This window comes from Flavobacterium sp. MFBS3-15 (genome assembly GCF_026107645.2).
In the GTDB taxonomy this organism is placed as follows: Bacteria; Bacteroidota; Bacteroidia; order Flavobacteriales; family Flavobacteriaceae; genus Flavobacterium.
Genome location: NZ_JAPCHV010000002.1, coordinates 57,672 through 112,557 on the forward strand (window position 1 = coordinate 57,672; position 54,886 = coordinate 112,557).

General features: G+C 45.0%; 62 protein-coding genes (2 of these 62 only partly in view). 31 read left to right on the forward strand and 31 right to left on the reverse strand.

Annotated features, from left to right (window positions below; translation table 11 throughout):
* The 3 genes from OGH69_RS02165 to OGH69_RS02175 form a co-directional block, all read left to right on the forward strand.
* Positions 1-1,386, forward strand: partial view of a hypothetical protein gene (locus OGH69_RS02165; RefSeq protein ID WP_265172794.1) — the 3' portion only. It extends 642 nt beyond the left edge of the window; 1,386 of the gene's 2,028 nt are visible here — the last part of the coding sequence; its start codon lies off the left edge, out of view; it ends in the stop codon at positions 1,384-1,386.
* A 79-nt stretch (positions 1,387-1,465) separates the two neighbouring features.
* Positions 1,466-1,885 carry an META domain-containing protein gene (locus tag OGH69_RS02170; protein WP_265172795.1) on the forward strand — a complete coding sequence of 140 codons (420 nt, stop codon included), beginning with the start codon at positions 1,466-1,468 and terminating at the stop codon, positions 1,883-1,885.
* A 2-nt stretch (positions 1,886-1,887) separates the two neighbouring features.
* The gene (locus OGH69_RS02175; protein ID WP_265172796.1) at positions 1,888-2,559 is read left to right on the forward strand and encodes a DUF2461 domain-containing protein; all 672 of its coding nucleotides are present in this window, start codon (positions 1,888-1,890) and stop codon (positions 2,557-2,559) included.
* 22 nt (positions 2,560-2,581) lie between these two features.
* On the opposite strand, the gene OGH69_RS02180 is transcribed toward OGH69_RS02175, so the two are convergent.
* Positions 2,582-2,980, reverse strand: a complete 399-nt coding sequence (locus tag OGH69_RS02180; protein WP_265172797.1) for a glyoxalase — start codon at positions 2,978-2,980, stop codon at positions 2,582-2,584.
* A gap of 74 nt (positions 2,981-3,054) precedes the next feature.
* The gene (locus OGH69_RS02185) at positions 3,055-4,347 is read right to left on the reverse strand and encodes an OmpA family protein (RefSeq protein WP_265172798.1); all 1,293 of its coding nucleotides are present in this window, start codon (positions 4,345-4,347) and stop codon (positions 3,055-3,057) included.
* 132 nt (positions 4,348-4,479) lie between these two features.
* Here OGH69_RS02185 and OGH69_RS02190 point away from each other — a divergent pair, with 132 nt between their 5' ends.
* The 3 genes from OGH69_RS02190 (at position 4,480) to OGH69_RS02200 (ending at position 8,073) form a co-directional block, all read left to right on the forward strand.
* Positions 4,480-5,832: an NAD-dependent succinate-semialdehyde dehydrogenase gene (locus tag OGH69_RS02190; protein ID WP_265172799.1), complete on the forward strand. Its 1,353-nt coding sequence runs from the start codon at positions 4,480-4,482 to the stop codon at positions 5,830-5,832.
* Between the two features lie 155 nt (positions 5,833-5,987).
* Positions 5,988-7,433, forward strand: coding sequence for a glycoside hydrolase family 30 protein (locus OGH69_RS02195; RefSeq protein ID WP_265172800.1), 1,446 nt, complete (start codon positions 5,988-5,990; stop codon positions 7,431-7,433).
* Between the two features lie 199 nt (positions 7,434-7,632).
* Positions 7,633-8,073, forward strand: coding sequence for a hypothetical protein (locus OGH69_RS02200; protein ID WP_265172801.1), 441 nt, complete (start codon positions 7,633-7,635; stop codon positions 8,071-8,073).
* 194 nt (positions 8,074-8,267) lie between these two features.
* Here the strand turns inward: OGH69_RS02200 and OGH69_RS02205 are convergent, their stop codons facing one another.
* Positions 8,268-8,546 (reverse strand): hypothetical protein, encoded by a 279-nt coding sequence (locus OGH69_RS02205; RefSeq protein WP_265172802.1) that lies wholly within the window; start codon positions 8,544-8,546, stop codon positions 8,268-8,270.
* A gap of 191 nt (positions 8,547-8,737) precedes the next feature.
* Between OGH69_RS02205 and OGH69_RS02210 the strand changes: the two genes are divergently transcribed.
* The 10 genes from OGH69_RS02210 (at position 8,738) to OGH69_RS02255 (ending at position 17,176) form a co-directional block, all read left to right on the forward strand.
* Positions 8,738-9,979 carry an HD domain-containing protein gene (locus tag OGH69_RS02210; RefSeq protein ID WP_265173099.1) on the forward strand — a complete coding sequence of 414 codons (1,242 nt, stop codon included), beginning with the start codon at positions 8,738-8,740 and terminating at the stop codon, positions 9,977-9,979.
* Positions 9,980-10,178: 199 nt separating this feature from the next.
* Positions 10,179-11,204, forward strand: a complete 1,026-nt coding sequence (lpxD, locus tag OGH69_RS02215) for a UDP-3-O-(3-hydroxymyristoyl)glucosamine N-acyltransferase (protein WP_265172803.1) — start codon at positions 10,179-10,181, stop codon at positions 11,202-11,204.
* 12 nt (positions 11,205-11,216) lie between these two features.
* Entirely contained in the window at positions 11,217-12,605 is a 1,389-nt protein-coding gene (locus OGH69_RS02220) for a bifunctional UDP-3-O-[3-hydroxymyristoyl] N-acetylglucosamine deacetylase/3-hydroxyacyl-ACP dehydratase (protein WP_265172804.1), read from the forward strand.
* An 11-nt stretch (positions 12,606-12,616) separates the two neighbouring features.
* Positions 12,617-13,408, forward strand: coding sequence for an acyl-ACP--UDP-N-acetylglucosamine O-acyltransferase (gene lpxA / locus OGH69_RS02225; protein ID WP_265172805.1), 792 nt, complete (start codon positions 12,617-12,619; stop codon positions 13,406-13,408).
* A gap of 133 nt (positions 13,409-13,541) precedes the next feature.
* A complete protein-coding gene (gene efp, locus OGH69_RS02230; RefSeq protein WP_265172806.1) occupies positions 13,542-14,108 on the forward strand; it encodes an elongation factor P in 567 nt (188 codons plus the stop codon).
* A 127-nt stretch (positions 14,109-14,235) separates the two neighbouring features.
* On the forward strand, positions 14,236-15,165 hold the full coding sequence (locus OGH69_RS02235; RefSeq protein WP_265172807.1) for a UDP-3-O-(3-hydroxymyristoyl)glucosamine N-acyltransferase: 930 nt from the start codon (positions 14,236-14,238) through the stop codon (positions 15,163-15,165).
* Between the two features lie 2 nt (positions 15,166-15,167).
* Positions 15,168-15,530 (forward strand): nuclear transport factor 2 family protein, encoded by a 363-nt coding sequence (locus tag OGH69_RS02240; protein ID WP_265172808.1) that lies wholly within the window; start codon positions 15,168-15,170, stop codon positions 15,528-15,530.
* A gap of 114 nt (positions 15,531-15,644) precedes the next feature.
* Positions 15,645-16,517, forward strand: a complete 873-nt coding sequence (gene sucD, locus OGH69_RS02245) for a succinate--CoA ligase subunit alpha (RefSeq protein ID WP_265172809.1) — start codon at positions 15,645-15,647, stop codon at positions 16,515-16,517.
* Between the two features lie 123 nt (positions 16,518-16,640).
* Positions 16,641-16,883 (forward strand): type II toxin-antitoxin system ParD family antitoxin, encoded by a 243-nt coding sequence (locus OGH69_RS02250; RefSeq protein ID WP_265172810.1) that lies wholly within the window; start codon positions 16,641-16,643, stop codon positions 16,881-16,883.
* On the forward strand, positions 16,883-17,176 hold the full coding sequence (locus tag OGH69_RS02255; protein ID WP_265172811.1) for a type II toxin-antitoxin system RelE/ParE family toxin: 294 nt from the start codon (positions 16,883-16,885) through the stop codon (positions 17,174-17,176). Before OGH69_RS02250 ends, OGH69_RS02255 begins: the two co-directional genes overlap by 1 nt.
* 4 nt (positions 17,177-17,180) lie before the next feature.
* Here the strand turns inward: OGH69_RS02255 and OGH69_RS02260 are convergent, their stop codons facing one another.
* From OGH69_RS02260 to OGH69_RS02270, 3 genes are all read right to left on the reverse strand, one after another.
* A complete protein-coding gene (locus OGH69_RS02260) occupies positions 17,181-18,377 on the reverse strand; it encodes a S41 family peptidase (RefSeq protein ID WP_265172812.1) in 1,197 nt (398 codons plus the stop codon).
* A 124-nt stretch (positions 18,378-18,501) separates the two neighbouring features.
* The gene (gene ligD / locus OGH69_RS02265) at positions 18,502-21,138 is read right to left on the reverse strand and encodes a DNA ligase D (protein ID WP_265172813.1); all 2,637 of its coding nucleotides are present in this window, start codon (positions 21,136-21,138) and stop codon (positions 18,502-18,504) included.
* Positions 21,139-21,289: 151 nt separating this feature from the next.
* Positions 21,290-22,075, reverse strand: coding sequence for a non-homologous end joining protein Ku (locus tag OGH69_RS02270; protein WP_265172814.1), 786 nt, complete (start codon positions 22,073-22,075; stop codon positions 21,290-21,292).
* A 329-nt stretch (positions 22,076-22,404) separates the two neighbouring features.
* Between OGH69_RS02270 and OGH69_RS02275 the strand changes: the two genes are divergently transcribed.
* Positions 22,405-23,268 carry a hypothetical protein gene (locus tag OGH69_RS02275; RefSeq protein WP_265172815.1) on the forward strand — a complete coding sequence of 288 codons (864 nt, stop codon included), beginning with the start codon at positions 22,405-22,407 and terminating at the stop codon, positions 23,266-23,268.
* Between the two features lie 50 nt (positions 23,269-23,318).
* On the opposite strand, the gene OGH69_RS02280 is transcribed toward OGH69_RS02275, so the two are convergent.
* Positions 23,319-23,957 carry a YciE/YciF ferroxidase family protein gene (locus OGH69_RS02280; protein ID WP_265172816.1) on the reverse strand — a complete coding sequence of 213 codons (639 nt, stop codon included), beginning with the start codon at positions 23,955-23,957 and terminating at the stop codon, positions 23,319-23,321.
* A 184-nt stretch (positions 23,958-24,141) separates the two neighbouring features.
* Between OGH69_RS02280 and OGH69_RS02285 the strand changes: the two genes are divergently transcribed.
* Complete coding sequence (locus tag OGH69_RS02285) at positions 24,142-24,627, forward strand: DNA-deoxyinosine glycosylase (RefSeq protein ID WP_265172817.1); 486 nt, start codon at positions 24,142-24,144, stop codon at positions 24,625-24,627.
* Between the two features lie 553 nt (positions 24,628-25,180).
* Positions 25,181-25,651 carry a hypothetical protein gene (locus tag OGH69_RS02290; protein ID WP_265172818.1) on the forward strand — a complete coding sequence of 157 codons (471 nt, stop codon included), beginning with the start codon at positions 25,181-25,183 and terminating at the stop codon, positions 25,649-25,651.
* A 2-nt stretch (positions 25,652-25,653) separates the two neighbouring features.
* Here OGH69_RS02290 and OGH69_RS02295 read toward each other — a convergent pair whose 3' ends face one another.
* From OGH69_RS02295 to OGH69_RS02345, 11 genes are all read right to left on the reverse strand, one after another.
* Positions 25,654-26,124, reverse strand: a complete 471-nt coding sequence (locus OGH69_RS02295) for a hypothetical protein (RefSeq protein ID WP_265172819.1) — start codon at positions 26,122-26,124, stop codon at positions 25,654-25,656.
* Between the two features lie 64 nt (positions 26,125-26,188).
* The gene (locus OGH69_RS02300) at positions 26,189-28,060 is read right to left on the reverse strand and encodes a CocE/NonD family hydrolase (RefSeq protein WP_265172820.1); all 1,872 of its coding nucleotides are present in this window, start codon (positions 28,058-28,060) and stop codon (positions 26,189-26,191) included.
* A 19-nt stretch (positions 28,061-28,079) separates the two neighbouring features.
* On the reverse strand, positions 28,080-28,622 hold the full coding sequence (locus OGH69_RS02305) for a hypothetical protein (protein WP_265172821.1): 543 nt from the start codon (positions 28,620-28,622) through the stop codon (positions 28,080-28,082).
* 35 nt (positions 28,623-28,657) lie between these two features.
* Positions 28,658-29,023, reverse strand: a complete 366-nt coding sequence (locus OGH69_RS02310; protein ID WP_265172822.1) for a VOC family protein — start codon at positions 29,021-29,023, stop codon at positions 28,658-28,660.
* 366 nt (positions 29,024-29,389) lie between these two features.
* Positions 29,390-30,064: a J domain-containing protein gene (locus OGH69_RS02315; protein WP_265172823.1), complete on the reverse strand. Its 675-nt coding sequence runs from the start codon at positions 30,062-30,064 to the stop codon at positions 29,390-29,392.
* An 85-nt stretch (positions 30,065-30,149) separates the two neighbouring features.
* On the reverse strand, positions 30,150-30,545 hold the full coding sequence (locus OGH69_RS02320) for an FKBP-type peptidyl-prolyl cis-trans isomerase (protein ID WP_265172824.1): 396 nt from the start codon (positions 30,543-30,545) through the stop codon (positions 30,150-30,152).
* A 35-nt stretch (positions 30,546-30,580) separates the two neighbouring features.
* The gene (locus tag OGH69_RS02325) at positions 30,581-31,237 is read right to left on the reverse strand and encodes a DnaJ domain-containing protein (protein WP_265172825.1); all 657 of its coding nucleotides are present in this window, start codon (positions 31,235-31,237) and stop codon (positions 30,581-30,583) included.
* Between the two features lie 230 nt (positions 31,238-31,467).
* Positions 31,468-32,208 (reverse strand): patatin-like phospholipase family protein, encoded by a 741-nt coding sequence (locus OGH69_RS02330; protein ID WP_265172826.1) that lies wholly within the window; start codon positions 32,206-32,208, stop codon positions 31,468-31,470.
* Complete coding sequence (locus tag OGH69_RS02335; protein ID WP_265172827.1) at positions 32,141-32,488, reverse strand: patatin-like phospholipase family protein; 348 nt, start codon at positions 32,486-32,488, stop codon at positions 32,141-32,143. Before OGH69_RS02335 ends, OGH69_RS02330 begins: the two co-directional genes overlap by 68 nt.
* Positions 32,489-32,491: 3 nt before the next feature.
* Positions 32,492-34,084 (reverse strand): hypothetical protein, encoded by a 1,593-nt coding sequence (locus OGH69_RS02340; RefSeq protein WP_265172828.1) that lies wholly within the window; start codon positions 34,082-34,084, stop codon positions 32,492-32,494.
* A 53-nt stretch (positions 34,085-34,137) separates the two neighbouring features.
* Positions 34,138-34,797 (reverse strand): hypothetical protein, encoded by a 660-nt coding sequence (locus tag OGH69_RS02345; RefSeq protein ID WP_265172829.1) that lies wholly within the window; start codon positions 34,795-34,797, stop codon positions 34,138-34,140.
* 401 nt (positions 34,798-35,198) lie between these two features.
* Between OGH69_RS02345 and OGH69_RS02350 the strand changes: the two genes are divergently transcribed.
* From OGH69_RS02350 to OGH69_RS02360, 3 genes are all read left to right on the forward strand, one after another.
* Complete coding sequence (locus tag OGH69_RS02350; protein ID WP_265172830.1) at positions 35,199-37,016, forward strand: sensor histidine kinase; 1,818 nt, start codon at positions 35,199-35,201, stop codon at positions 37,014-37,016.
* Complete coding sequence (locus OGH69_RS02355; protein WP_265172831.1) at positions 37,000-37,416, forward strand: response regulator; 417 nt, start codon at positions 37,000-37,002, stop codon at positions 37,414-37,416. The genes OGH69_RS02350 and OGH69_RS02355 overlap by 17 nt, the downstream gene beginning before the upstream one ends.
* Positions 37,417-37,641: 225 nt before the next feature.
* Entirely contained in the window at positions 37,642-38,100 is a 459-nt protein-coding gene (locus OGH69_RS02360; protein ID WP_265172832.1) for a hypothetical protein, read from the forward strand.
* 247 nt (positions 38,101-38,347) lie between these two features.
* Here OGH69_RS02360 and OGH69_RS02365 read toward each other — a convergent pair whose 3' ends face one another.
* Positions 38,348-38,926 (reverse strand): hypothetical protein, encoded by a 579-nt coding sequence (locus tag OGH69_RS02365; RefSeq protein ID WP_265172833.1) that lies wholly within the window; start codon positions 38,924-38,926, stop codon positions 38,348-38,350.
* Between the two features lie 298 nt (positions 38,927-39,224).
* Positions 39,225-42,014, reverse strand: coding sequence for an excinuclease ABC subunit UvrA (uvrA, locus tag OGH69_RS02370; protein WP_265172834.1), 2,790 nt, complete (start codon positions 42,012-42,014; stop codon positions 39,225-39,227).
* Positions 42,015-42,227: 213 nt separating this feature from the next.
* On the opposite strand from uvrA, the gene OGH69_RS02375 reads away from it, so the two are divergent.
* From OGH69_RS02375 to OGH69_RS02390, 4 genes are read left to right on the forward strand one after another with little or no spacing between them, the layout of a single operon-like run.
* Positions 42,228-43,019: a hypothetical protein gene (locus OGH69_RS02375; protein ID WP_265172835.1), complete on the forward strand. Its 792-nt coding sequence runs from the start codon at positions 42,228-42,230 to the stop codon at positions 43,017-43,019.
* Between the two features lie 51 nt (positions 43,020-43,070).
* Entirely contained in the window at positions 43,071-43,619 is a 549-nt protein-coding gene (locus OGH69_RS02380) for a DUF6985 domain-containing protein (protein WP_265172836.1), read from the forward strand.
* A gap of 11 nt (positions 43,620-43,630) precedes the next feature.
* Positions 43,631-44,479: a hypothetical protein gene (locus OGH69_RS02385; RefSeq protein WP_265172837.1), complete on the forward strand. Its 849-nt coding sequence runs from the start codon at positions 43,631-43,633 to the stop codon at positions 44,477-44,479.
* A gap of 7 nt (positions 44,480-44,486) precedes the next feature.
* Complete coding sequence (locus OGH69_RS02390; RefSeq protein ID WP_265172838.1) at positions 44,487-44,939, forward strand: hypothetical protein; 453 nt, start codon at positions 44,487-44,489, stop codon at positions 44,937-44,939.
* A gap of 46 nt (positions 44,940-44,985) precedes the next feature.
* On the opposite strand, the gene OGH69_RS02395 is transcribed toward OGH69_RS02390, so the two are convergent.
* From OGH69_RS02395 to OGH69_RS02420, 6 genes are all read right to left on the reverse strand, one after another.
* Positions 44,986-45,360 carry a DNA topoisomerase IV gene (locus OGH69_RS02395; protein ID WP_265172839.1) on the reverse strand — a complete coding sequence of 125 codons (375 nt, stop codon included), beginning with the start codon at positions 45,358-45,360 and terminating at the stop codon, positions 44,986-44,988.
* Entirely contained in the window at positions 45,360-45,578 is a 219-nt protein-coding gene (locus OGH69_RS02400) for a DUF6095 family protein (protein WP_265172840.1), read from the reverse strand. Before OGH69_RS02400 ends, OGH69_RS02395 begins: the two co-directional genes overlap by 1 nt.
* On the reverse strand, positions 45,565-46,380 hold the full coding sequence (gene murQ / locus OGH69_RS02405) for an N-acetylmuramic acid 6-phosphate etherase (RefSeq protein ID WP_265172841.1): 816 nt from the start codon (positions 46,378-46,380) through the stop codon (positions 45,565-45,567). Before murQ ends, OGH69_RS02400 begins: the two co-directional genes overlap by 14 nt.
* A 17-nt stretch (positions 46,381-46,397) precedes the next feature.
* On the reverse strand, positions 46,398-47,129 hold the full coding sequence (locus OGH69_RS02410; protein ID WP_265172842.1) for a ZIP family metal transporter: 732 nt from the start codon (positions 47,127-47,129) through the stop codon (positions 46,398-46,400).
* A gap of 2 nt (positions 47,130-47,131) precedes the next feature.
* Entirely contained in the window at positions 47,132-47,863 is a 732-nt protein-coding gene (locus tag OGH69_RS02415) for a class I SAM-dependent methyltransferase (RefSeq protein ID WP_265172843.1), read from the reverse strand.
* Positions 47,864-47,979: 116 nt separating this feature from the next.
* Positions 47,980-48,861, reverse strand: a complete 882-nt coding sequence (locus OGH69_RS02420) for an AraC family transcriptional regulator (protein WP_265172844.1) — start codon at positions 48,859-48,861, stop codon at positions 47,980-47,982.
* Positions 48,862-48,966: 105 nt separating this feature from the next.
* On the opposite strand from OGH69_RS02420, the gene OGH69_RS02425 reads away from it, so the two are divergent.
* Entirely contained in the window at positions 48,967-49,326 is a 360-nt protein-coding gene (locus tag OGH69_RS02425; protein WP_265172845.1) for a DUF983 domain-containing protein, read from the forward strand.
* Positions 49,327-49,336: 10 nt separating this feature from the next.
* On the opposite strand, the gene OGH69_RS02430 is transcribed toward OGH69_RS02425, so the two are convergent.
* Positions 49,337-49,960, reverse strand: coding sequence for an NUDIX hydrolase (locus OGH69_RS02430; protein WP_265172846.1), 624 nt, complete (start codon positions 49,958-49,960; stop codon positions 49,337-49,339).
* Positions 49,957-50,664 (reverse strand): hypothetical protein, encoded by a 708-nt coding sequence (locus tag OGH69_RS02435; RefSeq protein ID WP_265172847.1) that lies wholly within the window; start codon positions 50,662-50,664, stop codon positions 49,957-49,959. Before OGH69_RS02435 ends, OGH69_RS02430 begins: the two co-directional genes overlap by 4 nt.
* Before the next feature lie 84 nt (positions 50,665-50,748).
* Here OGH69_RS02435 and OGH69_RS02440 point away from each other — a divergent pair, with 84 nt between their 5' ends.
* Positions 50,749-51,801, forward strand: coding sequence for a WD40/YVTN/BNR-like repeat-containing protein (locus tag OGH69_RS02440; RefSeq protein WP_265172848.1), 1,053 nt, complete (start codon positions 50,749-50,751; stop codon positions 51,799-51,801).
* A 97-nt stretch (positions 51,802-51,898) separates the two neighbouring features.
* Here the strand turns inward: OGH69_RS02440 and OGH69_RS02445 are convergent, their stop codons facing one another.
* From OGH69_RS02445 to OGH69_RS02455, 3 genes are read right to left on the reverse strand one after another with little or no spacing between them, the layout of a single operon-like run.
* Positions 51,899-52,360, reverse strand: coding sequence for a sensor of ECF-type sigma factor (locus OGH69_RS02445; RefSeq protein ID WP_306354341.1), 462 nt, complete (start codon positions 52,358-52,360; stop codon positions 51,899-51,901).
* A gap of 2 nt (positions 52,361-52,362) precedes the next feature.
* Positions 52,363-52,776, reverse strand: coding sequence for a hypothetical protein (locus OGH69_RS02450; protein ID WP_265172849.1), 414 nt, complete (start codon positions 52,774-52,776; stop codon positions 52,363-52,365).
* 30 nt (positions 52,777-52,806) lie between these two features.
* Positions 52,807-53,349 carry an RNA polymerase sigma factor gene (locus OGH69_RS02455; RefSeq protein ID WP_265172850.1) on the reverse strand — a complete coding sequence of 181 codons (543 nt, stop codon included), beginning with the start codon at positions 53,347-53,349 and terminating at the stop codon, positions 52,807-52,809.
* Between the two features lie 151 nt (positions 53,350-53,500).
* Here OGH69_RS02455 and OGH69_RS02460 point away from each other — a divergent pair, with 151 nt between their 5' ends.
* The 3 genes from OGH69_RS02460 to OGH69_RS02470 form a co-directional block, all read left to right on the forward strand.
* Entirely contained in the window at positions 53,501-53,818 is a 318-nt protein-coding gene (locus tag OGH69_RS02460) for a four-helix bundle copper-binding protein (protein ID WP_265172851.1), read from the forward strand.
* A 74-nt stretch (positions 53,819-53,892) separates the two neighbouring features.
* On the forward strand, positions 53,893-54,549 hold the full coding sequence (locus OGH69_RS02465; protein ID WP_265172852.1) for an HAD family hydrolase: 657 nt from the start codon (positions 53,893-53,895) through the stop codon (positions 54,547-54,549).
* A gap of 42 nt (positions 54,550-54,591) precedes the next feature.
* Positions 54,592-54,886, forward strand: partial view of an HAD family hydrolase gene (locus OGH69_RS02470; RefSeq protein WP_265172853.1) — the start only. 359 nt of this gene lie beyond the right edge of the window; the window shows 295 of its 654 coding nt (coding positions 1-295); its start codon is at positions 54,592-54,594; its stop codon lies off the right edge, out of view.

Genomic DNA, 54,886 nt, shown 5'->3' on the forward strand with positions numbered 1-54,886 from the left:
GGCAACAAGAATGTGAATGCTGTTTTTAGCATCATGCAGGGCAATTCTGTACTGAGCAGGCAGAACGTTGCTTTCTCAAAAGATAAGAAAGCACAGTCGCTCTCTGTCCTTTTGGATGCTTCCAAAGCGGGCGTTCAGACTTTTAAAGCCGTTATCTCTTCTGCGGAAGCTGAAAAGAACAAATACAACAACACGAAGAACTTTGCGGTGGAGGTTATCGACCAGCGTTCGGAAGTGGTGTTGGTGGCGTCGGTCAACCACCCCGACCTTGGCGCACTGAAGCGTTCCATAGAGACTAACCAGCAGCGCAAGGTCACGATACTGAAACCTAACGAGTTAAAGTCATTGCAGGATTACAATGTGCTGATACTGTACCAACCGGATGCTTCGTTCCGCCAGCTTTTGGAAATGAATAAGGGCGCGGGGCTAAATACCTTTACCATTACCGGACTTTCGACCGATTTCAATTTACTGAACCAAACACAGAACCAGCTCAGCTTCAGGATGAGTTCGCAGCGGGAGGATTACCTTGCCGATTTTGAGGGCCAGTTCAACCTGTTTGCGGCTACGGACATAGGCTTTGGGCAGTTCCCTCCATTGCAGCACCCGTTCGGGACCATCACACCAAAGGAGAATACGAACGTGCTGTTGCAGGCTCGCATACGCAATGTGCGTACCGAGAACCCGCTAATGGTCTTTTCGGAGAACGGTGGACAGCGCAGTGCCTTCCTTTTAGGGGAGAACATCTGGAAATGGAGGATGGAAAGCCACCAAACTTCTAAGTCGTTTGAGCAGTTCGATATTTTCATGGATAAGACGATACAGTTTTTGGCATCGAACTCTAAGAGAAAATCATTGGTCGTAAACCATGAAAGCTTCTACAATTCGGGAGAGGTAATACAAATTACGGCACAGTACTTCAACAAGAACTATGAGTTTGAGGAGAATGCCCGCCTGTCAATACAGTTAAAGAACAAACAGACCGGTGCCTCCAAAAGCTACGACTTCCTGAAAGGCAGCAATGAGTATAAGGTAAATCTTGACGGGCTTGCCGCGGGGCAGTATAGCTTTACGGTAAAAGAGGCTTCATCTAATACCTCGTATAACGACTCGTTTGAAGTGCTGGACTTTGAGATTGAAAAGCAGTTTGTGAACCCTGACCTTGCGCGGTTGAAGCAAACGGCGGCCAATACCGGGGGGGCGGTGTATTATCCTTCACAGGCGGATGAGCTGGCGAATTTCCTTTTGAAGAATGAGGACTACAAAGCCATACAGAAGGAAATCATCAAAAAATCGCCGCTCATTGACTGGGTGTGGCTATTGGTTATCCTGGCAGTATCGCTTGCGGCGGAATGGTTTGTGCGCAAATACAACGGACTGCTGTAAGCAGTACTAAAGTTATTATAAATCCTATTTTTCTTACTGTAATTGTTTTTAAATTTGGTAAAACACTAAATTTGAAAACATGAAAAAGATTATCGCAATTTTCAGCATAGCGGTTTTAGGCCTTACAGGATGTGGCGGAGCCAAATCTGTACACGCAACGGATATGCTTACCGCTACCGTATGGGAACTATCCTCCATTAACGGTAAAAAGGTAGATGCAGCAAGCCTCCCTAACGGCGTTCCGACTGCAACATTTGACAAGGAGCACAAGATTTCGGGCAACAGCAGCTGCAATGGCTACGGAGGCTCGTACAACCTTAATGACGAAGGAGGCATGAACATAAGCGAGATCATGTCAACAAAGATGTACTGTGAGGGCAGCATAGAGAACGAATATTTTAAAGCACTTGAAAAAATAAACGCGGCCAAAGTAGACAAGGACAAACTTACCCTGATGGAAGGTGTGGATGAGCGCCTTGTTTTTGTGCCTAAAAAATAATTATGATTACAAAACCTGTCCTCGACTTTTTAAAGGACTTAACTGAGAACAACAACCGCGAGTGGTTTGCAGATAACAAAAAGGCTTTCCAGGCGAATGACGCACTGGCAAAGTCTTTTTTTAATGAAGTGTATGAAGAGCTGCGCAAGCTGGACTCGATTGATAAGATGCAGATTTTCCGCATATACCGCGACATCCGTTTTTCAAAGGATAAGACTCCCTATAAGAACCATTTTAGTGTTTGGTTTTCCCGTACTAAACCGGCACTACGCGGCAGCTATTACCTGCATATCCAGCCGGGAGGCAACAGCTTTATGGAAGGAGGTTTTTGGGAACCAGATGCACCCGATTTGCTTCGCATACGCAAAGAATTTGAGATGGATGACAGTGAAATCAAAAGTATTACATCTCACCCAAAATTCATTGAATACTTTGGAGCGCTCAGAGGGGAAGGGGTGAAAACTTCACCCAAAGGCTTTGATAAGGACCACCCCGCCATTGAGCTGATCAAAAAGAAGCAGTTTTTATTAGTGCGGAACTTTACCGATAAGGAAGTACTGTCCAAAAACTTTAAGGAAGAAGTGATTGCAACGTTTGAGGCGATGCGCCCTTTCTTCGACTACATGAGCGATGTGCTTACTACCAATCTTAACGGGGAAAGCATAATAGAGTAAAGAGGGCATGAGCCCTCTTTTTTCATTCGGGTTGCGCAAGCAGTTGCACCTGGTCTTTCAGCCTTTCAATAAGCAGGTTCATCATGCGCTTGTTCAGGTTGGACGAGTTGAGTATGTATTCCCTGAACTCCTCTATGGTAAACATTGCCATTACCATTCCCTTTAACGCATTACGGAATTTGATGTCCTTATGTACGGCATTGTCGATAAACTGCATTTTCTTTTCGATAGAAAATGAGTAGAAATCGCTTTTGGATTTATTTACATAATTGAGGAAAGATTCTATAAAAATATCATTTTGGAGCTTCAGGATAGGTCTTATGGTTTGGTTTTGAAATATTTCTTCTTTACCTGACTGGGGGAGTATCTCGCCTATGGCTTCCCCCCGCAGGGCCAGCAGCCCATTATCGCGATCGTTCATCTTGTTTTCTTTTAAAGATAAAAAAAAACCTCTGCATTAAGCAGAGGTTTTATATATAGTTATTAACTATTCTGTTATTTCAGTACGAAAGTTACCCTTCTAACTGTTTGGCGTACCGCTTTGGTATCGTTGCCAAGGCTTTGTGAGCCGTTGCCTACGATATTAAGCCTGCCTTCTTCAATGCCTGCGTCAACAAGTATTTGCTTAACGTTTTTAGCCCTTCTTTCAGACAGATCCTTGTTGTAATCAGAGTTACCAACTTCGTCAGCATATCCAATTACGTCAGCCGATTTGTTCGGGTTCTCTTTCAGGTATTTGATAAGGAAATTAATACCGTTTACAGACTGTGCGTTTGGTGTATCTTTATTAAAGTCGAAGTATACATTCACGTAACCATCGTTGATAAGCTGCTCAACACCGGCCCCAACCTGCTGGATTTTTTGCTCCATCTGCTTGTTGTTATTTTCAATGTACGACTCCAGCTCATCCGGCACACCATTTTGGTTCCTGTCGATAGTCCTTCCTTTGCTGTCTACTGCTACACCTGTAATAGTGTTAGGCTCACTGTCAAGGTAATCCGGCACGCCGTCCTTGTCAGTATCGTTCATCATGGTCTCAAGCTCAGCAAGACGGTCTTCCATCTCTATCAGCTCGTTTGATTTCTCTTCAACATACCAGTCAGCATGCTTTTCGTGCTTACCCAGGTAAATGGATAGGCCTAACGTAGCGGTATATAGTGTACTGTCAAAACCCTGAAAGGTCTTTTGGCTTCCGTCTTCATTATTGTATGGCCCGCCATCCCAGGTCCTGTGCTGGGAAAAGTTATTGTACATGGTAAAATCGGCATTGAAGGCTACCCTGTCAGTTATCCTGAACTGGCCGGTCATACCTATAATAAAGCTACCGATCCTGTCTTTTGCATCAGGATTTAAAATCCCGCCTTCACGTGTGTCAGTCTTGATCTGGCCTACGCCTATACCCATGTGCCCTAAAAGGTTTAGCCTTTTAGTCCATGTTTGAAAATCCATGATGCGGCCAAGGTTTGCATATCCCTGAAGGTTAATGCTCATTACTTTGGTTTCAAATTCAAGGCTTCCGCTACCATCGTCATTAAGAACGTCGTATCCACCTTGTAATTTAAGACCAAATTTGTTGTTGAACATGTACCTGAAACCAAGGTCAGCATGGAACAAATTGGTTACCTGCATGTGGTAGCCCGGAGTCATCGGATTGGCAGCCTTATTGGTACCAAAAGCAGCGTCAATGGACCACTTATTGTATTCATTGACCGCTGAGCCTTCTTCCTGGGCTCTTAAGGCAGCAGGAGCGAGACATAGCATTAATAATGGGAGTACAACTTTCTTCATAATAATTGTTTATTGTTTATCAGTATTATTGGCTATTATCTGGTATAGATAATATGAACGGGGCAAAAGTAAAGATTTTTATTTTAAGAAATAGTATTACTTTTATGACGAAAATTTTAACAAAAGTAAAAAATGTTTTCTATAACTAATCCTTTTAACAAAACTTTTTTGTCAAATCACGAATATTTTTCTGAATATCAGGTGAGTACAAAACTGGGGTTGGCCGGTAAAGCTTATGCCGGATGGAGTGAACTATCAGTTAATCAACGGATTAATTTTATAAAAACTTTAGTATTTACCTTAACAAAACAACAACATTTACTGGCCGAGAAATGCACTTTGGAGATGGGGAAGCCTATTGCCCAATCTGTCGCAGAAGTAAGTAAATGCAGGATGCTTTGCGAATTTTATATTGAGAATGCAGAAGGTTTTCTCATCGGAAAGGAAATCAATACAGATGCCTCAAGCAGTTATGTTACTTATGAACCTTTGGGGGTAATACTGGGTGTGATGCCCTGGAATTTCCCTTACTGGCAGGTATTCCGGTTTGCCATACCTGCACTTATCGCAGGTAATACAGTAGTTGTAAAGCATGCGTCCAATGTTGCCGGGTGCTCAATACTTCTTGAAAATCTTTTTCTCGAGGCAGGTTTTCCGGAAGGTGTATATACCAACCTTATTATTTCCGGTGATCAGGTGGAGGGCGTTATCAATAACCCCATCATAAAAGGCGTGTCGGTTACCGGCAGCGAAAAGGCCGGCACGGCTGTAGCTTCGGCGGCTGCCCGGCAGGTAAAAAAAGCGGTTTTGGAGCTGGGCGGAAGCAACGCATTTATTGTTTGCAGTGATGCTGATTTGGAGAAAGCGATTGAGGTAGGTGTGAATGCCCGCATGCAGAATACCGGACAAAGCTGCATTGCTGCCAAACGGTTTTTAGTACACCAATCCGTGTTTGAGAAATTTACAGAAGGTTTTAAACAACGCATAGAAGCGCAAAAGGTGGGTGACCCTATGGACGATGCAACAGAAATTGGGCCCATGGCGCGTGAAGACCTGGCGGTGGAAGTGGAGAAACAGGTTAACGATTCTGTCGCGATGGGAGCTAAGGTCCTTTCAGGCGGAAAACGGAAGGATGCATTTTTTGAGCCTACGCTGATTACAGGGGTTACAACAGATATGCCGATTTTTAAGCAGGAAGTTTTCGGGCCTGTCGCCGCCGTAATGCCTTTTGATACATTTGAAGAAGCGGTAGCGTTAAGCAATTCTACCGAATTCGGCCTTGGTGTTACTGTATTTACACGGGATGTTGAGGGCATCCGAAAAAAGATACACCTTTTTGAAGAGGGAGCCGTATTCATCAATGCAATGGTGAAGTCAGATCCTGCCCTGCCTTTCGGAGGGGTAAAGAAGTCCGGATTCGGGCGTGAGCTTGCAGAGAACGGGCTTAAAGAGTTTGTAAATGTAAAAACGGTTTACATAAAGTGACAGGGAATCGTCCGAAAGTTGCCAAATATAAGATGAAACTTACAGATAGTTGCGAGGATGGCAAAAATGGCTCTGACACCCTGTTAAAGTTGATGTATCGGATAGTGCAATAGTGTAAAAGTGCTATTTTTAGCGCCTTAATCCAAAATACATCAATGAAGAAATTATTTGCCATTCTTGGTTTATCAGCACTTACTTTACTACAGTTCAATTGCTCATCGTCCGATGGTGACAATCCGCCGACGGATACCACTGACGATACTCCCGGGCCGGGTACCAATGAGGTTGACTTCTGGCTTACCAACAATGCCGGAACCATCAGGCTTACAAAACAAAATACGGTTCTCGATTTTGGTACGGTAGACAATACGCTCCCTACAATAGAGGTGAATGAAGCATCAACGTTCCAGACGGTAGATGGTTACGGCTATACCCTAACCGGAGGCAGTGTACAGGTCATCAATAACCTGAACGCTGCACGCAAGCAGGAATTGCTCCAGGAGCTTTTCAGTACTACTGCCGGTATAGGGGTAAGCTACCTGCGCATCAGCATAGGTGCATCCGACCTGAATACAGCGCCGTTTACCTATAACGACATGCCTGCCGGGCAAACCGATCCGGCGCTTGCCAACTTCAGCATAAATAATGACAGTGCCCTGGTAGCCCTGCTAAAGGACATCCTGGTTATAAATCCCAACATAAAAATTGTTGCCACTCCATGGAGCGCACCGGTGTGGATGAAAGACAACGGGAGCTTCGTAGGAGGCAGTCTCCAATCGCAATATTATGATGAGTATGCCCAGTATTTTGTAAAATATATCCAGGCCATGCAGGCACAGGGGATAGCCATTACAGCGGTTACGCCCCAGAATGAGCCACTGAACCCATATAACAACCCAAGCATGCTGATGCAGGCAACTGAGCAGGCTAACTTTATAAAAAACAACCTGGGCCCGGCATTCCAGTCGGCCGGCATTACGACAAAAATAATTACTTACGACCATAACTGCGACCAGCCTTCCTATCCCATTTCGATACTGAATGACGGTGCAGCCAAGGCTTTTGTAGACGGGTCTGCCTTTCACCTCTATGCAGGAGACATAAGTGCCATGACAACAGTACACAATGCGCATCCTGACAAGAATGTATATTTTACCGAACAGTACACTGCGGCGACCGGCAACTTTGGCGGCGACCTGAAATGGCACCTTAAAAATGTGCTGATAGGGTCAATGCGCAACTGGAGCAAGAACACGCTGGAGTGGAACCTTGCCAGCAACAGCACCTGGGACCCGCACACCAATGGCGGATGTTCTGATTGTAAAGGAGCGATAACTATAATAAGCAGCGATAACTATACACGGAATGTAGCCTATTATGTAATTGCCCATGCTTCAAAATTTGTACCGGCAGGTTCGGTGCGCATTGGCAGCAACATTTCGGGCAACCTGCAAAATGTAGCTTTTAAAACCCCGGAAGGAAAAATTGTACTCATTGTTGAAAATGATGGTGCCGGTATCGAATTTTTCAATATAAAGCATAATGGTGAGTGGGTAAGAACAAGCCTTGAGGGCGGGGCGGTAGCCACCTATATATGGTAGTTTTTGCATTTGAGTAATATACAAAAAGCACGGCAACTGTCGTGCTTTTTTATTGACTGTCAATTGTGTAGGGTGTTTTTTACATACGTAAAACTTAACATTGGGTGATTGTTTTATTGATTAATTTTGTTAACGATTAATTTACAATAGGTTAATAATAGCCTTTAACCCAAAAGGAATACTTAAAAATAAAACAGAAATGAGACAGCCCGCAAAGAAGACGCCCGAAACCCCGGAAACAGAAAATACAGCCCCCGTAGCTGAAACAAATAATGCTCCTGCACAGGAAACCATGCCTGCAGCTGAGGAAAAACCAAAACCTGTGCGCAGGAGGCCTGCCCCTGCCAAAATAGAGGAGCCTGAAGTGGCTGCGCAGGAAGTTGTTGAGAAAGCAGAGGCGCCTGCTGAAGAGTCCGCACAGGAAACTGTTGCCGAAGTAACCGTGGAAAAGTCTGAAAAAGTAAAGGTTAAAAAAGATAAGTCCGGTAAAAAAGATAAGAAAAAGGACAAGGACAAGAAAAAGAAGAAGAAAGCCAAGGCTAAAAAAAAGGAAAAAGCTAAAAAGAAAAAGGCTAAGGCCAAAGCTAAGAAGAAGGAAAAGAAAAAAGCCAAAGCTAAAAAGAAAGGAAAAAAGAAGTAATCTTCTATACAGACGGAGCCTTAGGGTTCCGTTTTTTTATTCGCTATCCCGAAATTTCCCAACCTGTGGTCCGGTCAAAAAGAAAGGGCCGGATAGCCAGCCTGACTTGCAATCTGGAATCTGAAATAAAAAAGCCCTGCAAATTCCTTTGCAAGGCTCTCCTTCAATAACCTAAGTAACAAAAAATAACGTTATTATTGTTCTCCGGTACTTGTTGAAGTTTTCTTGGCAGCTTTCCTGTTATTGTCTGTACTTGTTATTTTTATGTGCTCTTCGCGTTTTTGCTTTTCCAGTTCTGCATGGCGCTCCTCTTCTAGCTTTTGCCTTTCCTCAAGGGCCTGCTTTTCGTGCAGCTCCACCTGTTGCTGTGTGATTACAGGCGGCATACGCTGGGTTGTGTTCTCCTTTTCCTGTGCTGCTGCGAGTGCTGTAAAAGCAATAAGCATTGTGTATGTGAATATGATTTTTTTCATGGTGCAGCACTTTTGTTTCATAAAATTAGGCATTCTGTACAGAAGTTTCATAGCGTAATCTGTTGATTAACCTGAGTTTAACGATGATTAATAATTTAAGTTAACAATCCCTACGCGTTGTGTTAAAAATCCGTACCCTGCCACGCCACGACGCAGTGTTAATCACTATCTTTGCCGTAAATTGCCTTACAGTGAGCGAGATCAACAAGCTTAAAATACTCAACGACCCTATTTACGGGTTCATATCCATTACCAATCCGCTGGTGTACGACCTTATCCAGCATCCGTACTTTCAACGCCTGCGCCGCATATCGCAAATGGGATTGTCCTATTTAGTATATCCCGGGGCGCACCATACACGGTTTCACCATGCTTTGGGCTGTATGCACATCATGCAGAAGACCGTTCAGGTGCTTAAATTCAAAGGCATAGAAATATCTCCTGAGGAAGAAACCGCACTCGACATTGCCATACTGCTGCACGACATCGGGCACGGGCCTTTTTCGCATGCCATGGAACACAGCATAGTCGAGAATGTAAGCCATGAGTCCATATCATTACTGTTCATGGACTGGCTGAATGAGGAGTTTGGTGGAAAACTGACTCTTGCCATCCGGATATTCAGGGGCGAATACCACCGCAAATTCATGCTGCAGCTCATTTCGAGCCAGCTGGATATGGACCGTATGGACTACCTGAAGCGCGACAGCTTTTACAGTGGCGTGGCCGAGGGCAACATTAATAGCGAAAGGCTCATCCAGATGTTTAACGTGCACGATGATACCCTGGTGATAGAGGAGAAGGGGATTTATTCGGTAGAGAAATTCCTTGTAGCGCGCAGGCTGATGTACTGGCAGTGCTACCTGCACAAAACCAGCGTGGCTGCAGAGCTTATCCTTACAAAAATATTGAAGAGGGCCAAAGAACTCACCCAACGGGGGGAACGTCTGGACGCCAGCGCACCGCTCCGTTTTTTTCTTGAGAACAAAATAACCCTTGAGGATTTCGATGATGATGTGCTGAAGAAGTTTTCTTACCTGGACGACTTTGACATCATGTGTGCCATCAAGTCGTGGCAGTTCCATGACGACCATGTGCTGGGCGAACTGAGCCGGATGATCATCAACCGGGACCTTTTGAAAATAAAGATGCGCGCGGAAAAGGTAGACAAGGCACAGGTGGATGTTTTGCGCAAGCAGCTCACCGCAAAGCTGGGCATAAGCGAAAAGGAAGCTGAATATTTCGTATTTAAAGGGAAGATAAAGAACCAGGCGTATACCAAGACCGGTGAGCCGATACATATATTAAAGAAGGACAAGACGATTGAGGATGTTGTGGAGGCTTCGGACCAACTGAACCTAAAGGCGCTCTCCAAGCCCGTGACCAAGTATTACCTGTGTTTTCCAAAAGTGCTTTTGGAAGAAACGATTTAACCACATAGATACATAGGATTATCTTTGTGGTAAATGATAAAGTTTTTATAGTCAACATAGTGAAGCAAAGCTTCAAATTCTATGAGTTCTTACTATAACATAATCAATGTACTTTTTGATCAATTTATATTTCTATGTGCCTATGTGGTTAATTTTAAAAGTGGACAGCAATTTAATTTAATTTTATATTTTTGTCGGGATGAAATTTACAGCAGAACAGATAGCAGGAATACTGGAAGGCGACATTGTGGGAAATCCGCAGGCCGAAGTATACAAGCTGGCTAAAATAGAAGAGGGCACCGATGGTTCCCTTACCTTCTTGGCCAATCCTAAATACCTGCCATACATATACTCTACCCAGGCCACCATCACCATAGTGAACAGGACATTTGAGCCTGAAAACGGACTCACCACCACCCTTATAAAGGTGGATGATGCCTACCAGTCCTTTTCCAAACTTTTGGAATACTACAACCAGGTAAAGCTGATGAAAAGCGGCATCGAGCAGCCATCGGTCATTTCCGAAGGCGCTACGTACGGCGACGGATTGTACCTGGGCAGCTTTTGCTACATTGGGAAGAATGTAAGGATTGGCAACAATGTAAAAATTTACCCAAACAGCTTTGTGGGAGACAACGTGACCATTGGCGACAATACCATATTGTTCGCGGGCGTGCGTGTGTACTCCGAAACCGAGATCGGGAATAACTGCACCATACATTCGGGAGCGATAATCGGATCTGACGGATTTGGTTTTGCCCCGGGCGAAGACGGTAGCTATACCAAGATCCCGCAGATTGGCAATGTCATCATTGAGGACAATGTAGACATAGGTTCCTGCACCACGGTAGACAGGGCAACATTAGGGTCGACCATCATTAAAAGAGGCGTTAAGCTCGACAACCAGATACAGATAGCCCATAACGTGACCATCGGCGAAAATACCGTTATCGCCTCGCAAACCGGTGTGGCGGGTTCAACCAAGATAGGCAGGAACTGCGTCATCGGAGGGCAGGTGGGCATTGTAGGGCATATTACCATTGGCAACAATGTGCGCATACAGGCGCAATCGGGTGTGGGCAAGAGCATCCCTGACGGCGAGATCATACAGGGCAGCCCGGCGCTAGGATATTCCGATTTCAACAAATCGTATGTCCACTTCAGGAACTTCCCTAAGATCGTGTCGGACATAGAAGAACTCAAGCAACAGATAAAACAACAATAAACAGTATAGGTAATGGTTAAACAAACCACAATCAAAAGCGAAATATCCCTGAAGGGTGTCGGCCTGCATACAGGCAAGGAAGTTACAATGACCTTTAAGCCGGCTCCTGTAAACAACGGATATACTTTTGTAAGGGTAGATTTGGAAGGTCAGCCCGTTATTGAGGCTGATGCCAATTATGTTGTCAATACCCAAAGGGGAACGAACCTTGAAAAGAAAGGTGTCAGGATACAAACCTCCGAACACGTTTTGGCCGCATTTGTAGGCTGCGACGTAGACAACGTGATTATAGAGCTTGATGCTTCCGAGCCACCGATAATGGATGGCTCGTCCAAATTCTTTGTCGAAGCCATAGAGAAAGTTGGGGTAGAGGAGCAGGACGCCGAACGCGTTGAATATATCGTTAAAGAGGTGATTTCTTATACCGACGAAACAACCGGCAGTGAGATTATCGTGATGCCTGCAGATGAGTACCAGGTAACCGCCATGGTTGATTTCGGTACAAAAGTGCTGGGTACGCAAAACGCCACCCTGAAGCATATCAGCGATTTCAAAAAGGAAATATCCGAATCAAGGACCTTTAGCTTCCTGCACGAACTGGAAACCCTTCTGGACAACGGCCTGATCAAGGGCGGCGACCTAAATAACGCCATTGTATATGTAGATAAGGAAATATCTGCGCATACCATGGAGAACCTTAAAAAGGCTTTTGGCAAGGAAAGCATCACAGTAAAGCCCAACGGCATACTGGACAACCTTACACTACATTACCCCAACGAAGCCGCACGCCACAAACTGCTTGACGTGATTGGCGACCTTGCGCTTATCGGCACACGCATTCGCGGAAAAGTAATTGCCAACAAGCCCGGCCACTTTGTAAATACGCAGTTTGCAAAAAAGATGTCTAAGATCATCAAGATCGAGCAGCGCAACCAGGTGCCGGTTTACGACCTGAACAAGGAGCCGCTGATGGATATAAACAAGATCATGAGCATCCTGCCGCACCGCCCGCCATTCCTGCTGGTCGACAAGATCATTGAAATGAGCGACAGCCATGTTGTAGGCCTTAAGAACGTGACCATGAACGAAAGCTTTTTCGTAGGCCACTTCCCGGGGGCGCCGGTTATGCCGGGTGTGCTTATCATTGAAGCCATGGCACAGACAGGCGGAATCCTTATCCTGAGCTCAGTGCCGGATCCGGAAAACTACCTTACTTATTTCATGAAAATTGACAATGTAAAATTCAAACATAAAGTGCTTCCGGGCGATACGCTTGTATTCAAGTGTGACCTTATATCCCCGATACGCCGTGGAATTTGCCACATGCAGGCCCATGCCTATGCCAATGGCAAGCTTGTAGCCGAAGCAGAACTAATGGCCCAGATTGCCAGAACCAACTAAATCAAGACTAAATGAACCAACCGTTAGCATACGTACATCCGGGCGCAAAGATTGCCAAAAACGTGGTAATTGAGCCTTTTACCACCATACACAATAATGTGGAGATAGGCGAGGGAACGTGGATAGGCTCCAACGTTACCATTATGGAAGGCGCAAGGATAGGTAAAAACTGTAATATATTCCCCGGGGCAGTGATCAGCGCGCCGCCGCAGGACCTTAAATACCAGGGTGAAGATACCACTGCTGAGATTGGCGACAACACAACCATCAGGGAGTGCGTAACCATCAACAGGGGGACTTCTGACAGGATGAAGACCGTAATCGGCAAGAACTGCCTTGTGATGGCCTATTCGCATGTGGCACACGACTGCCTCGTGGGCAACTACTGTATCTTTTCCAATAACACCAACCTGGCCGGCCACATTACCGTGGGCGACTATGTGGTGCTTGCGGGCATGGTAGCCGTGCACCAGTTTTCAACCATCGGCAACCACGCCTTTGTAACAGGGGGCTCACTGGTGCGTAAAGACGTTCCGCCTTATGTAAAGGCAGCACGCGAGCCGCTTAGCTATGTGGGCATCAACTCTGTAGGGCTTCGCCGCCGTGGTTTCTCATCGGAGAAAATTACCGAAATACAGAACATTTACCGCATATTGTACCAAAAGAACTACAACGTCTCGCAGGCCCTTGAGATCATCGAGGCCGAGATGGAGGCAACCCCGGAGCGTGATGAGATCATCATGTCGATACGCAACTCGCCTCGTGGCGTAATGAAAGGGTACACGGGAGGTAATAAAGAGTAAAAGGTTTATTTGGTTATTTGTGGATTTGGTAATCTGTAAAAACGCCTTCAAAGGCCAAATAACCAAATCCACAAATAACCAAATCGACACATCAACGAATAAACAAATAAACAAATAAACAAATAAACTAAAAATGGCAAGTACATCAGATATCAGGAACGGCCTTTGCATCAAGTTCAACAACGATATATACAAGATCATCGAATTCCTTCACGTAAAACCGGGCAAGGGACCTGCTTTCGTAAGGACAAAACTGAAAAGCCTTACCAACGGCAAAGTGCTGGACAATACCTTCTCTGCGGGCCACAAGATCGAGGACGTAAGGGTAGAAACGCACAAGTTCCAGTTCCTTTACCCTGAAGGCGACCAGTACCACTTCATGCATGTGGAGACGTATGAGCAAATTTCGCTTCACAAAGACATCCTTGACGCCCCGGACCTTTTGAAAGAAGGCGAGAACGTAATGGTGATATGGAATACCGAAACCGACGCACCGCTATCTGTAGACATGCCGGCTTCAGTTGTCCTTGAAGTGACGTATGCCGAGCCGGGCGTAAAAGGAAACACTGCCACCAATGCTACCAAACCTGCAAAGGTTGAGACGGGCGCCTCGGTTAACGTGCCGCTTTTCATCAACGAAGGCGACAAGATCAAGATCGATACGGCTACCGGGCACTATATGGAGCGCGTAAAAGAATAGTTTATTTGGTTATTTGTGGATTTGGTTATTTGGCTTTTGAGCATGTCTGCTTACAGATAATCGAATTACCAAATCCACGAATAAACGAATTATCGCATCCACAAATAACCAAATCCACGAATTAAAAATGAAGTTCCCAAAAGTCTATCCTTTAAAAGAAATTGCGGCAATCATCGGTACAAGCTATGTGGGCGATGATAACTTTCCCGTACACGGCATGAACGAGATCCACGTGGTGGAGCCGGGCGATATCGTGTTTGTGGACCACCCGAAGTATTATGACAAGGCATTGCAGTCGGCAGCGACCATTGTGCTTATCAACAAAGAGGTGGACTGCCCGGAGGGAAAAGCGCTGCTTGTCTCGGATGACCCTTTCAGGGACTTCAACAAGCTGACAAGGCATTTCAGGCCCTTCATGTCGTCTAACGCATCCATTTCGCCATCGGCAGAAATAGGTGAGGGTACGGTGATACAGCCGAATGCTTTTGTGGGCAATAATGTGAAGATCGGCAAAAACTGCCTGATCCATTCCAATGTAGCCATTTATGACAATACGATCATAGGTGACAACTGCATCATCCATGCCGGGACAGTGCTTGGCGCGGATGCCTTTTATTACAAAAAACGCCCTGAGGGCTTCGACCAGCTGCTTTCGGGCGGGCGCGTAGTATTGCACGACAATGTGGGGATTGGCGCCTTGTGTACGATAGACAAAGGCGTTACGGGCGATACCACCATTGGAGAAGGCACAAAGATCGACAACCAGGTACACCTTGGCCACGATACCGTAGTGGGCAAACGATGCCTTATCGCGGCGCAAACCGGTATTGCCGGCTGTGTGGTGATTGAGGATGAAGTAACCATTTGGGGCCAGGTGGGCAGCACGAGCGGCATCACGATAGGTACGAAAGCCATTGTACATGCGCAGTCGGGAGTAAGCAAATCGCTCGAAGGCGGCAAAGTATACTGGGGTACCCCTGCACAGGAAGCCAGGGAACACATGAAACAGCTGGCCAATGTAAAACGCATTCCGGAATTATTCGAAAAACTGAAATAATCATGACTGCTAAAGAACTTGTAACGGAGTATTACGAGTCCGGCGCGTCCAGGACCACCGAAGGCATCAGGCGATTTTTGCATGATGAAATGTCGCTGAAATGGCACAGTTCCAAAGGCTACCTGCAGCTTGAAAAAAGCGATGTACTCGCTTTGACCGCCGAACTGGAGAAATCCTATTGCGCATCAAGGCTGGACATAAGCCATATCATTGGCGAAGGTGACACGGTATCCGTGCGTTATACCCATTACGTCAATGCATTTGAGAACCCGCACGAAGAGATGGTGCTGGCACATTTTGTAGTTATTTGGGAAGTGAAGGACGGAAGGCTGTACAATGGCTTCCTGATGAGCCAGCTCGGATAGCGAAACTTCATTTTCGTAAAAATATCTTTATAAAAATCGGCTTAAATGCTATATTATATTTTGCAAAAACCCTATTTTTGCGTCACCATTTAAAAATAATCTAAAAAACATATCATGAGTGTTCTGGTAAATAAAGATTCCAAAATAATTGTTCAGGGATTCACAGGAAGCGAAGGTACATTCCACGCTACCCAAATGATAGAGTATGGCACTAACGTTGTAGGTGGTGTTACCCCGGGTAAAGGCGGTACTACGCACCTTGACCGTCCGGTGTTCAACACTGTAAAGGACGCTGTTGAGATCGCAGGCGCCGATACTACCATCATCTTTGTTCCGCCGGCCTTTGCTGCCGACGCAATTATGGAAGCTGCCGAAGCAGGAATCAAAGTGATCATTACCATCACTGAAGGCATACCTGTTGCGGACATGATCAAGGCTTATGATTACATACAAGGCAAAAACTGCCGCCTGATAGGCCCTAACTGTCCGGGTGTAATCACTCCGGGAGAGGCTAAAGTAGGCATCATGCCGGGCTTCGTATTCAAAAAAGGTAAAGTGGGCATCGTTTCAAAATCAGGTACCCTTACGTATGAAGCTGCCGACCAGGTGGTGAAGCAGGGCCTTGGCATTACGACTGCCATCGGTATCGGTGGTGACCCGATCATCGGTACTACGACCAAAGAAGCTGTAGAACTATTGATGAACGACCCTGAGACAGAAGCCATCATCATGATCGGTGAAATTGGCGGACAGCTTGAGGCTGATGCTGCGAAATGGGTGAAAGCTGACGGTAACCGCAAGCCTGTAATTGGCTTCATTGCCGGAGAGACTGCCCCTAAAGGCCGTACCATGGGCCACGCCGGTGCTATCGTTGGCGGTGCCGACGATACAGCGGAAGCTAAAAAACGCATCATGAGGGAAAACGGCATCCACGTGGTTGACTCTCCTGCTGAAATAGGCAAAAAAGTAAAAGAAGTATTAGGATAATTTAATCCTGATTCAAGATATAAAAGGCTGTCCGAGAGGATGGCCTTTTTTGTTTACGTATGTACGTTTTTATATATTGCAATAATTACCAAAATTTGGTAACTTTGAAATAAACTTTCTGTCATGGGCAAAAACACATCCATATCATTAGGAAACCATTTTGAAGATTTCATCGAAAGTTCCATTAGCGAAGGCCGTTATAACAATGCCAGTGAAGTTGTGCGCGCGGGTTTAAGGCTATTGGAAGATGAAGAAAATAAGATCATGGCGCTAAAAAAAGCCATTCAGGAAGGAATGGATAGTGGCATTGCCGGTGATTTTGAGCCCAAAGCGTTTTTGGCATCGTTAAAAGCGCGTAACAAGTAATGGCGAAATACCGTTTTTCCCATAAAGCACTGGAAGATTTGACGGCCATTTGGGATTATACTGTTATGGAATGGTCAGAAAGCCAGGCTGAAAAATACTATCATCTTATACTGGCTTCCTGTGCCGATTTAGCAGGGAATCCGCAACTTGGAAAGCCTTATGACATTCTCGCCATGAATGTTTTAGGGTACAAGTGTGGGCAGCACATTATCTTTTTCCGGGAGGTTTCTAAAAACGAAATTTTAGTGTATAGGATACTGCACGGAATGATGGATTTGAGGAAACGAATTTAAGTAATCACCTCGCCAGTTGTAACGCTTTATCCTTTGTTTCCGTACTATTCGCTGTCAGATAGACCGGTACAAAATTCTCCCTCGGCGTGCCGTTTACATGGTACAGCCTTTCGTAGGGGATCTGGTAGCCATAACCGGTATTCTTCATTTTAAAGGTGTAAATGGCTCCCAATAGCCCCGCCATTCTAGTCCCCACCGTCAGGGAGCGTTTCATGGCATCGAACCCGATTACCATGCCTTCGCCCATACTGCCTGTCCAGTGGCCGGCCATGATGATGAGCTTGCCTTTATAGGTGTTGCCGCGCGGGCTTACATATTCTATCCACGAACGCACTGTACCAAATTCCTTCTCATCAATTACATGTTTCTGGTAGGGGAGTTCCTTATCGGTAAAGCGCCCCATGATGCCGCGTGCTACGGTGGTATTGCCACCACCCGGTGTATCCGTCAGGTCGAGAATGATGCTTTTGGTCTGCATAAGGGCATCAAGGGCGGTGTCAAATTCTTTGATGAGCTCATTGTTGCCCAATGAATTGTTGATTTTGATGTAGCCGATGTTGCCATCCAGTATTTCGTAGTGCAGCAGGAGGGTAGCAGCGGGTTTTTCCGGGCTATTATCAGGATGGAACTCTTTTTCCTTCCCATTAACGATTGCGGTGAATACCCTTTTTGTATCGTATTTTCCTGCCAGCAGCATGTTGAGCGCATATGAATACATGGCATCATTGTGGGTATTGGTGAACTTTGGCAGGAATCTCTGTAACTGGGGGGCAATGGGCCTGCCATTAAATTTTACTACCTCCATGCCGGGCTTCAGGCCGCAGGATTCGGCACTGGAGCCGGGCTTTACATCGGCAATGAAAAATTTATTCCCTCTCTTTTCGGCGAAAACATCAGCCCCGCTGGGAATGATCCTGTTGGATATGGGCAGGGTCAGGTTGAGCGATACGTGCCCGTTGTGGAGTTCGTTTACCACTCCTTCCAAAAACTGTACAAAATACCAGTCGTGCGAAATGGTGTCGGCCTGCGGGAGATAAATTTCCTTTACCTTATTCCAGTCGATGCCCTGTTTTTCAAAATAGGCATAGTGCTGGTTGTAATCGTTCCAAAATTCAAGGAAATCCTCGCGGTATTTGTTTTGGGCAAAGATGGCCTGGGATAACAGGAGTAAAAGGAAAACAAAATGTTTTGTATGGCGCATAGCTTTTTTAGCAAATGTAAGGAAATGCTGTAAATGTGTGTTGATGGCAATGGATTTTCAGGTTGTTCCTCGGGATGGGCACACGCTATTAACCCTTTAAGGACGCAACCTATACCCCACGAAATCACCCTAATTCATCCAAAACTGCCTTCAAATCGACTGCATTATCAAAAAAATCCTCCCACAGGTCGCCTTTTTCCTTTATGCGTTCCGGCAGGGTTTTGATGTTGTAGTTTTTCATGTCGAAGCCTTTTTCATTCAGCTCTTCCCATTCCAATGGTGCGCTGGCCGTGGCGCCTTCGCGCGGGCGGAGGGAGTAGGCGCAGGCCATGGTCTTGCCTTTCCCGTTTTGCAGGAAGTCAAGATATACCTTGCCCTCGCGGTTCTTTGGCATGCGCTCCAGGCTGGTAATTTTTGGCAATGCTTTATGTACCGCCTGGCTGATGATGTGCGAGAAATCACGTGTCTGGCCGTAGGTGTATTTTGGTTTCACCGGAATGAAAACATGCAGCCCCTTGCCGCCCGACGTTTTCAGGTAGCCTTTGATGCCCAGGCTGTCGAGGACCTCCTTTACCTTATTGGCTGTGGTGATGAGGTCTTTCAGCGTAGCCTTGTTGGGGTCGAGGTCGAAGATGATGTAATCGGGGTTGTTGATGCTGCCCACGCGGCTGCTCCACGGGTTGATTTCAATGCACCCCAGGTTGGCCATGTAGATAAGCGTTTCCTTGTCGTTGCAAATGAGGTATTCTATGGATTCCCCTTTGGACGACGACCTTATCTTGCGTGTTTTTGCCCACGATGGCGCTTTGCCTCCCATGTCCTTCTGGAAGAAACCCTCGCTTTTAATGCCGTCAGGAGTGCGCCGCAGGGATTGCGGCCTGTCCTGTATGTATTTCAGCACATAGTCAGCCATGGTGTCGTAGTAGGCAATCACATCGCCCTTGGTGTAGCCTTCCTTTGGCCAGAATATTTTGTCCGGGTTGCTCACTTCCACCTTATCCGTATCCCATCCTGCTTTGCTTTCCATGCTCTTTTTTGTTTTGGCTTTTGCCGAAGTACTTTTATCTGTAACCTTGTTTTTCAGGGGGGGTGTTTCTTTTTTTACGTCTTCGGGATTCTTATCATTGCGCAACGCGATGAATACGGGGTGACGCAGGCTGTTGGTCTCTGTCCACTCGGAGAATTTTATCTGCGCTACCAGTTCGGGCTTTATCCAGTGTACCTTTGGCTCTCTGGGTTTTGTCGCAAATGGGCATTCTTTTTGTTCCAGTTTTTTCAGCTTTCCGTGCAGGTCTTTTAACGAGTCTTCATTAAATCCTGTGCCCACTTTTCCGGAGTACTGCAGTTTACCGCCTTCATAATATCCCAGCAGGAGGGAACCGAACCCACTCCGGGAGCCCTTTGGTTCCGTAAACCCGCCTATTACCATTTCCTGCTCTTTGGTAACCTTTATTTTCAGCCAGTCCTTAGAGCGTTTGTTCACATGGTAGCGCGAGGCGATCTTCTTGGCAATAAGCCCTTCGCCGCCGTTTTTCTCTGCTTCTTTCAGGGTTTTGGTGCCATCGCCCGCAATGTGCCCCGAATAGCGTATCGCATCTGTTTGCGGCAGCACAGCCTCCAGTATGCGCTTGCGCTGCAGCAACTCCAGGGGGGTAAGGTCATACCCGTTGAAATAGAGGATGTCGAACACATAGCATTTCAGCTTTCCGCGCCCGGGATTCTCGGCATAATACTGCAGCCACTGGAAATGGCTCAATCCTTTTTCGTCCTCCACAACAATCTCCCCGTCCAGTATCATGTCGTCTTTTATGATGCCGAATGCCTCAACTAATTCTTTATATTTTGCATTGAATGACAGTCCGTTGCGTGACATGAGTTCAACTTTGCCTTTATGTATTTGTACCAGTGCCCGATAGCCGTCATATTTGTTCTCGAACACCCATTCGTCGCTGTCGAATATTTCGTCGGCCAGTGTCGCCAGCTGCGGTTTCCAGTCTTTCGGGAAGGTCTTCCGCACTTTGGCATCGGCTACATCCTCAGCGGTGAATGTTGGTGCCTGCGATTTCGATTTCGGCTTTGATTTCGGCCGTGCCGGTGATTGAGCCCCCTTCTTAGGTTCATCCTCCAAAATATGGTTAAGGTCGCCGTGAAAGCTTTTCTTTTCCTCCTTATCGCTTTGCCAAACCTCCGATTTGTCATCTTTCCCGATCTCTTCCAGCGTACGCCCTGTAAGCACCGAATGCTGGTCAAACTCCTTTTTGTCGGCATAGTCGTCTTTGCCTTTCAGCAGCAGCCATTCGTCCTGCTTGCCGCTCATGCGCACCAGGTGGTAGGAACCCTTCAGCTTTTCGCCGTGCATCACCACCTTGATGTTCCCCTCCTTATGCATTTTCTTGAGCAGCTTTTCGCTTTCGGCCACATCATCCGAGCCTTCTGCCAGGTAGGTGCCGGTATCCCACACCATGACGGTGCCGCCGCCATATTGCCCTTTGGGTATAGTACCCTCAAAATCGATGTAATCCATCGGGTGGTCCTCTACGTGCATGGCAAGCCGCTTTACCGACGTATCGGCAATGGGGCCTTTGGGTACCGCCCAGCTAACCAATACACCGTCAATCTCCAGGCGCCAGTCATAATGCAGGCGTGAGGCGTCGTGCTTCTGTACTACAAAGCGCAGCTCCCTGCCAGATTTTTTGACCTTGCCCTGTGGCTCCTTCGTTTTTTTGAAATCGCGCTTGCGGTTGTATTCGGTTAGTTTCATGAAGATTTTATTTTTACCACATAGGTACATAGCTTTTTGATATCGGCTATAGAGTGCCATTAAGCGGCACAGAGCCTGAAGCTTTGCTTCACTATATCTACTTTATATTTATAAAAAACTATGAAACCTATGTCCCTATGTGGTTTATTTTTTAATTTTTTATCGCGGCCAGGCTCGCTTTCAGCTGTTCAAGCAGGTCGTCTTTGGCGGCAGGCGTTTTCCTGCGTTTTGTGGGCGCGGGTTCTTTCTTGTCCGATTTTGCCGCTGATTTCTTCTTGATCATTTTGATGAGTTCGGCCTTGTAGGTGTCTTTATATTTCGACGGGTCAAATTTATCCGTCAGCTGGTCGATGATGCTCATGGCCATGTCCAGCTCTTTCTTCGTGATCTTTATGTCTTTCGGGATCAGTCCGGCTTCATCAGGATCCCTCAGCTCATCCTCAAAGCGTATCTGTATCAGGAGAATGGCATCGTCCTCCACTTTCAATATCCCGAGGTGCTCTGTAGTGCGCATCACGAATTTGCACAAACCAACCTTGCCCGATTTGCGCAGGGCCTCGCGCAGCAGGGCATACACTTTCTTCGCTTCTTTGGCCGGTTCGGTGATATAGGGCTTTTCCAGGTATTTGGAGGGTATCTCCTCTTCGTTGATGAACTCAAATATGTCCAGGGACTGGGTTTTTTCGGGTGCCGCTTTGGCAAAGTCATCCTTATCGAGTATTACATAATCGCCGTTCTCCTTGCGGTAGCCCTTGGCAATGTCTTCCCATGCCACTTCCTTGCCGTCCTTTTTGCATACGCGCACGTACTGGATGGGGCATTTGTCCTTTTCCCTCACCATGTCGAGGGCAATGCGGTGGGTTTGCGTGCCGCTGTATAATTTGATGGGGATGTGCACCAACCCAAAGGAGATGCTGCCTTTCCATAATGCTTTCATATTGCTGTAGTTAAGTTATAATGCACATTAAATTTAAAAACTATGTAGTGGTTTACCAATGTATTTAATACTACTTTCACAGAAAACAGCCCTAAAACACTGTGCTGTTTCCATTAATCAGGATTAACATGGCTGATTATTCAAACGTTGTAAGTTAATTATTCATAATTTTTCGTTAAATATGATTTAAATGTGCGAAATTTGCACCGGTATTTTATCATGTCCATTTAAGGAAGGCAGGGAGGCCGACCACGGAGCTTTACCCAAAAAGCAATGCACCGGTTGGAGGGCTAATATCTTAACTGAGTGTTATTTTTTTTACATCTGAAATGAAACTACAAATCTTAAAAGCACTTGTGCTTTTATGTGTCCTGACAACTCCTGTTTTTGCCCAGGAAGAACAAAAGGCAAACCCCGAAAGATATACTGCACATAACAAAGGAAAATTCTTTATTTACTGGGGCGGCAACCGCGAAAGCTATACTAAATCCGACATCAACTTTTCAGGCAACGGCTATAACTATACCCTGTATAATGTTGAGGCGCACGACAAGCCTAAGGGGTGGAACATCGATTACGTTAACCCGTGCCGCATGACCATTCCGCAAACCAATGCCCGTATCGGCTACTACATCTCCGACCATTACAGCATCGGATTGGGCGTAGACCACATGAAATACGTAATGACCCAGGGGAAAACCGTACGGATGAACGGGTATATAGACCTGCCGGAAGGAGAAGCCGGGGCTGCGTTCAACGGTACCTACAACAACGTGCCTGTAGTGCTTACGGAAGATTTCCTGACCTTTGAGCATACCGACGGGCTCAACTTCGTGAACGTGGGCGTATCGCGCATCGATGACTTTTCTAAGTACATCGGGATTACCAATACCGACATTGTCCAGCTCAACCTTACCGAAGGCATATACGGCGGCTTCCTTTACCCCAAGACGAATGCCACCGTGCTGAGCAAGCGCCGCCATGATGATTTTCATGTTTCCGGGTATGGGATTTCCGTTGAAGCAGGCATTAACATCACGCTCTTTAAGCACTTCTTCATATTGGGAGAGTTCAGGTCGGGCTACATCAACATGCCCGACATCCGCACCACGTACCAGGGTGCCGACAGGGCTTCGCAGCACTTTAGCTATTTCCAGAAAATGCTTTCGGTAGGCGGGATTTTCAGGCTATAAATAAAAATGGGGTTCTTTTCGGAACCCCATCTTTCACCAATGCTGCTGCATTACTCCATTTCACCCTCATCTGCATCAGCAGCATCAAAGTTTATGGTGTTATAGGCGGCTTCGGTAAGTGTCGTATCGGCTTCTTTTTCCTCCTCCAGTGTCGCATGGAGCAGTGCGGCAGATTCCTCTTCGCCCAGTGTTTTGGCAAAGGCGCAAAGGGTGCCGTATGTAGCGATCTCATAATGCTCTATCTTTTGCGATGCGGCAATGATGCCCGCGTCACGCACAGGGCCCGGCTCAGTGCTCTCCATGATGTCCTGGCCTTCTTTGATCAGCCCGTCCATCGCTTCGCATTTTTTGGCTACGGCTTTTTTGCCGGCCAGCTCAAAAACTTTTTCAAGTCGGGCTATCTGCTCTTCCGTTACCGCAAGGTGGTCTTCCAGGGCGGCCTTCAGGGCAGGCGTGGTAACATTCTTTGCCATTTTAGGCAAAGCCTTTGTCAACGCCTTCTCTGCCCAGTAGATGTCTTTCAGGCTGTCGATGTATAATTCGCGCAGGCCTTCCGCTGCGGTGCTTTTCGCTTTTACCTGTCCGCGTGGCGCAGCAGGTTTTTTAGCTGTCGCAGTTGCAGATGGTGTACTTTTTGCTTTTGATGTCGATGTGGTTTTTTTAGCTGTTGTTTTAGTTGCCGTTTTCATAATGTTTATAGTAAATTTGATTAAACTGATTTTTTGTTCCATCAAATTTACCCAATGCAATACTCGGCGTGTATTAATTAAAACATAAAACAATACCCGCTAACAATACTTTAACCTCCTGTGTTACAATGGTCTTAAAATAACCTGCAGATGTTATGGTTTTCCACATAAATTTTACATCCTGATGAAAAAAGCATTTCCGCCTGTAGTGCACAGCGATTCCAAAATACTCATCCTTGGCACCATGCCCGGAGAAAAATCACTACGACTCCAAGAGTATTACGGCAACCGGGGCAACCAGTTCTGGAAGCTGCTGTTTGCAATTTTTAATTACGAGCCTACGCACGACTATCCCGGCAAGCTTTCGCTGCTTAAAACGCACCGCATTGCCCTGTGGGATGTGCTGGAAGGCTGTGAACGTGAGGGAAGCCTCGACAGCAACATAAAGAATGAGGTGCCCAATGACTTTACGGGCTTTTATAAAAGCCATCCCCAAATAACCCATGTGTTCTTTTCCAGTAAAAATGCTGCTGCCTATTATGACAAATACGTGGGCAGGAGGGAAGGCATTGCTTACGATACACTGCCGTCGCCCAGCGGGGCCAATGCTACAATGCCATTTGCGCAAAAGCTGGAGGTGTGGCAACAAAAAATCCTGCCGGCATTATGATACGGGCAGGATTTTTTTTGTTTTTGTGAGAATGGTAGTTCTTTCAGCTTCAGGAGGTAAAATACCTCCGTAACCGTCTTTGCCTGTAGCTTTTCATACCTGCATGTATGAAATGCCGCAATCTGTTTTTGAGGTTGGTCCAGTTCATAACATTAGTTTTAGTCCTTGTTAATAATCAGGGGCAAGTTTCAAAAAATAATGGGTAGTTACAATTAAATAAATATTAAAGTTTTGTTATTTAGTTCACTTATGCTAATGTACTGAAATTTAACATAATTATTTTAAATATGATTATTTTTTTAGTGTTATAAATAATGATTCTACATTGTTGAATCGAGTTTTATTATGATTTCATTAACAAATCAGAATTAGTTTACAGATTTTGATATTTAATTTCCGCAACCATTTTAACTCTAAACGGTAAAGTTCCCCTGTTTACGTGTGAAATTGTGCAGGATTGCATAAACTTTGTAACGCCTTTGAAAAAAATATCCGTGCATCCGGATTTTTTTTATCTTTGAAGCACTCAACAGTCTGTAATTTACCGGTTTCAATGAAGTTTTTCCTCTTTTTTTTCCTGTTTTCCCTCTCATGCTGGTCGCAGGCCAATGATTTTTCCGTTCGCCATAAAGAACTTATTTGGGAAAATGTGATCATTACCAATGAAACCGGCATTCCGGAACGGATCGCCAGGCACTCACGGCTTAGCATAATCTCTTCAGACAAATCCATCTACAAAGGCAAAGGCAGCCTGCTGAAAATCAACTGTCCGGGGTCGCCCGAATTCATGCAAAATGATTTCAGCTTCGATTTTGAGATTGAAACAGGCGCGGGCAAATACAGGATAACTGTTTATAATATAGTGTACCATACTGCGAAAGGAAAAGAAACCGCCGCGGAGAAATATTTCCTAAGCAAAGGTGTATTGAAAAATGACGAGGCCACTAAAACCGGGCTCAACTGCATCGATGCCTATTTCAACAGGATATTTACCAATACCCTGGCGTACAAGAATAAGATGTAGGTTTAGTTGTTCCTGCGAAATTCCATCTCTGTTAAGTATATCGAATCCACCAACGACCTACCGTATTTATCCGCAATGGTTTCGTTCATGGCCTGTTCGTAACAGTTATCGCTGAACCCTCCTGGTGTCGGGATGCATGAAGAAAGCATATAGTCGATAATAATGCCCTTTTTCAAAAATGTTTTCTTGACATGCTCCATTTCTGCTTCAGAAGTGCCTATGCCCATACCCATATAGAAAATATATTTACCTTTGGCTATGTCTCTGGCAGCACGCTTTTTCTGCGTCAGGCAAGCAGTGTCAACGGCTACCAGGGTTTTGCCTTTCTCTTTTGCATACCCATGCAGTTTAATGTAGGTATTGACATCGTACACGATAATGGTATCGCTTTCTTTCTTCACAGCCACTTCAGTATCCTTTGGCTTGCAGGAAAACATAAGGACGCAAAGAATCAGGATTGAGAGGACTTTCATCTTACTACGGGTTACATTAGCCAATAGAAAATAATCAATAGAAAATAATCAATAAAAAAATAAATCACTCCCTTTCCCCGATCTCGATCACCGAGCTGCCATAAACCCTGATGGTCGATTTTATGAAATCCTCCTCATTGGCCTTATAAATGTTATCCACATATTTTTGCGGGTTGCGGTCGATGTACGGGAACCACGTGCTGTGTACCTGTATCATGATGCGGTGGCCTTTTTTAAAGGTATGCAGTATGTCCTGCAGCGGTACGTTGACCCTCGTCACCTTGTTGGGCACGAACGGCTCCGGCTTTTCGAAGCTGTTCCTGAAACGCCCCCGGAAGGCTTCAGAGCGTACCAGCTGCTGGTAGCTGCCCATCACGATGTTCTCCGGATTGCCATCATAATTCGGTTCATCGTCAGGGTATACGTCAACCAGCTTCACGATGAAGTCGGCATCGGTACCGGTCATCGATACGTCAAGCCGCGCCAGTATCTCGCCCGAAAGCACCATGTCTTCCGTCAGTATTTCCGACTCAAACGTCAGTACATCCGGCCTGCGCGAGGCGTTGCGCTGGTCGTCCGACATGAAGTTGCGGGGCGTGAATACCAGCCCTTCGGTCTGTGAGGTATAGGGGACAGGCTTTGCCGGGTCGCTGGTATATTCAAATACCGCTTTATCATTTTGCGGCTTGTTGATGCCCAATCTTCCTTTTTCACCAAAATACAATTTCGTGTTGGCTGCGGCCTTCGGCGGCCAAACGTCAAAGGTTTTCCATTGCTTTATGCCGGTATCGAACATATAGGCTTCCGGCAGGTTGGGGTTGGCGCCGTCCTTCAGGTAATGGTCAAAGAATTTCCTTTCAATCTCTCTTTGGTAGAAAGTGGAAATGCTGTCGCCAAAGTAGATGTGGTTGTGTGCCAGCCTGCCGCTTTCGCGCGCCCAGCCTCCATGCGACCATGGGCCCATGACTATAGTATTCTTCGCCTTTGGCGTCGATTTTTCAATGGCTTTGTAAATGTTCAGCGGGCCGTACAGGTCTTCGGCATCAAACCAGCCGCCCACGGTCATCACGGCGGGAGTGATATTCTTCAGGTGGGGGAGGATGCTGCGCTTTTGCCAGAAGTCGTCGTAGTTCGGATGGTCAATGATCTGCTTCCAGAAGAAGTTATCATAGTGGTACTTTTCGGTAATGTTCTTCAGCGGCCCCAGCCGGAGGTAAAAGTCGTAGGCATCTTTGGCCGGATCGGCATAAAAGCGCATGATCTCTTTTTCGAACCAGTTGTCCTTAGTAAGGCCCGGCTTTTGGTAGCCGAATACGGCAAACGCAGGAGTGTAGCTTTCAAGGTACGCGCCCATGTGGTGGAAGTCATCAAAAAAGAAATCCGATACCGGGGCCTGTGGCGAAACGGCCTTCAGTGCCTGGTGGGCGTCGGGCAGCGCCGCTGCCGAGTAGAAGCCCGGGTAGGAAATGCCGTAAATGCCCGCCTTGCCGTTATTGCCCTTTACGTTCTTCAGCAGCCATTCGATGGTATCGTAGGTATCCGAGCTTTCATCGATGGCCTTTTTGTTCTTTTTATCGTTGCCGGGAATGTTGGGCGTCATGTTGTCGAACACGCCTTCGGACATGTAGCGGCCCCGCACGTCCTGGAACACGAGGATGTATTTGTCCTGTACCAGGTAATTGGAAGGGTGGCCGTGGGTGTTGTAATTGCCGTAACCCGAAGCGTTATAGCACGTACGGTTGAGCAGGAACGGGTAGGTTTTCGATTTTTCCTTCGGCACATAGGCAATGGTAAACAGCTTTACGCCATCACGCATCGGGATGTTGAATTCCAGCTTCTCATAGTTTTGCCGCATGTAGAGCGAGTCGGCATTTTGCTCCTGCGCGAATGCGGTGAGGGAGAGGAGGCTGAACAGGGATAGTAAAAGTACTTTCATAGGTGCTTTGAAAATATAATTATTTGCCTAATTTATCGATTAATTTGTGAGTATGGGCCACCAGCCCCTGGCCCGTGATGGAATTTGTACCCATAGAAAGGTCAACGCTTGCTTTGTTGTTATCGAGCCACAGGAATAGCTTTTCATTCTTAAAATAATACCGGTCCTCGGTTACAATGGTTTTTTCAGGATCAAAAGTTTCAGTGGTACCATTTTCTTTTGCCGTTTCAGCATCTGTGTAATACGGTACATTGTATTCAAAATTGCGGTCGCTGACGTAAATTAGCCGGCCCTTGTCAAAATAGTATTCCGTTACTCTTTTTCCCGATTCGCCGAACCAGGTTGCTTCGATGTACTTTAAAACAGTCCCGTCATAATATCCCTTCATTTCCCCACCATCGGTAGACTCATCAGGAATATCGACTGTTTTTACACGGAATGCGGAAAGGTTTTTCCTGATTGCCCTGCATGTATCATCTGTAGATTTTATGGCAGGATCAGCTTGTCCGTAAAGTATCGGGGTCATTAATAGCAGTGCGACTATCGAATACAGATATTTCATTTTCAGTATTTTAATAACTAGACATTAAAAAATCATCAATTAAAAAACTCCCCAAAATGCCACAATATGCCCGAGGGGTCGTGTACAAAGCACTCCCGGCCCCAGTCCATCGTACGGATGGGTACCACGCGTACGCCCTCATATTTTCCGGGCAGGTCCAGTGCGACGAGGTCGGCGTAGAATTGGTCCAGGTTGTCCACCTCCATGAACACCATAGTGTTGTCTACCCAGTCTTTCACATAATGGCCCTGCAGGTAGAAGGTGAGGCTGCCGCTGTGGAAGACGGCAAAGTCGGGCGCGTGGAGGTTTTCCTCAAAGCCGAGGTCGCGGTAAAACGCGCGTGAAATTTCAAAGTCTTTTGCCCCGATGAACGGGCGTATGGATTTGCCGTTGTGCTGCATTTTATATTGATTGGTTATTGTAAATGTACCATTTTTAAGTAATTGCCTAAATATTTATTTAACCACATAGGGACATAGGTTTTATAGCTTTTTCATGATTGCAGTGTATATAGCTAAGCATAGTGAAGCGACGCTTCAGCTTTGTGTCGCTTAGTTGCATTCCTATATCCATTATCTAGCGGCTATGTACCTATGTGGTTAAAATTTAGCAGATGTAAAATTCAGATAGATATTAGCCCCTCAAATGCAAAAAAAAATGATTGGGTTTCCAAAAGTCTCTTTTATACCCAGTAGAATACCTCTTTTTTCCCGTGCAATATACCCTAAAATCATCATCATCAGGTGCAAAAGTCATACAAAAATGACCTAATTTACCCCTGAAATCACCGCAAATAGCACGATTGCAATCATCATAGCGATAAAAAAGTAAACATAATCTGACAATTCTTCGGTTTCTTTTTCTTTGGTCACATGCGGCCGGGGTGCATACTCTACATTACTCAGTGCCGAAACCTTTTTTCTTAGACCCTCGTCGCCGTGTGCCAGCCGTATGAGCTTGCGGTAGATGACCATTTTGGAGGAGTCTTCAAGGAATACCGAGGCTGTTACGATCTCGTCGATGATAAAGCCATTAGTACGGATGTCCGCGGTACCCACCAGGTAGTTGAGGTTTTCGGTAGTAAGCACCCCGTTAATGAGTTCAAAGAGAGAGGATTCGCTTACATAGATGTCGGCATTCACCACCTTTTCCCTGATGGTTTTGAAGATGCGCAGGAAGGTAGCGGGGGTAACTTTGCCCGGTTCTGTATTTTCATAAGGATCGCTGTCTTTCGGGAAGCGCCAGTAATCATAGGATCTCCGGCTGGAGACATCGCTTAGTACCTGGTAGGACTCCACGATCTGCTTGAAGAATTCCTCGCTTTGCCGGGTGCCCCCGTTGCGGTCGGGGTGGTGCCTCAGGGCGAGCAGGCGGTAGGCCTTTTTTATTTCGTCCTGCGTGGAACCGGGGCTAACGCCAAGTATTTCGTAGTGGTCCTTCATCCGTGGAATATTCAACCTAAAATAGGCAATAATATTTGTAACGCAAAATTTGTAGGAATAATGTGTGGTACAGGCTCAGGAGCTTTTATTTTTTTAAAATGCTGTCAAGCTTTATCCTGATGACAAGTGTAGAATCCGGGGAAACATTTGCCGGGTATCCTTTTCGTTTTACAAGGTAGGGCGGTGCCGTTAACTCCCTGATTTCGCCAATGCGCATGCCACGAAGCCCTTCGTCAACTGCTTGTGTAGCCTGGTTGCCGCCAATGAGGACTTTTACAGGCGATGTGGAATCGTAATTTGAATATAAAACGGTACCGTTGCGATAGCTTGTGGTTTCATAAATCAAGACTTCATCGCCGGGCCCGGCCATAGCACCGGAACCTTTTTGAAGAATCCTGTATTGAAGTCCCGACGGTGTGGTGATGATTTTTGATCCACAGCTGCAGATTACCAGTAATAGTAAGGGGAGTAAAGATTTCATAGCAAGGGTTTTATCCGTAAATGTATGAAATACGTTTATAATGCCAATGCCAGGATGATGATTACGATGAGCAGTATGAAAAAATAAGCCCTGCCCTGATTTTCTGAAGCATTTGAAGTGTTGGGCACATCATATGCATGGCCTCTTTTTTCGATCATCACGGAAATTTTTTCCAGCGTACGCGTGTCGCCGTTGGCTAACAGGAGCAGCTTGTCGTGAATGGCGTGGCGGGAGGTATCGCTAAGGAACACGCCGGCTATGAGTATCTCGTCGATGATGAGGTTGATGGTGCAAACGTCGCCGGTGCGTGATAAAAACCTGATGTTTTCTTCCGAGAGCACGTCGTCCATCACTTTGTACAAAGCATATTTGTTGATATAACCGCCGGCATTGAATACCTTGGACTTGATGTCCTTAAAGATGATGAGGAAGGTCGCAGCGGTTTTTTTAGCGTGCGGGTCGGTATGGATTGCCTTGCCGGGATTGGCCAGCAGGTAATCGTAATCCTGCCTGCGCGACGAATCGCCCAGTATCTCATACGACTCGGCAATCTCCTTAAAGCGTTCCTCGCTGGTAGTGTCGCCCTCATTGCGGTCCGGGTGGTGCCGCAGGGCCAGCAGGCGGTAGGCTTTTTTAATCTCAGCGGAAGAGGAGGCCGGTGCAATGCCCAATATTTTGTAGTAGTCCTTCATCAGGAAAGTTGAAACGACTAAGATAATGCAATCGCTGCATTCTGCAAAACTAAATTAAAGGGGCTGTTTGTTTAACCACATAGATACATAGCTTTTGGAGGTTAATATCAGGTTCCATCAGAGTAACACAGAGTGTGGAAGCTTTGTTTCCCCTAAGTGGACATATATTTCCTTTTCATGCAATAAGTTGCTATGAATCCTATGTATTTATGTGGTAAAAGAATAAACGGTTACTTTGTTTTACCAAGGAAAAGCGCCGCACTCGTTTCGCCGCTCTTTATCAGCGACTGCTTCTGCTTTTCCGACATTTTTTTTACTTTTGGCCCTATCCCCGCATCCGACACCGAAATCGTCCTGTCCCAGTCTTCGGGCACCAGCTGGTTGCGGTTTAGGTTTTCCAGCGTAAGGATGTAAAATGCCTGCATGTAGTCGCTTAGGTTGTCGATGTCAATTTCTGCCAGTTCTCCATTGCTGTTGTCGTTGGCGATCTGTGCATCGGAGTCGATGCGAACGCCAATGGTTTTGGGGTTGGGCAGGCGCACCTCTTTGCCTGATGCGTCGGTGCTAATGCTGTCGAAAAGGAATATCGGGAAATTGCCGGTGATGCCGCCATCTACTACAATGTCCAGCCCTTTTTGCTTTTTCGGGTTTTTGTAAACGGTGCCTTTGCTGTCAATGAACACCGCCTCAAAGTACAGCGGCACCGACATTGAGATCCTCACCGCATCCTTCACTTTCATGTCGGGGTAGGTTTCAGCCGAGAATACTACCAGCTTTTGCCTGTTGAGGCAGGTGCCGGTAACGTACAGCTGCTTAAAGCCTTTCTTCCCAAGCTGCCTGAAAGTGATGTCGGAGTTGCCCGTTTTGGCTGCGATTATCTTTTCCACCCAGTGCGTAAAGGCATCACCACGGTACCAGCCAAACCTGCGGCACAGGCGGTACAGCCCACCGGCAAACATCAGTTTCCCCATCGTTGAATTTCTGGAACTTGGTTTCCGAAATGATGGCATAAATCTCCTGCGAGTCGTACCCGAGTGATACCATCATGGCCGTTATCGCCCCCGCCGAGGTACCGCCTACTTTCCGGACGCTGCCCATCATACCGTGGCTTTCCAGCTCTTTTATCACACCCGAATAAGCAATGCCCCGTATGCCCGCCCCCTCAAAGACGAGGTTTTCGACGGGATGGCTTTCAGGGTTTTGGGCGAAAGCGGAGAGGGATAGCAATAGGAGGAGGACTATAGTTTTCATAGGCTACTCTTTAAATCGGGGATCAGAAATTATTTTGTTATATAGCAGTAATGTATTTTCGTCTGTTTGTTTCAAATATGTCAATATTGTTTCTTGTTCGCTGGGAGAGTGGTTTAAGTCGACATCTTTAATTTTCCAATACCAACTTTCAATTAGCTCCCTTTGGTTAGAGAAGTCATACTTTATAAAAGCTTTTAAAATAGCCTGTCTGGTAAAAGAATCATTATCAATTTCACCGTTAAAATACTTTTCAAATATCTTTAGTGCTTTGATTTTGTCTGCCTGAATTAAAAGCTCTCCAATAAAATACTGCATTGGCCATGTTATGAATTCCTCATCCCAATAATACCAAAAAAGGTTGAATATCCTTTCTTTGTCAGGATAGGTAAGGAGCCTTTTATATTGTGTAGCAATCAAAAAAGCCGAAACACTGTCATAGTCTTCAAAATCATCAGTTTTCAAAGTTTTATTGTACTTTTTCCTGGCCTGCGGCTCAAGCATGGCTATTAACTTTTCAATTGGAATTTTATCAGCAACATATTTTAAAGCGTTTATTGGTTTACGATTTTCAGTCTCTTCTAATGTATGGTATTCATATTTTCTAAAGCAATCCGGATAAGGATGTTCCGATGAAATGGCATCAATAGATTCAATGTAATTTACGAGATTAACAGTATTATAACCCGAATGATAAATTAGTTGGTCATTATGGTGGTTCACACCATAATAACCCCTTGATAATATAAAAATCTCTATAAGTTTTCCTGGGTCATTCATAAGCTCTTTATAGTCCGCTTCATTCGGTACATCCAGGTATCTCCAATATGCAAGGTAGTTTTTATTACAGTATTTCAGGAACTTTTTATAGTCCTTTACATCCCGAAAATTTTTCTCATATATGATGCCATAACAATGTATTGCCAATTGCTGAAAAGAAAGATCTTTCCATTTATAGGTTTCTTTGTTATTCGGTAAATATTCAGGTAACGCAATTGCCATTGCTTTGTTGGGATAGTTTTTTTCGAGCCAAACTTTAAGAATTTCAGAGTCAAACTTTGCATGTGCAAGATAAAGAGCCGCGACCGGTGCATTTGCAGAATTGTTCAGGAGTATTTTTTCGGCTTCATTTGAGAGCGTATCATTTTTTTCTGCGTACCAATAAAATATAACATCATCAAATATCCAATTTGGTAGGGATGCAATGTCGACGGTCCTGTTTGTGCTTTTCTTGCGAAGGATTTCCAAAGTGGTATCAAAGCTTTCTGCAAGAGTCAATTTATCAAAGTCAATATAATCAGGATTCATTTTTTTCCAGACTCCTTGCAGGATAAATCCTGCTCGGTCTTCAAAATGGACTCCTTTTTTTTCATTGGCTATATAACAGGACTCTGCCATTGCGGGAGTTTTCACTGCAAAATCAAATAAATTCCTATGATTTTGTACCGAGCGCCGGGCCAAATACAAAGGCATTTTTTTAAGTCGTGCCAATGAGTCTTTATGCATGGATTTATAGATATAATCTACCGCCTCCTCATAGGTTTCTGGTTTTGAGCTTTCTTTCTCGTTGTTCTGAAAAGCATGCAGTTGTAAAACCATGAACAGGCAAACGGTATGTAATAGCTTTTTACACATAACAATAGCTTTTGAATTTATCCCTTAGCCCATTCCCCCAACAGCTTTTTATTCCCCGACAAACTCCCGATCATAAAGAATTTATTCTTTGACAATGCCGCTGATTCACCTATCTTCTCTTTCATTACGCCTTTTCTTCCGATGTAATTGGAATGCAGGAACCAGCTCCCGGATGCATCTTTCACAATATAGCCGGTGTGGAAATCCAGCCCCACAATATACACCGAATTTACCGGCTGTTTTTCCATGTAGGCCTCAAAATTCTTTATGCCGTTACAGGTTTTGATATCGGTACAAAGCACCTTTATCATGTCACCTGAAGCTACCTGTGCCAGCTTAACCCGCTGAATTTTGAATCCGAGGTCGGCCAGTGTGTTGGTCACGAAATACCCGCACGCGATGTTGCCCTCGCGTGGGGTGCGCGTCATGCCGTAAAAGTCCCAGGGTGTGCCGTTCCAGTAGGCGGGGAGGCTGTCGTTGACCAAATGGAAAAAGTAATTGGAAACCTCGCTGTGCGGCTTTCCGGCGAGCCCGGCTTTATGCTTTGTGACTGAAGTCTTGAAATCTTCGTAATCGGCGGGGTCTTTTTTAGGCGCGGGATCGGCTTGCGTAGCTTTGTCCCATTGGCACGCCATGAGGGCAAGTATTAGAAGCATGGAAGGTAGCAGTCGTTTCATAGTCAGGTGGTTGGTTCTAACTATAACAATTATTTTGCGGGTATATTGCGTTTGCACAGCCTGGCTATTGCATTATCGCTTCATGAATGACGGCGTGCTGCATATTTAGCTTCAAAATCGCGGTATAAGCAAGGATTAACAACCTCAATAATATCCGCTTATCGAAAGTAAAACGCACTTCGTCGACAAAAAAATAAGGTTCGCCATCCATTTCTTAACTATTTGCGTACATAACGGTAACTTTACCTTACTAAAACAATAATACCATGTTCGCTTTTAACGAGCCTAAAAACTTAAAAAATACTTTAGCTTTTATTGTATTTTTAATCGCTTCCCTGGTCATATACGGTTGGTTTTTCAATGTAGCTGCTTTGAAGAGCATAATGCCGGATTACATTTCAATGAAATTCAACACAGCCCTGTGCTTTATCCTTTTAAGCCTGTCTGTGATGATACAGCACGCGGAAGCAAGGAAGATAAAATTACTTTCCTTTTTGCTAAATGCCACGGTAGCTTCAATTGCAGCATTCTCCTATGCCCAGGAGCTGTTTGACGCAGATTTGGGGATAGACCAGCTTCTGATGCCGGATGCTGATGCCGTAATGGCCGACGACCCTTATCCGGGCCGTATGTCGCCGATAACTTCAATTTTATTTATAGCGATTGCATTTAGCTTAAGCCTCATAAAGCTGAAAGTGAAGCCTCTTTTTATACAATATGTCCTCCATTCTGTCACCTTGATGTCGCTTATTGCAACCATTGGCTACATATTCCATGCACCGGATTTTTATACATTGAATTTTGTAACCTCTATGGCTGTCCACACTTCGGTAGCATTTCTGCTTTTGTCGGTAAGTGCCTCCCTGATAAATTTCCGTTTGGGGCTTTCCGGCATCTTTACCGGAAAACAGGTGGGCAACATTATGGCCAAAAGGTTATTTCTGTTGATGTTCGCGGCTACTTCAATTTTTAGCATTTTACAGTATTTTGGGCATAAATACAATGTGGTGACTAATGAATTCAGCATGGCACTGTTTGCAGTAGCATCAATTGTTGTAAACATATTCATTATTTGGGAGACAACGGATATGCTCAATAAAAAGGATGTAAAAAAACGGCTTGCTGAAGAGAATTTCAGGCTGGTTGTGGAGTCGGTTCCCAGCGCATTGGTAAAGTCAGACAGGAGCGGTACCATTGTGATGGTCAACAAACAGGCAGAAAAGATGTTTGGGTACGACCGCGAGCATTTTGTAGGCAAAAAAATTGAGGTACTCGTTCCCAGCGGCGTTTCACCCCATCACCATATGAACAGGGAATCGTACAATAAAAAGCCGGAATCAAGATTTTTTGGCGCCGGCCGCGATTTGCATGCCACGCGAAGCGACGGCTCTGAGTTTCCCGTAGAAATAGGCCTTAACCCGATAACTACCGAAAACGGGGAGATGGTTTTGGCTTCTATTATAGACATCACCGAACGGAAAAAGCAGGAAAATATAATCGCAAAGCAAATGATAGAACTGCAATTGAAAAATGAGGAAATGGAGCAGTTTAACTATATCGCTTCACACGACCTTCAGGAACCTTTGCGGACGCTGTCCAATTATATAATGCTTATCGAAGAAGACTATGATGAGGAGTTGAACAGTGACGTGAAACTACACCTGAAAACCATGGATAATGCCGTATCGCGCATGAGCCTGCTGGTACGTTCCATCCTGGATTTTGGCAGGTTGGGGCGCAACAAGGTGCTTACCACTGTAAACTGCAACAAAATTGTTCTGAATGTGGTTGAAGACCTCGGCAGCCTCATTCAAAATACGGGCGCGAAAGTGGAAATTAAAGGCGATTTGCCCACCCTTAATGTTTATGAAACAGAGTTAAGGCAATTGTTTCAAAACCTTATAAACAACGCTGTAAAGTTCAGGAGGGAAGGCGTACCGCCACAAATAACCATAAGCAGCACAAAGAAAGACAGGGATTATGAGTTCTCTGTAAAAGACAATGGTATAGGCATCAGCGATAAATACTACGACAGGATCTTCCATATCTTTCAGCGGCTAAATAAACAGGACCAGTATGAAGGGCACGGTATAGGACTGGCCAATTGCCGGAAAATAGCAGAAATGCACGGCGGTAAGATATGGGTAGAATCGATACCCGGATCCGGCAGCACATTTAAATTTACAATAGCAACCTTAGAATATGAAACCACAGCTTAACTGCATTATGCTTGTTGATGACAACAGGAACGACAACTTTTTTCACGAAAGGGTAATACGTAAATACAACCCTGAAATTAAGGTAATAGTAAAAGAATCCGGCGAAGAAGCACTGGAGCATTTACGCAATAAAGTTTGTGACAATGAAAGCCATCCCGACCTTATTTTCCTGGATATCAATATGCCCGGCATGAACGGTTGGGAATTCCTGGAAGAGTATGAATTGATGGATAAAGAACTTCAATGCGAAATGATCGTGGTGATGCTTACCACCTCTCAAAACCCGGACGACATGGAGATGGCAAAAAAGAACAATATCCTTTCAGGCTTTAAGACCAAGCCCCTGGATAAGCAGATATTGGAAGAAGTTTTTGAAAAATTCTACAACGAAAAATCCTGATATTTACATTAGCCGGGGAGGCATCCTGCTATTAAGGCCCTCTTAAATTAAGTCAATATACCGATGGGTTGTTTGCTTTTGTAAAAATAATAGAAGTTAAACTGAAACTACACCGGATTTCCACCTCGTGCCGGTAATGGCATTGATGCGTTAGATAAATTTATTGTGATACGGCTGATTATTTACAGGAAATGCTAAATTTGCAAACCTTTTAAAATCAACCGTATGAAAAAAATAATTACGATCGCGCTGCTTGTAGTAGCATCTACCGTGGCATTTGCCCAAAAGAAAATGACCCAGGAAATCATCGATGAACACGGCACAAAAGTGTTCGACGCGCCAAAAGCTGAAATTTTTGCGCTGACAAAAAATGTACTGGAAAGCAGTGGCTACGAAATAGATTTTGAGAACGCCGAAAAAGGCAAAATCATTACCAAAAGGAAGATGATCGGTGCATCGGGTGTGGCAGTTGCCCCAGGTGCCGCGCAATACCGTAACGCCTACCGTGGCTATACCGCGACAATCGAAGCAGTAAGCCCGGAGCGCACCAAGCTTGTCCTGACCCCGAAAGTGTGGATGGGGGAGGCCGATGTTTCAGGAGACAGGGTGTGGGTAATCAAAAGCAACGTAGGCGAGATCCAGCTATGGAAGAACTTCTTCAATGCGATGCTGGAGCGGATGTAGACATTCATAAAACATTAAGAGGCAAATTTTGAGCCTTTACCTGAAAGCCTGTTTATGCAGGCTTTTGGCTTTTGCCGCTAGCGCGAGCGTCCCGCTCGTGCCGGTTAAATTTGGCTGTTGTTGTATCATTGCCTGCACGAGCTGGAAGCTCGCGCCAGCGGGGGGAGTTTTTTCATATCCATTAATGGTTGCTAGCGCAAGCTTCAAGCTCGTGCCAGCGGGGGAAGGTGTTCGAGTAAAGTATGCTTTAATCTAAAATACCTCCAACTTTAAGGGCTTGTATTATTTCTTTTTTCATTTCAAGATCCTTGTCAATACCCCAGTACATTTTAAGTGATGTCACCTCACTAATAAATTTTTTTTTGTCGTCAATTTCTAAATAGTAATTGAACCAATCTGGCGAGGCAGTTCCTCCTAAAATTACATCTTTGTTGTTTTCATCGCCATTTTCATAAACTTTTCTAAAATATATAATCTTATATTCATGCTTGGTTAAAGGAAAATCAACTGAAATTTCATCATCAAGAAATCCTTTAAATTGAATGTTATATTTTCTAGCAAATAGCACGCAACTGTAATCGTCCTTTTCACTAATTAATATGGGTTTTGATCTATAATAGATATTTTCAGATTTAACATATTCTTTATATGTAATTTTTCGGGAAATACCATTTTCGTCTATAACATCTTCGTATTCATTATCCATATATGCATGTACCATTTCACCCATTCTCTCAGAGGTCATATTATTAGCTTCAATTTCATCTTCATTTGTAGTTTTACAAGAAAGGCAAATGCATGCGAACGCAAACAATAAATATTTCATATGCTAATTATTTAATGGGCAAAGATATACGTTAGTAGTAAAATACCTATGATTTGTATAATTTTATTTTTACATTATTTGGCATAGTGGAGATGAAATCCCCACGCCAGCGCGAGCTTCCAGCTCGTGCAGGTAGCAATTGCTAAACTAGGCATGAGTGTGACGCTCGCGCTATCAAAAAGGCATACTGCCAAAAACTACTTGCTACTCCTTTTATAGGGCTTCTTTTTCCGAAGCCAATAAAAATAATACAACAGGAATGGAACCCAACCTAATAGTATCATGTCGTTTTATAGTTTTACAGTTTAGAAAGCAAATACTCCCCAGTAACACTCTTACTATTCTTCGCCACTTCTTCCGGTGTACCGAACGCCACTAAATGCCCGCCGTTCTCGCCGCCTTCGGGGCCGATGTCGATGATGTAGTCGGCGCACTTGATGAGGTCGAGGTTGTGCTCGATCACGATAATGGAATGCCCTTTGTCGAGCAGTGCTTCAAAGGAGGCCAGCAGCTTGCGGATGTCATGGAAATGAAGCCCAGTGGTAGGTTCGTCGAAAACAAAAAGCACCTTGTCTTTGGTCGCACCCTTTACGAGGAACGACGCCAGCTTGATGCGCTGCGCCTCGCCACCCGAAAGGGTAGAGGAGGACTGCCCCAACTGCACATAGCCCAGGCCGACATCCTGTAACGGCTGCAGTTTGGTCATGATCTTGGCCTGCTTGTGCTCACTGAAGAATGCCACGGCATCGTCCACGGTCATGGTCAGCACATCGTCGATGTTCTTGCCTTCGTAGGTAATTTCGAGTATCTCTTTCTTGAAACGCTTGCCGTTGCAGGCCTCGCACTCGAGGTGCACATCGGCCATGAACTGCATCTCGATGGTCACTTCGCCCTCGCCTTTACAGGTGTCGCAGCGACCGCCGTCCACATTAAAGGAGAAATGCTTGCTCTGGTAGCCGCGGTTTTGCGACAGTTTCTGCTTCGCAAATAGGTCGCGGATATCGTCATACGCCTTGATGTACGTCACCGGGTTGGAACGCGAACTGCGCCCAATCGGGTTCTGGTCCACGTACTCAATGTGCTTTATGTGGCTGTAGCTGCCCTGTAATTCGGTGAACTGTCCGGCCTTTTCGCCCACGCCTTCCAGCTTTTTCTGCAGTGCGGGGAACAGTATTTTCTTGACGAGCGTACTCTTGCCGCTGCCCGAAACGCCCGTGATCACGGTAAGGCAGTCCAGCGGGAACGTCACGTCGATGTTTTGCAGGTTGTTCTCCCGTGCACCGATCACGTCGATATGGTTCTTGAACTTGCGGCGTTTTTTTGGGACGGTAATCTCAAGGTCGCCGTTGAGGTATTTCGCGGTAAGCGAGTCGGATTTAAGTATCTCATCATAAGTGCCCTGTGCCACCAACTCACCTCCGAACGAACCCGCTTCGGGGCCGATGTCGATGATCATGTCGGCGGCCTTCATGATGTCTTCATCATGCTCCACCACGATAACGGTGTTGCCCAGGTTGCGCAGGCCTTCCAGCACGTGGATGAGCCTTTCGGTATCTTTGGGATGCAGGCCGATGCTCGGTTCGTCGAGAATGTACATCGACCCTACCAGGCTGCTGCCCAGCGATGTCGCCAGGTTGATGCGCTGCGACTCCCCGCCCGAAAGCGTGTTGGAACGGCGGTTGAGCGTTAGGTAGCTGAGTCCGACCTCCTGCAAAAAGCTCAGGCGGCTTTTAATCTCGACCAACAGGCGTTTGGCTACCGTGGTATCGTATTCGTTAAGCTCCAACCCGCTGAAAAACTCGGCAAGGTTCTTTATCGGCAGGTCAACCAGGTCGCTTATCGTGCGGCCCCCGACCTTGATATAATTCGCTTCCGGCCTCAGGCGCTTGCCTTTACAGTCGGGGCATTTGGTCTTGCCGCGGTAGCGCGACAGCATTACGCGGTTTTGTATCTTGTAATTCTTTTCTTCCAGTTCGGCAAAGAAATCATTCAGTCCCGTAAAGTATTTGTTACCGTTCCACACCAACTGCCTGTCGCTTTCCGATAGCTGGAAATACGGCTTGTGCACGGGGAAATCGAACTTGTGGCTGTTGTTCACCAACTGGTCGCGGTACCAGCCCATGCTCTCGCCGCGCCACGGGAAAATGGCGTTTTCGTAAACGGAAAGGGCGGTATTGGGCACTACCAGTTCCTCATCGATGCCGATGATGCTGCCGTAGCCTTCGCAGCTCGGGCACGCGCCATAGGGGTTATTGAAGCTGAACAGGTGCACGTTCGGCTCGGGGAAAGTGAGGCCGTCCAGTTCGAAATTATTGCTGTAAACCAACCGGTTGCCCGTTGCCACATCCTGAAGGTACGCTTCGCCCTTGCCTTCGTAAAAAGCGGTCTGCACGGCATCGGCAAGGCGATTGTAAAATTCCTCCTCGTCCTTTACCACGATACGGTCGACCACCAACAGGACTTCCTTGTTGGCAAGGTCGGCGCCGGCAAGCTCGTCGAGGCGAAGGGTCTCATTATCGACCAGAACACGGGCAAAACCCTGTTGCAGGAGTACGCCCAGCTTCTCGTCGATGGTGCGGCCTTTTTCGGTATGTACGGGCGCGAGCAGCAGCCAGCGGCTGTCCGGCTCAAAGGTTTTTACTTCGTTGATGATGTCGGTCACGGTATGCTTCCTCACCTCGCGCCCCGAAACAGGGGAGTAGGTGCGGCCCACGCGGGCAAAAAGCAGCTTGAGGTAGTCGTAGATCTCGGTGCTGGTGCCCACGGTCGAGCGGGCATTGGTGGTGTTCACCTTCTGCTCGATGGCGATGGCGGGGGCAATGCCCTTGATGTATTCCACCTTGGGCTTATCGAGGCGGCCGAGGAACTGGCGCGCGTAGGACGAAAGGCTCTCCACGTAGCGGCGCTGGCCTTCGGCGTAAAGGGTATCAAAGGCAAGGCTCGATTTCCCGGAGCCCGAAAGCCCGGTAACCACCACCAGCTTGTTGCGCGGAATGGCCACATCCAAATTCTTGAGGTTGTGCAGTTGCGCGCCTTTAATGAGTATGTTTTTCTTAGGCTCTAATGTCGAAAGATCGGTCTTTATCATGGCAAAAATTGAATGGGTAAAGATACGGGTTTTGGGGGAGATTTTTGTTAAGGGAATGAGAAGTAAAAAGGGATGCGGGTGATCCCGCCTGTTGCGGGGCAGGCTACCGATTTTTGCGGATAAGTGCAGATTTTTCCTGCCATTAATCTATATTTGAATACTGAACAATTTAAAATTTCGTTTAGCATTAACGTAACCACCAATCCTTTACCGATGCGAATACTTTCATTGATCCTGCTGATACTTTGCGTTAGCTGTGCTAAATCGAATAAGGAAACGCCTGAAAAGCCGGTTGGTGTAACAGATTCCCTGGCTGGTATTCGGCCTGAAACAGTGGTGGATTCTTCTAAGCTGGTGAAAGTAGTCTATAACAATGATCGGGGTACTTATTATGATAAAGAGGCGTATGAAGGCTTTAAAAAATGGTTCAATAAACTGAATCCTAACTACATCTCCGCGCCTAGAGTAGCCCAGGAAATTTATCTAAAGGAAAAGATTGCGGCCGATAAATCAAACGCTGAATATAAAGTTGCATCAGATCAAAAATTCCATTATCTCTATGCTCATTTCATCCAAAAAAGGAATGGCATTGAAACCTATGCTGAATTGCGGAAAAAAACAGTGGCGATATTTTCACGGATTAATGCTATTAACTGTGAATTGGATTATGATTGTGGTATATATTTTTCCTTTCAACGGACTGCCATTGCAGCTTATGCGGAATATGCCATAAACAATTATAAAACTTATCCTTATGCTTTTGAAAAGAAATATCCGATTGGTAAACAGAAAAGTTTATACCTCCAGATGCTAAAGCAGAAAATTGCCGATGGACTGGAGGAAATGTCAACCGAGAAATACAGCCAGTATGGGAGGCTTAAAAAGGATAAGCGTGAAGAATATAAAAAAGGTGTATTGATTTATGTCAATCAGTTGGATAGCCTTATCCAAACGCATTTTGACCTTTCGGTTGCACAGCAATATCAGTACGGGCATTATCAATAGGATAGGGTTTTAGGAATTGATTATATTTGAAACAGCTATAACGCATAGAATATGAACATTCATTCCCAAATACTCGGAGAACTAACACAGGACAACAACTTTGAAGACTGGTGGCATAGCCGGCCTGTTGCAGTTCCTTTTTTTGAAGATAAAGCTTTGCCTGTAATTTTTATGGATCTTGTACCGGAGCATGACGCGAAATTTGTTCCCGAAGCGGACGAGGCGCTGCGTAATTTCTTTAGCCTTGATATTGAATACAGGGATAGTATTTCTACGCATGTTTATAAAAACTGCATGGATTTTTTGGAGGCGGTGGAATTTGATGAAGGCGATGATCATTTAAGGCAAATTAAGAGTGAAAAGGATATTTGGCAGTACGTTTTTCCGCGTGAAGTTTATGTGTCAAGGAGGCATAGGAGGGATGAGGACATTTACATCATGGTTGCCTGCGAATGCGACTGGGAGCAGGAACATGGATTGCAGATGGTCTTTAGGCAAGGCAGGAAACTGACCCGTATCAGCGAGCAGGATGGGCATATAACCGAAGCAGATGCTTATGATAAGCCGGATAGTGAAGATGATTTGTTGAGTAAATTTTAGAAATTGTCGCAATGAATCGTCTGCCACTAGATTTTATCGCAACCCTCTATTACAAAACTCCTGAAGAAGGTGGGCGTGAAACTCCTGCATGCTCTGGTTACCGTCCTGATATCAAGTTTCCTTTTGATGGAATGTACACTTGCGGGATACAGACTTTTATAGATATAGAAAAGGTGTATCCGGGAGAGACTGTTGACGCTCAGATAAAAATTATTTCCGTGCCATACTTTGCAGGGAGATTGGAAGAAGGCATGGAGTTTATATTTGTTGAAGGGGCAAATGTGATAGGTACTGGAATCATTAAAGAAATAGTAAACGAGGAATTAAGGAAGCTAAAGGATTCACCGGTTGACATGACTATTACAGAGGCCCCGCTCACCTCACACGACATCCAGGTCCTTAAAGACAGCTACAGCTTCATGATGCGCAGGTTTGGTAAGGGGGCGATGTATGTATTTGGCGCGTTGGTATTTTTGTATGTGATGCCGATAGTTTCAGGAAGTCGGCACAGTGACTACATTTTTAAGATGTATTTATTGTTTTTTGTCCTTCCCGTAGCTGTAATCTATATTGGCGTGTTCGTGTATTTCGCGCCGTATAAATTATGGCTCGACATGAAGCGCAATAAAAAGAAAATTGGTATAGTTAGCGTAAAAAAAGTCGAGGGACTGCCTCTTGAGATGCGCAAAGACTTTTTCGGGATGTTCGACTTTAAGGTGACTTTTGAGAAGGAGCCGTTTGGGCTGAAGCCGGTAATAATTGCGAGCAGACTGCAGCCCGATCTCCTGAAGTATAAAAAGTTCAGGGTGGAAATTGGGCCGCTTTCAAAAAAAGAACTGAAGTTTGAACCTGTAAAATAGCCGCATAATGCATACGATATCATCATTATACGCTCACGTACCTTTCCCGCTACTCATCGTGATACTGGCGGTGGGAGGAATATTGCACCTGCACAAGAAATATCGCGACAGGCAGCAAAGGGCAAAGGATGATGCTTATCGGAACCGGGTCGTTTCCAGCGGCAAAAAGATTGCAATACCAACCTCCTACATTAACAGCAGGAGCGTACCGGCTTCGAAATCAATGCGTAAACAGGCGCACAACTACCTGTACGACCGTGCGAACGTCGAAAAATATGTGGTGACGGAAACAACCTGGCTGGAATGCTCGCATAAAGGCAAAAAGTTTAAGAGCAACGGCTTTTCCATCGACAGGAAAGTGCTCGAAATAAAGCTGTACATGCAGAAAGAGGTTTATATTTACTACGATAATGCCACTGGCGACTATTTTTTCGACCTGGATTTTTTAGAAGAAGCTTAACTTAAACAAGTCAATTCCGTTATTACTATCTAATCTTTTCGCCCAATCATTCAACCCTCGTAACAATACCCTTTTGTTTTTGCGTGTCGCCTACAAGCGAAAACTCAAAAGTATAGGAATCGTCCTTTGTGGTAAGGATTTTTATCTGCACGGCCTTTTGTTCCTGCATGTTTTTTGGGTTGACCTTTGTGCCGATGTACTCGCATTCATTCACCCAACGGATTGCCGTAGAATCGACCTTGCCGTTAACAGTTTCGATTTCAAGGTTTTCAGTGCGCTCAAATTCAGAGACGTGCTTTTTGCCGTCTACCTCAAATTCGGCGCGGAATTTCCCGGTTTTAAAGTCGGCACAGTTGCGCTCCTGCTGGTAGCAGGCTGTAAGCAATAAGCCTGCGAATAGTAGGTATGCTAATTTTTTCATCAGTCAACAAGGCTTTTCATTATGGTACGTATTCCTTTAAACATAAGTAAGATTGCTATTACACAAAATGTTATGCCGACTCCCAGCACCATTTTAAAGAACGGGTGCTCCTTATTCATGAACGAGTTGTGTATCACGACCGGGCCCAAAAAAAGCAATGGCAGTGCCCCACTCAGGTAGCGCAATCCCCTCATCAGTATCTTTTTATCGGTTGGCATAGGCTTCAATGGCTTTTCTTACGTTTTGATGTTCCTCCAGCAATGCGGCTGCTTCTTCCTGCGGTATGCCAAGCTCATCCATGATCATCTGGACACCACGCCCGACAAGCTTGTGATTGCTCAGCTGCATATCAACCATTTTGTTCCCTTTTACGCGGCCCATCTGAATCATGGTAGCGGTCGATATCATGTTGAGTACCAGTTTCTGTGCAGTTCCGGCTTTCATGCGCGAGCTTCCGGTAACGAATTCCGGCCCCACAACTACTTCTACAGGATAATTGGCCAGGGCAGCCAGCGGGCTTCCGGCGTTGCAGGTTATGCAGCCTGTAGGTATGTTATTGAGGTTGCATTTTTCCAGTGCACCAATGACATAAGGCGTTGTGCCCGATGCCGCGATGCCTACTACAATATCATTCTCATTGATGTTCCATACCTCAAGGTCGGCCCACCCCTGTTCGTCATCGTCTTCGGCAAATTCAACAGCTTTGCGAATGGCAGTATCGCCGCCTGCAATGATTCCTATCACCAAATCGAAAGGCACCCCGAATGTTGGCGGGCATTCCGATGCATCTACAATACCAAGCCTTCCGCTGGTTCCTGCACCTATGTAAAATAAGCGTCCGCCTGCTTTCAGCTGCTGTACGGTTTTTTCAACCAGCCTTTCTATCTGCGGAAGCGCCTTTTCTACAGCGAGGGGAACAGTCTTGTCTTCATTATTGATGTTGGCAAGCAGCTCGCCTACAGGCATTTTTTCAAGATGCTCATATTTGGAGGTTTGTTCTGTTGTGCGGGTAAAAGGCATGGTTTTTTTAGGTAAAATTAAAGAAAATAAGCCATAACTACCCCAAGTATGATGACCAGCAGCTTGGCAAGGTTGAATTTGTGCCCCTCGCTGCTCTCGAAGATGATGGTAGATGATATGTGAAACAATATCCCAACCACTATGGCTGATATTTCGGTATAATAATGGCTGATGAAATGCAGTTGCCCTGAAGCCAATGTGCCCAGTGGCGTCATGGCTGCAAAGGCGATCATGAACAGGAATATGGCTGTTTTGTTGAGTCCTGAATTTATAAAGAAAGCTGTCAGTATGATCGCGATGGGGAAGTGGTGTATGGCAATTCCCCACGCCAGATCGTGATGATGGCTTACCGGCATGCCCTCGAGCAATGCATGTATGCAAAGGCTGATGAACAGCAGCCAGGGCATAGAATGCGAGTGGCCGTGGTCATGATCGTGCGGGGATGAGTGCACATGGCCATGCTCGGCACCTTTTGAAAAATATTCAAGTATGATCTGGAATACAATCCCCGCCATAATATAAATGCCAATGATGTGGTTGTGCCCGTGCTCATGGCCATGGTCGTGGCCTTCGTGTCCGTGCAGCGAACTTTCGTACACTTCAGGCAAAAGGTGCATTACGGTTAGGGAAAGCAGGAATGCACCACTGAAGGCCAGCAGGAGCTTCAGGCTTTTTTTGTTGCTCGGCTTCAGGATAAGGGCCATGCCATAACCCAGTATGACCGATAGTAAGGGTAGTAAATATATCATGGCTATTTAAAGATCATAATTAATCGCTCCGATTCGTTCTTAAAGAACTTGCGCAGCTTGTAGTCACCAAAAATGTCCAGCAGGTATATGCCCGCCTCTTCCATCATCTTCTCAAAGTCTTCAAGAGTAAGGGCCTGCACGCTCTCGGTAAAATGAAGTTGCTCCCCGCAGGCTTCAAAGTTTATTTCCTTTACTATGTGGCCGTCTTTCACATAGCGTTTTATGTGGAAGTCAATCCCATCCACAGTCTTTACTTCTTCAGCGACAAGGTTATTGATGACGTAATTCACGTTCATAAAGTCTATTACGCCAAATCCATATTCATTTAGGCTCGCACACATTGCCTTAAGGGTCTTCATGTTATCGGCATCGTCTTCAAAATAACCGAAGCTTGTAAACAGGTTGAATATCGCATCGAACTTCTGGTCGAACGGCTCCCGCATGTCGTGTACCATAAAGTGGAGCTTTTCGTTGCTTTCCTTAGAGGCTTCCTCGATGCTGTTCTCAGAAAGGTCGGCACCGGTTACATCGTAGCCAAGCTTGTTCAGGTAAACCGAATGGCGGCCCTTACCACAGGCAAGGTCCAGTATCTTGGCATCATCCGGCAGGTTCAGGTAATTGGTCAGGTTGTCCATAAAGAGCTGGGCTTCTTCATAGTCCCGGTCTTTATATAAAATGTGATAGTAGGGCGTATCAAACCAGGAAGCAAACCATTTTTTTTTGTCTTTATGCATAGCAGGCCGAAGTGATAAGGATTTATAGAGCGGCAAATTTACTATATTTTCGGGCGTTGTGCTATTCGTTAAGCTATGAATTTCATTAATTATTATGCAAGTAAGAGCACAAAATACTACCGCTTACCATACCGTTCCAAAAATTCAGAGGGTGTTTGACCTACCTTCTTTTTAAATAGCCGTGAAAAATAAGCATAATCTGCAAATCCCAGTGTTATTGCAATTTCGCTGAAACTCGTTTTATGCATTACCAGCATTTTCTTGGCTTCGAGCAGTATCCGGTCCTGAATTACATCCAATGCCGACTTACCTACAACCGACTGCGCGATTCGGTTCAGATGGCGGGGCGTTATGTACATCATTGATGCATACGACGATGGCGATTTGGTATCACGGTAAAATTGCTCTACCAATGCTTCAAATCCACGAAACTTTCCGTAATAGTTGTTTTGTGTTATAAACGTTTCGTCTTCATACTCGGGATATAGTCGGGTGGCGGTTATGTAAACGAGGCCTGACAGGGAAAGCAGCGCCTCTTTTTTCAGCAGGAAGCCGGAGTTATATTCACTTAGTATATTTTGGAATAATTGCGTTAATATATCCAATTGCGCCCTTTCGGTATATATAACAGGCAGCTGGTGCATGCTGAAATAGAACGGAAAGCGTCCCAGTAAGTTGTGGGTATAGTGGAGGTCGTAAAAAGCCTGTGAGTGGAAAAAAATATAGCCTTCGGTATCTTCAGAAAGTTCCCAATGGTGTGTTTGCCCCGGATTCAGGAAAAACAGCGCACCGGGCTTTGCTTCATACTCCTTAAAATCAATCTCGTGTGTTCCCGAACCTTTGGTAAAAAGGATGGCCAGGTAAAAATCGTGCGAGTGGGGGTGGGCAATGTCTTTATGCCGGGTCTCAAGATGGTTCTCCAATGTATTTGCGTAAAATTCTTCTGATGCATGGTTGTCATCAAATTCTTCAATACGGAGAACTTTAGGTTGTTTCATTTTTAATATCGTATTGGTGTTGAATGTCCGAAAAGTACAAATTTCTGCGTAAATAATCTATTGCAGGAATGCACTTATATGAAGTAAATTTGTCAAAAAAACAATATGTCAGCTTTAGCAGGTATCATTACAGAAAAATGTCCGAAATGTGGAAAAGGAAAAGTATTCAGTAAAAAAGGCAATCCGCTATTGTTTCAGATGCCGAGGATGAATGAACACTGTCCGGTATGCCATCATAAATTTGAGAAAGAACCCGGTTATTTCTTCGGGTCAATGTATGTAAGCTATGCCCTGACTGTAGCGGAAATGATTATTACTTTAGGGTTGACCTGGTTTTTCCTGGATAGTATTGTAGGCGTTATCGTTATGATAGCCATCATGTCGATTTTGCTTAGTACATTTAATTTCAGGATCTCCCGAATGATATGGATTTATATGTTCGACGGAAAAGACAGAGATATTTAAATTGCTGTAGCTAATCGAAATAGGCTTCAAAGTCATTATCTTTTGCTTTTCTGTGTAACAGTTTTATCTGGCTTTCAAGTATTCGGTCCTGTGATAGTTCAGGCAGCATATCTATATCAAAAAAACCGGCATCGAGCATATCAAAACCGCTTTGCAGTTCTCCTGATACTACCTCGCAATAAAATACGAGCTTGTAAATATAGTAGGGCTGGGGAGGGTGTGGGTGCTTGCGTTTGTCAAAAACAGCCAGTAATTTTTTAGCCTCTACAATCAATCCGGTCTCCTCACGGACTTCTTTTTCTGTAGCCTCTTTGGGTGTTTCCCCAATGTCGGCCCAGCCACCGGGCAGTGTCCACTTGCCATCGACACTCTCACGTGCCAGCAATACCTTCTTTTTATCTTCCGAAAGCACCAGTGCCCTTACATCCGTTTTTACCGTAGGGTATTCAGTAACAGGCAGAAAAAGGGCTTTTATGGTTTCCTCGTCGTTGCCGCTTACTGTAGCCAGCAAGCGATGGCTCATTGCAATAAGTTCATTGTACCGTTCTTTGTCAAACTGGTTATCAGCGTACAGCAGGCCGGTATCGGCCATGGCTTTCAGGCGTTTGATATCTTCGAGTAATACGTGTTTCATTCGGTATAAAATTTTTGATGTTCTCTCCGGCTAAGGTATCCATCGGGTTTCAGTGTTATTTTTCCGGTGGCTTCGTTAAGTTCCGCGGTTATCTTTTCGCCATGCATAAAGTGGAACCACACACCATCTACAATATACTTTTCCTGTTCGGCCCACAGCGTATCATAATCTTTTCCGTTACCATCATAATCGTACTTCGGGTCGTTATAAGCCGTTTTGGCAATGACTATCGAGCAGGGCTTGAACGTACACATCGCCGACTCATACGTAAATTCTGTCTTGGTTTCATCGGGTGCTACTTCTTCAATATTGGCTTCGCCGGCAATAAGCAACAGGCTTTCTTTTGTGTTGTTTGTAAAGCTCACTGTACCGCGTTGAGGGTTGTTTTCCGGCTTAAGGATAAAAAAGGAACAGCAGCATCCGGGCTGAACGATATATTTTTCATCCTTCCTGAATTTTGCTAAAAAATGCAGTGTGTCCTTCCCGATAATGGCAGTGCAACGGTCAAAACCTTTTTTAGCAAGGTGTATCTTTTGCGGAAGGCTATCCTTAATTTTTAATGGTTTGCCATTTACGGATAGCGCAAACTCCGTACGGTAGCCATTGGGTTCCTCTCCAATCCCGGGCATGAATTTTATTGTTGCCGTTTGTGCTATACAAGGCAGCGAGAACAAGGTAAGGGCAAAAAAAGCAAGGAGTTTCATCGTAATACTTTTGGTAAATATATAAAATCCTTTAACGCAGCTATCGTTGCTAAATTATTATCTTAGCTATTAGAAATACAAATCATGAAAAAAAGCCTCATAATACTCTTGCTTGCCGGCATCCTGTTTTCCTGTAAAAAAGACGAAAAGAAAGATTATAAACCATCATTTGCCAAAGTAGAAGCTGATACATTGCTTAGCGATGAGATAAGCATTCGTGCCATAGCTATCGATGGGGATAAAGTATGGTATGCAGGTAGCATGGGGAAGTATGGTTGGGTATCGCTTAACGGCGGAAAGGATTTCAACGGTGTTATTGCAAAAGACACATTATTCCCGGAGTTCAGGGCCATTGCACAGACGAAAAATGATATTTTCATACTTAACGTTGGCACCCCAGCCATGTTGTACAAGATTTCCAAAGATGGAAAAACAAGTAAGGAAGTATATTCAGAAAAAGGTGAGAAGGTTTTTTATGACAGCATGCAGTTTTACAATGATAAAGAGGGTATCGCGATGGGCGATCCAACAGATGAGTGCCTTTCAGTTATTACGACTTCAGATGGAGGCAACACATGGATAAAAACGGAGTGTGCCAGTCTGCCAAAAGTTGCAGAGGGCGAGGCGGCTTTTGCAGCCAGCAATACAAACCTTATCATAAAGGGCAATGATACGTGGATTGTGTCGGGGGGTAAAAAATCGCGGGTATTCCATTCGGAAGATAAAGGCAAAAGTTGGAATGTATATGATACGCCTATCGTTCAGGGCGGTGGGGCTGACGGTATATATTCTGGAGATTTTTACGATGAGAACATTGGCTTTGCAGTAGGAGGAAACTATGAAAAGCCTGATGGCAATACAGGGAATAAAATACTTACCGAAAATGGAGGCAAAACATGGGAAACAATTGCTGACGGGAAGGGCTTTGGTTATGCCTCCTGCGTTCAATTCGTGCCCGGAAGCAATGGCGATGAGCTGATGACAGCGGGGCCTTCAGGGATATGGTATTCGTATGACCGTGGTGCCTCCTGGAAAAAAATACTGGATGAAAGAATCTATCATACGTTAAGGTTCATTGATAATAAAACAGTTATCCTTGCCGGGCAGAAGAAAGTGGTAAGGCTTAGGCTCAAGTAATTTATATAAATAGAATACTAAATCCTGCAACAAGTGAATCCGTACGCGATCAAAAGCATCCAATAAAAAAGGAGCCTAAGCTCCTTTCAATCATCAATCAACCTTTCTTATTCTCCTTGTACTTATGGAGAAGTTTTTTATTAAAATCATCTTCTGCTTTTTTCAGCTTTAATATTCTGGCAGGGCCAATTATGGGTTTCAGGTCGGCTACCAGCTTTTTACGCAGATTAAAGAGTTCTTCATCAGCGTCCTCGAGTTGGTTCAGGTAGGACAACGCATCCTTATCAGACATTTTATCAGTACCGACTTCATCGATTTTTTTAATGATTTGGCGCATTTTGTCATGACGTATCTTGTATTGCTTTTCTTCGTATGCGTTATACACCGGCCAAAACTTTTCTGACTCATCTGCAGTAAGTTTTAACTCAGTTGTCAGGAAAGACACCTTGAGCGCTTTTATTTGTTCCCTTTTTTCTTTTTTATCCTTGTCTCCCTGTGCAAAGAGGCTTACAGAAAATAATAGCAACAGTGGCAGTAACATCTTTATTTTCATATTCATGGCTATTCGTTTAAGTCTATGGTTTCATCGTAAAGGTATTCTTCAATTGCCTCATTGCTCACCGGGATAGACTGTTCCATTTCGGCGAGATCCTGTGTATTAAGATTTTGCATCAGGTCATATGAGTTGATATTGGCCTGATATACAAGATAATGTTCAATAGCTGCATTATCAGGCTGGGCAATATCGTTTATGCTGGTATTGGTAGTCAGGAAAATGCCTGTTGCCAAAAGGATTACAAACGAAGCTGCCATTGACATCCATACCGGTTTTCTTTTGTACAGCGGTATTACCCTGGGCTCTTCATGTTCAGGAAGCTGTTCCATCAGCCTATCGGTAAAGCTTTCAAAATAGGAATCAGGGGCTTTAAATCCTGAAGTTATCTTATGTTCATTATCTAATCTGAAGTCGCTCATATCTATAAGACGTATTTTTTTGTAGATGGTTTAATGGGTATTGATATAATCTTCAATTTTTTTTACGGCATGGTGGTAGGAAGCCTTCAAAGCACCTACTGATGTGCCCAGTATTTCAGAAATGTCGTCATATTTCAAATCCTCAAAATATTTCATTTTAAAAACAAGCTGCTGTTTCTCAGGCAGTGTTGCAACAGCCTGCTGGAGCTTTACCTGGAGGGCATCGCCTTCAAAATATTCGTCGGCCTGCAGGTTATTTATTGCTTTCTGTTGCAGCTCTTCATTGCTTATATTGTTCTTCTTTGTTTTGGAACCAATGAATGTTATCGCTTCATTGGTCGCAATCCTGTAAATCCAGGAGAACAGTTTGCTTTCGCCCTTAAAGCTTTCCAGGTTACGGAAAACCTTGATGAATGTATTTTGCAGTACGTCGTCGGTATCATCGTGATCCAGTACAATATTACGGATATGGCTATATAGTGGCCTGCTGTATTGTGATACAAGCTGCCTGAACGCTGCGTTCTGCGTTTTTGGGTTGAGCAATTCTGCTATAAATGCCTTTTCGTCCTGCAACTGCAATGCTTTTGTTTATAGGACTAAAGGTAAAGGAAAAGGTTTAATGGCCCGTCACATTATATTTTTATGCTGAAACGTTTAACAGGCTTTTAGAAGTCAGGAGGGCTAATGATAGGTAACTTTGTAAGTATTAATTTAATTTACTATCATGAAAAAATCTAATATGATTGATGCCTGCCTGGCTTGCTTTGCCGCTTGTGAATTGTGTGCTTCCGAATGTATTAAAATGGTTGAAGCCAGCCACCTGCAGTGCATTGCATTATGTAGGGATTGTGCTGATATATGCGCATTATGTATAAAAATGGAGCAACGAGATTCGGCATATTCTCATAAAATCATGCAGCTTTGCTCAGAAATATGTACTGCCTGCGCTGAAGAGTGTGAAAAATTTGCTGCACACCACGACCATTGCAGGGCCTGTGCCGAGGCATGCCGTGATTGTGCTGAAGTGTGTAAAGCAGCATAAAATAACAATATCTTAAGTTCTGCTGTTTTATTGTTACAGTATCATAGCGTATTTTTGCAACTTTAGATATAGCTATGATAAAAACCGTAATATTTGATATGGACGGCGTGATCGTTGATACCGAGCCAGTTCATTATTTTGCCTACAACCAGCATTTTAAGCACCTTAATATTGAAGTTTCTGATGAAATGTATGGTTCCTTTACAGGTAATTCTACCAAAAATGTTTATCAAAAACTGAAAGAAACCTTTCAGTTGCTTGATGAAGTGGATGGTCTGGTAGATTATAAGAGGGAACTTTTTAATAACGCTTTTGACCAAAAGGAGGATCTTGACCTATTGCCAGGTGTAAAAAATCTAATCGTTGACCTTCATAGTAATGGCATGCAACTGGTTTTAGCGTCATCATCTGCTAAAGTTACAATCAACAGGGTTTTTACGCGGTTTGGCCTGTACCCTTACTTCTCTCACATCGTTAGCGGAGAGGATTTCCCAAAATCAAAACCTCACCCCGCCATTTTCGAAAAAGCTGCTGAGCTTTCCCGAACACCAAAGGATGAATGCATCATAATCGAGGACAGCACCAATGGCATTAAAGCTGCCAAAGCTGCCGGCATCTTCTGCATCGGCTATAAAAGCGAAAATGCCATACTGCAGGAACTGGCTGAAGCGGATATGATCATTAGCCATTTTAATGAATTGGACTACAGTAAAATAAGAGATATTAAATAATTCCGTGCATAGATGCCACTAAACGCCTAACCAAAACTGATTATGAGAAAAGCCGTAATATTTGATATGGATGGGGTAGTAGTGAATACCGAACCCATTGGTTATAGTGCCAACCAAAAAATGTACAAAGCTTTAGGCATTACAGTGCCTGATGAGATATACAGTACATTTATCGGCAATTCTGACAAGAACATAATCCAGAAACTGAAAGGCCTTTACCAAATAGAAAAGACACACGAAGAACTGCTGGAAGAAAAATATAGATTTTATTTTGAGGCATTTGATAATGCATCTGACCTTGAGTTGATTCCGGGTGTAAAAGACCTGATTATTGAAC

What these genes read in the sequence shown, in the direction of transcription:
- OGH69_RS02220 (WP_265172804.1), top strand. Translation starts at nt 11,217, where the DNA reads ATGGTTAAACAAACCACAATCAAAAGCGAAATATCCCTGAAGGGTGTC.
- OGH69_RS02410 (WP_265172842.1), bottom strand. Translation starts at nt 47,129, where the DNA reads ATGATATATTTACTACCCTTACTATCGGTCATACTGGGTTATGGCATG.
- OGH69_RS02235 (WP_265172807.1), top strand. Translation starts at nt 14,236, where the DNA reads ATGAAGTTCCCAAAAGTCTATCCTTTAAAAGAAATTGCGGCAATCATC.
- OGH69_RS02170 (WP_265172795.1), top strand. Translation starts at nt 1,466, where the DNA reads ATGAAAAAGATTATCGCAATTTTCAGCATAGCGGTTTTAGGCCTTACA.
- OGH69_RS02285 (WP_265172817.1), top strand. Translation starts at nt 24,142, where the DNA reads ATGAAAAAAGCATTTCCGCCTGTAGTGCACAGCGATTCCAAAATACTC.
- OGH69_RS02190 (WP_265172799.1), top strand. Translation starts at nt 4,480, where the DNA reads ATGTTTTCTATAACTAATCCTTTTAACAAAACTTTTTTGTCAAATCAC.
- OGH69_RS02465 (WP_265172852.1), top strand. Translation starts at nt 53,893, where the DNA reads ATGATAAAAACCGTAATATTTGATATGGACGGCGTGATCGTTGATACC.
- uvrA (WP_265172834.1), bottom strand. Translation starts at nt 42,014, where the DNA reads ATGATAAAGACCGATCTTTCGACATTAGAGCCTAAGAAAAACATACTC.
- murQ (WP_265172841.1), bottom strand. Translation starts at nt 46,380, where the DNA reads ATGCCTTTTACCCGCACAACAGAACAAACCTCCAAATATGAGCATCTT.
- OGH69_RS02380 (WP_265172836.1), top strand. Translation starts at nt 43,071, where the DNA reads ATGAACATTCATTCCCAAATACTCGGAGAACTAACACAGGACAACAAC.
- OGH69_RS02310 (WP_265172822.1), bottom strand. Translation starts at nt 29,023, where the DNA reads ATGCAGCACAACGGCAAATCCATACGCCCGTTCATCGGGGCAAAAGAC.
- OGH69_RS02365 (WP_265172833.1), bottom strand. Translation starts at nt 38,926, where the DNA reads ATGAAATATTTATTGTTTGCGTTCGCATGCATTTGCCTTTCTTGTAAA.
- OGH69_RS02200 (WP_265172801.1), top strand. Translation starts at nt 7,633, where the DNA reads ATGAGACAGCCCGCAAAGAAGACGCCCGAAACCCCGGAAACAGAAAAT.
- OGH69_RS02325 (WP_265172825.1), bottom strand. Translation starts at nt 31,237, where the DNA reads ATGAAGGACTACTACAAAATATTGGGCATTGCACCGGCCTCCTCTTCC.
- OGH69_RS02180 (WP_265172797.1), bottom strand. Translation starts at nt 2,980, where the DNA reads ATGAACGATCGCGATAATGGGCTGCTGGCCCTGCGGGGGGAAGCCATA.
- OGH69_RS02205 (WP_265172802.1), bottom strand. Translation starts at nt 8,546, where the DNA reads ATGAAAAAAATCATATTCACATACACAATGCTTATTGCTTTTACAGCA.
- OGH69_RS02305 (WP_265172821.1), bottom strand. Translation starts at nt 28,622, where the DNA reads ATGAAATATCTGTATTCGATAGTCGCACTGCTATTAATGACCCCGATA.
- OGH69_RS02195 (WP_265172800.1), top strand. Translation starts at nt 5,988, where the DNA reads ATGAAGAAATTATTTGCCATTCTTGGTTTATCAGCACTTACTTTACTA.
- OGH69_RS02175 (WP_265172796.1), top strand. Translation starts at nt 1,888, where the DNA reads ATGATTACAAAACCTGTCCTCGACTTTTTAAAGGACTTAACTGAGAAC.
- lpxD (WP_265172803.1), top strand. Translation starts at nt 10,179, where the DNA reads ATGAAATTTACAGCAGAACAGATAGCAGGAATACTGGAAGGCGACATT.
- OGH69_RS02425 (WP_265172845.1), top strand. Translation starts at nt 48,967, where the DNA reads ATGTCAGCTTTAGCAGGTATCATTACAGAAAAATGTCCGAAATGTGGA.
- OGH69_RS02300 (WP_265172820.1), bottom strand. Translation starts at nt 28,060, where the DNA reads ATGAAAGTACTTTTACTATCCCTGTTCAGCCTCCTCTCCCTCACCGCA.
- OGH69_RS02255 (WP_265172811.1), top strand. Translation starts at nt 16,883, where the DNA reads ATGGCGAAATACCGTTTTTCCCATAAAGCACTGGAAGATTTGACGGCC.
- sucD (WP_265172809.1), top strand. Translation starts at nt 15,645, where the DNA reads ATGAGTGTTCTGGTAAATAAAGATTCCAAAATAATTGTTCAGGGATTC.
- OGH69_RS02400 (WP_265172840.1), bottom strand. Translation starts at nt 45,578, where the DNA reads ATGCCAACCGATAAAAAGATACTGATGAGGGGATTGCGCTACCTGAGT.
- OGH69_RS02340 (WP_265172828.1), bottom strand. Translation starts at nt 34,084, where the DNA reads ATGGTTTTACAACTGCATGCTTTTCAGAACAACGAGAAAGAAAGCTCA.
- OGH69_RS02275 (WP_265172815.1), top strand. Translation starts at nt 22,405, where the DNA reads ATGAAACTACAAATCTTAAAAGCACTTGTGCTTTTATGTGTCCTGACA.
- OGH69_RS02420 (WP_265172844.1), bottom strand. Translation starts at nt 48,861, where the DNA reads ATGAAACAACCTAAAGTTCTCCGTATTGAAGAATTTGATGACAACCAT.
- OGH69_RS02315 (WP_265172823.1), bottom strand. Translation starts at nt 30,064, where the DNA reads ATGAAGGACCACTACGAAATACTTGGCGTTAGCCCCGGTTCCACGCAG.
- OGH69_RS02290 (WP_265172818.1), top strand. Translation starts at nt 25,181, where the DNA reads ATGAAGTTTTTCCTCTTTTTTTTCCTGTTTTCCCTCTCATGCTGGTCG.
- OGH69_RS02450 (WP_265172849.1), bottom strand. Translation starts at nt 52,776, where the DNA reads ATGAGCGACTTCAGATTAGATAATGAACATAAGATAACTTCAGGATTT.
- OGH69_RS02440 (WP_265172848.1), top strand. Translation starts at nt 50,749, where the DNA reads ATGAAAAAAAGCCTCATAATACTCTTGCTTGCCGGCATCCTGTTTTCC.
- OGH69_RS02320 (WP_265172824.1), bottom strand. Translation starts at nt 30,545, where the DNA reads ATGAAATCTTTACTCCCCTTACTATTACTGGTAATCTGCAGCTGTGGA.
- OGH69_RS02335 (WP_265172827.1), bottom strand. Translation starts at nt 32,488, where the DNA reads ATGAAAACTATAGTCCTCCTCCTATTGCTATCCCTCTCCGCTTTCGCC.
- OGH69_RS02360 (WP_265172832.1), top strand. Translation starts at nt 37,642, where the DNA reads ATGAAAAAAATAATTACGATCGCGCTGCTTGTAGTAGCATCTACCGTG.
- OGH69_RS02240 (WP_265172808.1), top strand. Translation starts at nt 15,168, where the DNA reads ATGACTGCTAAAGAACTTGTAACGGAGTATTACGAGTCCGGCGCGTCC.
- OGH69_RS02345 (WP_265172829.1), bottom strand. Translation starts at nt 34,797, where the DNA reads ATGAAACGACTGCTACCTTCCATGCTTCTAATACTTGCCCTCATGGCG.
- OGH69_RS02395 (WP_265172839.1), bottom strand. Translation starts at nt 45,360, where the DNA reads ATGAAAAAATTAGCATACCTACTATTCGCAGGCTTATTGCTTACAGCC.
- OGH69_RS02390 (WP_265172838.1), top strand. Translation starts at nt 44,487, where the DNA reads ATGCATACGATATCATCATTATACGCTCACGTACCTTTCCCGCTACTC.
- OGH69_RS02355 (WP_265172831.1), top strand. Translation starts at nt 37,000, where the DNA reads ATGAAACCACAGCTTAACTGCATTATGCTTGTTGATGACAACAGGAAC.
- OGH69_RS02430 (WP_265172846.1), bottom strand. Translation starts at nt 49,960, where the DNA reads ATGAAACACGTATTACTCGAAGATATCAAACGCCTGAAAGCCATGGCC.
- OGH69_RS02260 (WP_265172812.1), bottom strand. Translation starts at nt 18,377, where the DNA reads ATGCGCCATACAAAACATTTTGTTTTCCTTTTACTCCTGTTATCCCAG.
- lpxA (WP_265172805.1), top strand. Translation starts at nt 12,617, where the DNA reads ATGAACCAACCGTTAGCATACGTACATCCGGGCGCAAAGATTGCCAAA.
- efp (WP_265172806.1), top strand. Translation starts at nt 13,542, where the DNA reads ATGGCAAGTACATCAGATATCAGGAACGGCCTTTGCATCAAGTTCAAC.
- OGH69_RS02415 (WP_265172843.1), bottom strand. Translation starts at nt 47,863, where the DNA reads ATGCATAAAGACAAAAAAAAATGGTTTGCTTCCTGGTTTGATACGCCC.
- OGH69_RS02330 (WP_265172826.1), bottom strand. Translation starts at nt 32,208, where the DNA reads ATGGGGAAACTGATGTTTGCCGGTGGGCTGTACCGCCTGTGCCGCAGG.
- OGH69_RS02445 (WP_306354341.1), bottom strand. Translation starts at nt 52,360, where the DNA reads ATGAATATGAAAATAAAGATGTTACTGCCACTGTTGCTATTATTTTCT.
- OGH69_RS02270 (WP_265172814.1), bottom strand. Translation starts at nt 22,075, where the DNA reads ATGAAAGCATTATGGAAAGGCAGCATCTCCTTTGGGTTGGTGCACATC.
- OGH69_RS02460 (WP_265172851.1), top strand. Translation starts at nt 53,501, where the DNA reads ATGAAAAAATCTAATATGATTGATGCCTGCCTGGCTTGCTTTGCCGCT.
- OGH69_RS02350 (WP_265172830.1), top strand. Translation starts at nt 35,199, where the DNA reads ATGAAATTCAACACAGCCCTGTGCTTTATCCTTTTAAGCCTGTCTGTG.
- ligD (WP_265172813.1), bottom strand. Translation starts at nt 21,138, where the DNA reads ATGAAACTAACCGAATACAACCGCAAGCGCGATTTCAAAAAAACGAAG.
- OGH69_RS02185 (WP_265172798.1), bottom strand. Translation starts at nt 4,347, where the DNA reads ATGAAGAAAGTTGTACTCCCATTATTAATGCTATGTCTCGCTCCTGCT.
- OGH69_RS02375 (WP_265172835.1), top strand. Translation starts at nt 42,228, where the DNA reads ATGCGAATACTTTCATTGATCCTGCTGATACTTTGCGTTAGCTGTGCT.
- OGH69_RS02280 (WP_265172816.1), bottom strand. Translation starts at nt 23,957, where the DNA reads ATGAAAACGGCAACTAAAACAACAGCTAAAAAAACCACATCGACATCA.
- OGH69_RS02435 (WP_265172847.1), bottom strand. Translation starts at nt 50,664, where the DNA reads ATGAAACTCCTTGCTTTTTTTGCCCTTACCTTGTTCTCGCTGCCTTGT.
- OGH69_RS02295 (WP_265172819.1), bottom strand. Translation starts at nt 26,124, where the DNA reads ATGAAAGTCCTCTCAATCCTGATTCTTTGCGTCCTTATGTTTTCCTGC.
- OGH69_RS02250 (WP_265172810.1), top strand. Translation starts at nt 16,641, where the DNA reads ATGGGCAAAAACACATCCATATCATTAGGAAACCATTTTGAAGATTTC.
- OGH69_RS02385 (WP_265172837.1), top strand. Translation starts at nt 43,631, where the DNA reads ATGAATCGTCTGCCACTAGATTTTATCGCAACCCTCTATTACAAAACT.